Source organism: Xenorhabdus lircayensis, from assembly GCF_016306625.1.
Taxonomy (GTDB): Bacteria; Pseudomonadota; Gammaproteobacteria; order Enterobacterales; family Enterobacteriaceae; genus Xenorhabdus; species Xenorhabdus lircayensis.
Genome location: NZ_JACOII010000011.1, coordinates 1 through 57,671 on the forward strand (window position 1 = coordinate 1; position 57,671 = coordinate 57,671).

Sequence of the window (57,671 nt, forward strand, 5' to 3'; positions counted from 1 at the left end):
CCAACTTTATGGGGTCAGTTCACGGGGCGGGTTTGGGCAACTATTGATATTCAGACAGTGTAATGGCTATGAGCCATACCCAGTAACGGTGCCTTCCACAAGGTCATTCCGGTAATCAGACAAAATCTTTAATGCGAAAGCTGTATTATCACAATCAGCTTCCCCGATAGCTGCCAGTATTGTTAATTTTACTAACTCGAACGACGCATTTAGTTCAAAACCGTTAAGTATCAAGAATACACTGGTTGCCTGAAAAGCCGTTCTCTTGTTTGCATCATTAAAAGCGTGCGATTTGGCTATCGCTATCAGATACATAGCTGCAAATTTGAAAACATCTTCGCATCCTTCATAATCTTTCAGTATCTGAACTCGAAATAAAGCCCCTTCAAGTTTATTTATATTAGGCTCACCACTATTAGGAAGCGTTGATCTCTGAATCTCAATAACTTCTTCTGTTGAAAGAAATTGAATACCCATTATTTATCTTCCAGCGCCTTAATAATATCGGCATATTTAGTCTGGGTATGCAGCAAGGCTTTTCTAAATGCGTCAGAACGAGTTTCGATAGAGCCAGTTGCATTAGTAGACTCATGTTTTGAATTATCAAACTGTCTCGTTACTTTTTGGATATCGTTAACTTTTTCCATATATAGTCCATCCTGTGTTAATGATCATCTATCCCAATATTAGCACTGGTTGATTATAAAATCATCTAAATTAGCCGTCCGTGGCCTAGCATCAAAACACATTCATTGGCAATGAGATCATGTTATCAACGTGATATCCATATTGCCTCGCTACTCCCTCGATAATTCCCGCTGGCGTCTCAGTTCCACCCGTAAAGACTTCTGTCTTGTTGAGATGCTTATCGTAGACTTCCATCTTGATGATGTATCTGAATTGTGGGGGCTGAGGCTTAACCAGAGTCTTCCTTTTAACCTCACCCGTAGTCCAGTATTCGTAAAGGACGTCGTCGCTTTTCTCTTGGTAGTGAATAACTTTCTCTCGAATTTCTGACTTAACTTTATTGACACTAACCATTTGTAGCCATCCAGCTAATTTACGCAGAGCCAAGCAAACAACATCTCTACGTTGTTTATCTCCGGGGAGCTGCATTGTGATATTCACAACGCAGGTCTTAAATCTTTGTTTTAACTTGGTATATTGTGATGCCCAATTTAACCCCATGTTCTCAATAAATAGTCTCATGGGGACGCCATCCAGTCGAATCCCACCTAAAAAGCAAAACAAGCATCTCTTGGTTTCGCGTAAAAAATACAATCTTTATCAAATGGCAAAAACTCAATATCATTATCTTCTATTTTTAGTTATAGTTGAATAAATTATAAACAATAAAAATTATCCTATTTTAAAAATCCCATATGAAAATAGCCATATTACGCCGAAATGGGCTTGGTGATTTTATCTGCACTCTGCCATTAATAAAATATTTACAGAAAAAATATCCAGATTCAGAAATTAGCCTATTTATCGATGCAGGTAATGTTGATCTTGCTCATTATTTGTGTGCTGATATAAATGTCAATATCATCCCAAAAGGAAATAAATATCTATCCATTTTAAAAATCGCATTAAAATTCCGTCGAAAGCGATTTGATATTGCGATATCAGCCAATGTATTTTCATATCTATCGTCATTTAGCCTATTGAATATGATAATCGATTAATTTTATAGATGAAAAATAATATAAATATCAAAAAATAAAATATAAACCATTAAATGAATAGTTATCACTCAGTAAGATAAAAAAAGAATAATATTTCAAGAATGAACATTTCAACATCAAAACAATTCCATTAATTGATAATATCTTTAGAGATTAAAATTAAAATTAAAATTAAACTTTTCATTAATCTATGTATTGACTGTAAATAAAACCAGTGTAATGATAAGTTTGACATTATCAAAAAACATGTATGTCATTGGCACTAATTATATCAGTTAAGTTCAAAAGATATCTCCAAATAAAACCCATTTTGAGAAAAAATATGACAAGAATAAACCTGCATGAAAAAATTCAAATGTTCCGCCAACTACATGAAGAAGGTCGTTTGATATTAGTTAATTCATGGGATGTTATGAGTACTCGTCTGGCTGAACAAAGCGGTGCAAAAGCAATAGCAACAACCAGTGCCGGAATATCTTGGAGTTTGGGCTATCCCGATAATCAATTAGCTGATAGAAAAATCGTCATTAAAGCGCTTGATTTGATTACTACCAGTACCAATCTTCCTGTTTCTGCCGATATCGAAGATGGCTTGTTGAGTATTGGTGAAAATATGGATCACCTTGTACAAGATCTCTATTCTGTCGAATGTGTTGGTATTAATATTGAAGATGCCAAAAATGGCAAATCAATGTCTATAGAAGGCGGAGTTGAACGCATAGCATCTGCACGTGCTGCTGCCAATAAGTTGAATTACAATTTATTTATCAATGCCCGTATAGATTCGTGGCTCCGTGGTGAAAGTAGCGATCCTGATCATCTAATTTCCCGTGCTAATTCCTATCTTGCTGCTGGTGCAGATTGTATTTTTATTCCCGGTTTGATCGACTTAAAAATATGCCAAACAATTAGCTCCCATATTAATGGGCCTTTAAATGTAATGGCTAGCACTAATGCTCCCAGCGCAGAAAAGTTTTTCTCTGCTGGTGTAAAACGGATCTCTGGAGGCTCTTTCTTTGCTGAACAAGCTTATGGTATCACGCAAGCTAGTATGAAAGGTTTTATACGAGAAGGTATATTACAACCCAATAGTGAATCCAAAATTAGTTATATGGAATTAAATTCCATAATAGCTCAGAAAAAATGATCAATACGTTGCAGGAAAATAATTATTTTATCCTGCAACATAAAAATAATTAAAATACATAATAATTATCGTTATAGTTTATAAACAAAATTAACTGAACTTATTTTCAATTGATGCAGTAGAAGTAAAAATAATAATTTAATTATTTCAATCACATTCCAAAAAAAATAAATTTATCTTGAATAACAATATAATTTGGCAACATAATCTCTTTTTAAAGAAGCCATCTTTCCATTAGAAAATGGGCTTTTGAGGATAAGGTAATTTTACCTGAGTGTATGTCTTAAACACAGATAGTGGCATCTGGTATGAGTCAAACGTTAACTTCTCAATCTGAATTACAGGATAACCCCTGTATAAGCTGTGGTGCTTGTTGTGCATATTTTCGCGTTTCATTTTACTGGGCAGAAGCCGAGGATGGTGGTGGAACAGTTCCCGTCTCCATGACGGAAAAATTAAATGATTTCATGCGTTGCATGCAAGGTACAAATGAATCTCACCCCCGATGTATCAATTTATGCGGTGAAATTGGTCAGTCAGTCTCCTGCTCTATCTATGACAAAAGGCCCTCCCCTTGCAGAGAATTTCCCCAAGCATGGGGAACTGGTGATTACAATGAAAGCTGTGATCGCGCCAGAGCTGCTCACGGTCTTCCCCCGCTACCAAAACCGAAAACATAGCCGAAATTCCATTCAATGGAATTTCGTTAGTCCCATCACAGACACCTTACTTTTGCATATCTATAGTTAACAAATGTAAAAAATCATTACCGTAGAATGAGTTATCTCTGTGCAGTTTATGAACTTTCCTTCATGAAATTATCAGGATGAAAAATAATGTCTGCTCATGTCCCTACAGGGTATACCCCACAAACTTGTGAATCGTTACCACACTATCTTGCTAAAAATTTACCAATAACAATTTCATTAGGGGGCGCCCCTGAAACTTGGCAAATACAGGAAGTGGGTGATGGAAATCTCAACTTAGTGTTTATTGTCTCTGGGAAGGAAAATACGATTGTCGTGAAGCAAGCCTTACCTTATGTAAGAGCTGTGGGTGAGTCATGGCAGCTTTCGCTTGTTCGTTCACATTTTGAATATCATGCTCTGGTTGAAGAGAATAAAATTGCCGGAGAATATGTTCCTGATGTCTATTTTTATGATGAGAAAATGTCTCTCGTTGTTATGGAGTATTTGTCTCAGCATATTATCCTACGTAAGCAGGTAATTGCTGGGGAAAAATTTACTCATCTTGCGGAAGATGTTGGGATTTTTCTCGCTAATACATTATTCCATACCTCAGACATTGGGATGGCCAGCAAGGAGAAAAAAGATCTAATTGCCCGCTTTGCTAATAATCATGAGCTTTGCAAGATCACTGAAGATCTGATTTTCACTGAACCCTATTTTAATGCGGAAAGGAATAACTGGACTTCCCCTCAACTTGACGATGAGGTCTACACTATTTGGCAAGATCGAGCGTTAATTCAAGTGGCTATGCAATATAAATATCAGTTTATGACGCAAACACAAGCGTTGCTACATGGTGATCTCCATTCCGGCTCCATTATGGTAACATCTAATTCCACCAAAGTGATTGACCCAGAATTCAGTTTCATGGGGCCAATGGCGTTTGATATCGGTAACTACATCGGCAATTTATTGATGGCCTATTTTGCTCAACCCGCTCTACGGGAAACTAATGCACAATGTGCCGATTACCAGACATGGCTTTTTGAACAAATAGAGACAACTTGGACGGTGTTTGAACATCATTTCCGTCAGTTATGGAATGAAAAAGAAGTGGGCGACGCCTATCCCACCACGCTTTATCAGCGAGGTACATTTGATAAATCGTTCTTGAAAACAGCACAAGATGACTTTTTATCCATCTTATTTAAAAACACACTTGTTTATGCTGGCCTCGAAATCAATCGCCGCATTATTGGTTTTTCTGGTGTTGCCGATTTCAAACAGATTGAAGATCAAAACCAGCGCGCTATTTGTGAAAAAAGCGCTCTGAAATTGGCACGAGAATTGATTGTAAATAGGGAAAACTACCCCAATTTTCCTCTAATTAGACGCTATATCGCACGGTGTTAAGAGGCTGATATGAAAATTAATGGCATTCATTACCGCTCCGTTTGGCTTGCTGACGATGGTCATACCATCGAAATTTTCGATCAGACCAAACTCCCTTTTGAGATACAGGTTATTCAACTGCGTACGATACAAGATACCGCAATAGCCATCCAAGAGATGTGGGTACGGGGAGCACCCTTGATTGGTGCAGTTACCGCGTATGGTATGGCTCTGGCAATGCGTCAGGAAAGTAGCGATGAAAATCTAAGGCAGGCTTACAATATTCTGGTTAAAACTCGCCCCACCGCGATCAATTTAAAATGGGCATTGGATCGGTCATATCGAGCATTAGAGAATATTGAATATTCGCTACGTGAAGCAGCCGCTTATCGTATCGCCAATGAAATTGCAGATGAAGATGTGGAGTTGTGTCGCAAAATTGGTGAGCACGGGCTAAAAATTATACAGCGTATCGCAGCAACCAAATCAGCGGGCGATGTGGTCAATATTCTCACCCACTGTAATGCTGGCTGGCTCGCGACGGTTGATTGGGGAACCGCGTTGGCACCCATTTATATGGCGCACGATGCAGGAATTAAGGTTCATGTCTGGGTTGATGAAACCCGCCCACGCAATCAAGGAGGGTTAACGGCTTTCGAATTGGGTTCACATGGTGTACCACATACTTTGATTGCTGATAATGCAGGCGGGCATTTAATGCAGCACGGTAAAGTAGACCTCTGCATTGTCGGCACAGATCGGACGACAGCCCGGGGCGATGTATGCAATAAAATCGGGACTTACCTCAAAGCATTGGCAGCCAAAGCCAATCAGGTGCCTTTTTATGTTGCCTTACCATCACCTACACTGGATTTTACAGTTTGGGATGGGGTAAAAGAAATTCCCATCGAGCAGCGTTCGGGTGAAGAACAATCCCATGTGTATGGCATTACTCCTGAAGGTACACGGAGTTGGGTCAATACAGCACCACAAGAAACATCCTGCGGAAATTATGCCTTTGATGTCACACCGGCTGAATTTATCACTGGGCTGATTACAGAGCGCGGGATTTGCGATGCCAGTGAGGAGGGATTACGGACGCTCTTCCCTGATTTGTGCGGGCAGTAGTCGTAGTCGCCACTCAAGGAAAATATAATGAACAGAGAACAAATCGCTCGAGAGATCATCGCAACATGCCTCAAAATGAATGCGCTTGGATTGAACCAAGGAACATCAGGCAATATCAGTGCTCGCTACCAGAACGGTTTTCTGATTACGCCCAGCGGCGTACCTTATGAAAAACTGACACCTGAGCAAATCGTGTATGTCAGTAATGAAGGTGAATATGAAGCTGATAAGGTGCCTTCAAGCGAGTGGCATTTTCACCTGTCCTGTTATCAAGCTCGTCCTGAGCTCAATGCCGTTGTGCATAACCATGCCGTTAACTCAACGGCGGTTTCGATTCTCAATCATGCGATTCCCGCTATTCACTATATGATTGCTGTTACGGGAACTGATCACGTTCCCTGCATTCCCTATGCCACCTTTGGAACACCCGAGCTGGCTGACAGTGTAAAAGAAGAAATCAAGCACAGTAAGGCGTTATTAATGCAGCATCACGGCATGATTGCGATGGAAGTGAATCTGGAAAAAGCCCTGTGGCTGGCGAATGAGATTGAAATACTGGCAAAACTTTACTTAAAAGTGCTTCCGATTATGGAGAGTGTTCCTGTACTTTCCCAGACAGAAATGCAGCGAGTTCTGGAAAAATTCAAGAGTTATGGATTAAAGACGAAATAACAACAAAACCTCACATAAGGGGCATGACTTTATTATTATTACAGATAATGATTTCTTATGGATAATGTGTTCTTATCTGTTCAATTTGATAACAAAAAATCCGCAGTAATTTCATCAATAATAAAATCAGAGAAATATCCTCTCCGAATCACACCCAGAGTTGCCTCAAAATTATGCACATCTCCAGCCAAAAAGATCCGTTCATCCACTTCAAGCCATTATTTCCAATGGAATAGAAAAGACAACTAATTAATTAGAAATATTATAGGAAGAATAATTCTAGACAAAATGGCGCTAGATAAAGATGCTGTTAGAAGAGTATGACTAGAGGGAAGAAAAACTAGGATGAAGTGGTGGGCGATACCAGATTCGAACTGATGACCCCCTCCTTGTAAGGGAGATGCTCTACCAACTGAGCTAATCGCCCACTTCGTATTTTTATACCTAAATGGTGGGTCGTGCAGGATTCGAACCTGCGACCAATTGATTAAAAGTCAACTGCTCTACCGACTGAGCTAACGACCCGATTAGGTAATTCTGATTTTTATATCTAAATGGTGGGTCGTGCAGGATTCGAACCTGCGACCAATTGATTAAAAGTCAACTGCTCTACCGACTGAGCTAACGACCCAATTAGATAATTTTGATTTTGATATTTGAATGGTGGGTCGTGCAGGATTCGAACCTGCGACCAATTGATTAAAAGTCAACTGCTCTACCGACTGAGCTAACGACCCATTCTAAATATCAATGTGATACTGCGAAACAGTCTTATCGAAACAACTTGATGAAGTGGTGGGCGATACCAGATTCGAACTGATGACCCCCTCCTTGTAAGGGAGATGCTCTACCAACTGAGCTAATCGCCCACTTCACGATGACTATAACGACATCAATACCACTGATTCATGATTGGTGGGCGATACCAGATTCGAACTGATGACCCCCTCCTTGTAAGGGAGATGCTCTACCAACTGAGCTAATCGCCCAATCACAAAATCATTTTTTATCACTACTTCTATCACTACGAGAGAGATGGTGGGCGATACCAGATTCGAACTGATGACCCCCTCCTTGTAAGGGAGATGCTCTACCAACTGAGCTAATCGCCCGTCGTGATGGAGTCGCATTATAGGGATAGTTCGAAGTGAGTCAACGCTTTTTATTACTAAAATAATCGTTCGTCGTAAAATTAAACAGAATGAAACAATTATAATCACGCTAGGGTATCATTTAGCCAATCTATTTTGGCTTTTCTCAATAACGTACTATTAACGCCATTGAGGAATTGAAGTGCAGTGATAAAATAACCCCCACTATTGTGATTTCAATATTGTTACGTCAATCATCCAAAACGCTCTCTAAAAAGAGAAACGTAATTAAGGCAATTCCTGATGAGTAAAATTAAAACCCGTTTTGCACCAAGTCCTACCGGCTATCTTCATGTTGGTGGTGCGCGTACTGCTCTTTATTCCTGGTTGTACAGTCGCCACAATACAGGTGAATTTGTTCTTCGCATTGAAGACACCGATCTGGAGCGCTCCACTCAAGAAGCTATCGACGCAATTATGGACGGTATGAACTGGTTAAATCTGAATTGGGATGAAGGCCCTTATTATCAGACCAAACGTTTCGACCGTTATAACCAAGTTATTGATGAAATGCTGAAACAAGGTACAGCTTACCGCTGCTATTGTTCCAAAGAGCATTTGGAACAACTGCGTGAAACTCAGATGGCGAATGGCGAGAAGCCACGTTATGACGGACAATGCCGTGATAATGCATGTCAGCACAGCCACGATGAGCCACATGTTGTGCGTTTCCGCAATCCACAGGAAGGTTCCGTCATTTTTAATGACAGCATCCGTGGCCCGATTGAATTCAGCAATCAGGAACTGGACGATTTGATCATTCGCCGTACCGACGGCTCACCCACTTATAACTTCTGTGTTGTAATCGATGACTGGGATATGGAAATCACCCACGTAATTCGTGGTGAAGACCATATCAACAATACTCCACGTCAGATCAATATCCTGAAAGCCCTCGGCGCACCAGTTCCAGAATATGCCCACGTTTCTATGATCCTCGGCGACGATGGTAAAAAATTGTCCAAACGTCACGGTGCAGTCAGTGTGATGCAGTACCGCGATGATGGCTATCTGCCAGAAGCGCTGTTGAACTATCTGGTTCGTCTGGGTTGGTCACATGGCGATCAGGAAATTTTCACCATTGAAGAAATGACTAAACTGTTCGGTCTTGATGCTATCAGCAAATCCGCCAGTGCATTCAATACTGAAAAGCTGCAATGGTTGAACCATCATTACATCAATACCCTGCCAGCAGAGAAAGTTGCTGTGCATTTAGCATGGCATATTGAACAGCAAGGTATCGATACTCGTACTGGCCCAGAGCTGGTTGAGTTGATCAAACTGCTAGGGGAGCGCTGCAAGACCCTGAAAGAAATGGCGGAATCTTGCTATTACTTCTATGAAGAATTTGCCGAGTTTGATGCAGATGCCGCGAAGAAACATTTGCGCCCTGTCGCTCGCCAGCCATTGGAAGTTGCTCGTGCGAAGCTTGCGGCCATTACTGAATGGACTCCGGAAAATATCCATCATGCAATTCAGGCCACGGCTGACGAATTGGAAGTTGGTATGGGTAAGGTGGGTATGCCACTGCGTGTTGCTGTAACAGGTGCTGGCCAATCACCAAGTGTTGATGTAACGATTCATGCCATCAACCAAGCACGTTCTCTTTCTCGTATTGATAAGGCGCTGGCTTATATTGCTCAACGCGAAGCGCAATAAATCATCATTTAATTTTCTGACGTATAATCTTCTGACATAATATAAGAAAGGCACTCAATTTATTACAGTGCCTTTTTTCTTTGTTATCAAAACGGGTCATTGATGGCTTTTTCAGCGCTTACACAGGGAATATTAATGAATCCATTGACAGAATTCTCTGGGTTTCATATTATTCGCCCCGTTCCACAGGATTTTGATTTGGGGCTATAGCTCAGCTGGGAGAGCGCTTGCATGGCATGCAAGAGGTCAGCGGTTCGATCCCGCTTAGCTCCACCAAATGCTTGTTATTTCCAGTCAGTATTTGGTATTCAAAACCTGAACCACATTCGTGGGGCTATAGCTCAGCTGGGAGAGCGCTTGCATGGCATGCAAGAGGTCAGCGGTTCGATCCCGCTTAGCTCCACCAAAATTCTGAATCCCTGAAGACGCAAGTTTTCAGGGATTTTTCTTATGTGCTTGTTTGATGTTTCTTACTCTTTGCAGAATAACGGCTAACCGATTATTTCTGAAACACGTGTTCCCTTGCCACCAAAATGCAACTTGAAAATTAAGTGGGCATGTCAAAAATTTGACATAGGTGGTATTTTTTTGAGAAATGCTATCGAAGAATTGCATTGATTGCTGCTTTATGATGATAATCAATGTTAGCTTTATTGATTTTTCAGCATTGCATTTTGTTACACGTCCCCCCAACGTAAGTAAAACATTTCTCTATTTATAATAAAAAATCAATTTACTTTTATCATCACTGACTTTTTTACAGTGTTTTAGGCCCTGTTCACATCGCAGCAAATAATATCATGCTCATTATATCAGCCATAATGTTTACCGTTAGCGGTGGATTTTCCGCTGCTACAACAGTAAAAATCAGTTAATTAAATTCCAAGAAAGATATCCAATCAACATTACGTTTTAGCATTGTGGCCTCAGCAACGGTTTCATTAATATCCTTTATATTGTGTGCTATTTTCTATCTACATGCTGATTTCATTATTAGTTTGTATACAAAGGATATCTTTGTGATAAATACAGCTGTTGGCATTGTGCTATTTTTATGCCTTTTTCATTTTTTTGATGCTATTCAGGCCATATTGTCAGGTATTTTTCGAGGATTATATGAAACCAAAATCGTATTCTACGCTCCTATTTTTGGTTATTGGTTTGTTGGGATCCCTTTAGGCTTTACATTGGGGTTAACAGATATCATCACAACGAGAATGGGGCTGATTAGTTTTTGGTATGGTCTTGTTTTTGGCTTAATCATAAATGCAATAACACTCTCGATGATATTGAGAGTGAAATTTAAAAAATTAGTAAAATAAATAATACTAAGAGCCTATCCTATTAAGCGTCTATGATCGCAGATAGTTTGATGTGGAACAGGTTCTTACTCTTTGTATTTATTGTGCTGTATAGCCGGCATCAATCGCATAAAAAGCGCCAGTCGTAAATGAACTTTCATCTGACAGTAAAAATGCCACGGTTTTCGCCACTTCTTCTCTGGTTGCCATACGCTTCATTGGATGGGGGTTTGCCATCCACTCCCGGACGCCTGCGGGTAGAGTTTGCATGTGCCGAGTATCCACATAACCCGGCCCAACTGCAAAAGCATCTGAGGCAACGACAGAAAAATGTGAGCTTTTCTTTAGCGATTAGGATTTTTCAACGGCTTGACCAGCGAATCCAGACCTTCAATTTTTATCGCAAGGGTCATTTCCATTAATGTACCCAGTTTACCCTGCGGAAATGCCCCTTGGCGGGCAAACCAAAGTAAATATTCTTCCGGCAAATCAATCAACATCCGCCCTTTATATTTACCAAATGGTATGGCGGTGTTAGCGATTTCCAGCAAATTTTCTTTATTCATGATGTCAGCCTCTCTAACTCGCAATAAAAAGATAACCCTATATAAAGGAAAAAGTGGCATCTGCCAAGATGCCACTTTTGTTCATTCTAAAGTTCAAATTACCGGGAGAGATTAAATACTCATCACCAGCCCTGTAATCGCTGCGGACAGGAAACTTACCAGTGTTGAACCGAACAGCAGTTTCAGGCCAAAACGTGCAACAGTATTCCCTTGTTTCTCATTTAGCCCCTTAATGGCACCAGCAACAATCCCAATGGATGAGAAGTTAGCAAAAGAAACCAAAAATACTGACAAAATGCCTTTTGAGCGTTCACTCAGTTGAGCTGCGATTTCTTGCATGCTCTGCATCGCCACAAATTCGTTGGAAACCAGCTTTGTCGCCATGATACTGCCCACTTTCAGCGCTTCATCGCTTGGAATACCAATGATCCATGCCAACGGATAGAACACATATCCCAGACACTCTTGGAAGGAAATACCAAAAATCATGTCAAAAACCGCGTTGATACCTGCGATCAACGCGATAAAACCAATCAGCATCGCGGAGACAATCAACGCGATTTTGAAACCTGCCAGAATATATTCACCCAGCATTTCAAAGAAACTTTGTCCTTCGTGGAGATTGCTCATCTGAATTTCCTCTTCACTCTCGATAGAGTAAGGGTTGATGAGCGATAGGACGATAAAGGTGCTGAACATATTAAGTATCAGCGCCGCTACCACGTATTTCGCATCCAGCATCGTCATGTAAGCGCCCACGATAGACATGGACACCGTAGACATTGCCGTCGCCGCCATCGTGTACATCCGGCGCTCAGACATTTTGCCCAGCACATCTTTGTAAGCAATGAAGTTCTCTGATTGTCCCAGAACTAAGGAGCTAACCGCATTGAAAGACTCCAGTTTGCCCATGCCGTTGACTTTGGACAGCACTGTGCCTATCGCACGGATAATAATCGGCAGCACTTTGATGTGTTGCAAAATACCAATCAAGGCAGAGATGAAGATGATAGGACACAATACATTCAGGAAGAAGAACGCCAAATTCGCTTCCATCATGCCACCGAAGATAAAGCTGGTGCCTTTTGCGGCATAAGACAACAAATGGACGAATAGGCTGTCAAAACCTTTAACAATTCCCAAGCCAGCATTAGAATTCAGGAAGAACCATGCCAGAACAAGCTCAATGACAAGCAATTGAATAATATAGCGAATCCTAATATTTTTTCGGTTATTGCTCGCAAAAATCGCTAGACCGCCAATCACAACCAATGCAAGGAAGAAATGAAAAATATGAGACATATAAAAGAACTCCAAATATGATACTGTGCGAATTTATAACTGCATTTCATGTAACACGTAACATTATATTTTGATTATTATCACATTAATCCACTATTTAGATGGCTACAAATTTCTGTTTAGCAAGCCCGATCACACTTTCCCCAAGTACACTTTGAAGAGAAACGCGTATTATTCGCCCAATAAACGGATCATTTCCTCTTCATCAATAACAGGAATTCCTAGTTCATTGGCTTTCTCTAATTTGGAACCCGCCGCTTCACCCGCAATAACCAGATCTGTTTTCTTAGACACACTTCCTGTCACTTTTGCACCTAAAGCGGCCAGTTTATCTTTAGCTTCATCTCTGGATAAACGGCTTAATGAACCTGTCAATACGACAGTCTTACCGATAAATAGGCTATCAATCTCATCTAAACCCGGGCGTTCGGCTGATTCCCAATGGATACCAATATTGTCGACCAAATCGTCAATCACAGCCTGATTATGCGGTTCGTTAAAGAAATTCACGACATGGCTGGCAACAACGCCTCCCACATCTTGCACCGCAATTAATGCCTCTGTATCCGCTGCACGCAGTTTTTCCAACGTGCCAAAGTGTGAAACCAAATTGACGGCAGTCGCTTCGCCGACCTCACGAATACCCAAAGAATAAATAAAGCGGGCAAAAGTCGTTTTCTTGGATTTCTCCAAGGCACTAATGGCATTTTGCGCAGATTTAGGCCCCATGCGCTCAAGACCCGTTAATATTCCCGCGGTCAGACGAAAAAGATCAGCGGGCGTTTTGACATACTCTTTATCTACGAGCTGCTCAATGATCTTTTCTCCCATGCCATCGACATCCATCGCTCGGCGGGAAACGAAATGCTTCAGCGCTTCTTTGCGCTGTGCTCCGCAGAACAAGCCTCCTGTACAACGAGCTACGGCTTCTCCTTCAACTCGTTCGATATCTGAGCCACAAACCGGGCAATGTTCAGGGAAAATCACTTCCTGGCTTTCTGCTGATCTGCTTTCATGAACAACTCCCACGACTTGTGGGATAACATCACCAGCACGACGGATAACCACGGTATCACCGATACGCAGGCCCAAACGTTCAATTTCATCTGCATTGTGCAGTGTGGCATTACTGACTATCACACCAGCCACTAATACAGGTTCCAAACGCGCAACCGGCGTAATAGCGCCAGTACGTCCTACTTGAAATTCGACGTCACGTACAATCGTCATTTGCTCTTGAGCAGGAAATTTGAAAGCCGTCGCCCAACGTGGGGCTCTGGCGACAAACCCCAGTGTTCCCTGTAATTCCAGGGAGTCGACTTTGACCACAACACCATCAATATCAAAGCCCAGAGTCGGACGTTGCTGCTCAATGTCATGATAAAAATCCATTACTTGTTGAGTCCCCTGACCCAATCTCACTTTATCACTGACGGGTAATCCCCACTGTTTGAACTGCATCAAGCGTTCGTAGTGGCTTGCGGGCAATTCCCCACCTTCCAGCACACCGACACCATAGCAATAAAAAGTGAGTGGACGTTTGGCAGTAATGCGTGGATCAAGCTGACGCAATGATCCGGCTGCCGCATTGCGGGGATTGGCGAATATTTTGTTACCTGTGCGACGTGCTTTTTCGTTGAGTTTTTCAAACCCAGCCTGTTTCATGAACACTTCACCACGGATTTCAACACGGGCAGGGATATTCTCACCTTTCAAACGCAAAGGAATGGCGTGAATGGTACGGACATTGGCAGTAATGTTTTCCCCCGTAGTTCCATCTCCACGAGTTGCCGCCTGCACCAATTCGCCATTTTCATACAGCAGGCTGACAGCCAGGCCATCGAGTTTTAGTTCGCAGCAAAATACCAAATCACGGCTATCTTTCAGACGATCACGAACACGCTTATCAAACGCCAGATAGCTCTCTTCATCAAATACGTTATCCAAAGACAGCATAGGAATTTCATGGCGCACCTGCTCAAAGGCAGTCAACGGTGCTGCACCAACACGTTGTGTGGGAGAATCGTCCGTAATCAGCGCTGGATGCTGTTCTTCCAGCGCTTTTAATTCCCGCATCGAGCGATCATATTCTGCATCAGGGATCTCTGGCGCATCCATAACATGATACAAATATTCATGATGACGCAATGTTGTTCTTAGTTTGTTGATTTTTTCGATAATATTTTTCATGACTTCTCACCAGAGATGAAAAAACCCCCGACTAGCGGGGGCTTGATACTAAAAAGAAGATTTATTCGCAGACGTTGAGCGTATTGCGGATACGCGCCTTATAGTGTTCGATCATTTGTGGTGTAAGCATCTTACGCTCACCATCCAGAACTACACCTCCCACATCGGCCGCAATGCGCTGTGCCGCTTGCAACATCAGTTTAAAATTCTGATTGGAATCACCATATGAAGGCACAAGCATAAACATGGAAACTCCGGGGGTAGTGAAATCCGGCATTTGGTCTGGATCAAACGAGCCTGGTTTTACCATGTTAGCCAAACTGAACAATACAGCACCACTACCCGATGGGTTCAAGTGACGATGGAAGATATTCATGTCACCAAACCGGAAACCCGCCTGTAAAATGCTTTGAAGTAATACTTCGCCATTCAGTTCCTGCCCATGATGAGCAGCAACATGCAGTACCAGCACGGTTTCTTTTGGGGTTTGCTCAGTTTCAGCCAACGCTTCATTTTCCGCTGCCTTTGGCTGCCCTTCAACACCACCATCGGCTGATTCTGCGCCTTTCGGTTCAACCGGATCAAATAACCCAAGCTGCGGCTCTTCCTGTTGTTCATCGACGATGCTCACTTTCACTGCTGGTACATCAGTTTGATATCTTGCAAGTAAAGGATCTGAACCATCATCTGGCAATGCCACTGACGACTCAGGCGAACGGCGTTCGATAACTGGGTCGGCACGATATTCAGAATGCGGTTTTACCGACTCCTGAACATGCGATTTTGCAGTATTATCAAACAGTTCATCGCCATCATTATCCCCCAGCTCTTCCTGACGCTCCTGTTTATGACGTTTAACTGGGCGATCACGAAAGAGTGATGAACGCTCTTTACGGCTGGTCCACAACCCATGTAATAGCAAAGCTATTATGGCTATCGCACCAACAACGATTAATATCAGACGCAAATCCTGCATCATTGCTATCTCTGTTGTTTAAATTAATTGCCACTACGGCGGAATATTCTTTAGATAAGAGTATTTGCCAAATAAGACAAGTGCAAGTCTCTGCATACTTTTCTTATCATAAAGAGAGATATCCTCTGTTTTTTCGGATGTTTTTTACACACAAAACTACTAGTCAGTGGAAAATCCTGCCTATATCATACCGTCTCAATCATCTGGGAGAGAATAAGAAAATATGACGAATTCGACAAAGTTGCGAAAACGTTTAGGTGGATTTCATTATATTACGCAAGGTTGGAAACTGATAACCCGTCCCGGCATTAAGAGATTTGTTTTATTGCCTTTGCTGGCCAATATCTTATTGCTGGGTGGTTCATTTTGGTGGCTATATCAGAAACTGGATGGCTGGATACAATGGACCCTCGATAAAATACCAAATTGGATGCAATGGTTAAACTATTTGATTTGGCCACTTGCGGTCATTTCCATCTTGCTGATTTTTACCTATTTCTTCAGCATACTGGCTAATTTTATCGCGTCACCATTCAATGGATTGCTGGCAGAAAAACTGGAAGCCGACCTGACAGGCATCCCAGCACCGGATACTGGTGTTATCGACTTACTCAAAGATACTCCCCGCATTCTGAAACGTGAAGTCGTGAAAATTCTTTACTACATTCCCCGTGCGCTTGCCCTATTGTTGCTTTACTTTATTCCGGGGATCGGCCAAACCGTCGCGCCCATCCTTTGGTTTCTTTTCAGTGCGTGGATGCTGGCAATCCAATATTGTGATTATCCGTTTGATAATCATAAAGTGAGTTTTTCCACTATGCGTAATACCCTGCGACAAGACAAAATTGACAACCTTCAATTTGGTGCAGCGGTGAGCATACTGACCATGATCCCTATCGTGAATCTGTTCATTATGCCAGTGGCAGTCTGCGGGGCTACCGCCATGTGGGTTGATCGCTACCGCCCCCAACACGCCCTCAATCACACGTCATAAAACTAAGCCAATCCTTCACTTACAGAACAAGCTCCTGATAAATTGTCGATATATCAGGAGCTTGAATTTAAACAGTGACACCAATCTTAAATAACCTAAGTAATATAAAATGACCCTCAAATATTCTTTTATATAATAAGAATAGACTGAAACCTTATTTCCATAAATAAGATGTTAGCGTATGGTTATTTAGTATTTAACGGTGTTTTAAGGGCAATCGAACAATGAGCAAAATTTATGAAGACAATTCGTTGACTATTGGTCACACTCCGCTAGTACGCCTAAAAAATTTCGCTAATGGCCGCATCTTGGCAAAGGTAGAATCCCGTAACCCCAGCTTCAGTGTAAAATGTCGCATTGGTGCCAATATGATTTGGGATGCTGAGAAACGCGGCATCTTGACCAAAGATAAAGAAATTATTGAACCGACCAGTGGTAATACTGGAATTGCACTTGCCTATGTTGCAGCAGCTCGTGGTTATAAGCTGACATTGACTATGCCAGAAACCATGAGCCTTGAGCGCCGTAAGCTACTGAAAGCATTAGGGGCTAATCTGGTGCTGACGGAAGGCGCAAAAGGCATGAAAGGTGCCATTGATAAAGCTAACGAAATCCATGACAGCGATCCTAACCGTTATGTACTCCTGCAACAATTCAGTAATCCAGCCAACCCAGAAATTCATGAAAAAACCACTGGACCTGAAATTTGGGAAGATACCGATGGTGATGTAGATGTTTTCGTTGCTGGTGTGGGGACTGGCGGCACCATCACCGGAGTTGCGCGTTACTTGAAAAATACTCGCGGCAAGCAAGTCACTATCGTTGCAGTAGAACCAGAAGATTCACCTGTTATCAGTCAAAAATTGGCAGGTGAAGAAATTAAACCAGGCCCACATAAGATTCAGGGAATTGGTGCTGGTTTCATTCCTGATAACTTAGATTTAACATTAGTTGACCGTGTATTTAAAATCAGCAATGAAGAAGCTATTCAAATAGCGCGTGAAGTTACTGAAAAAGAAGGCATTCTTTCAGGTATTTCTTCAGGTGCTGCTGTTGCGGCTGCGGTCAAATTATCACAAGAAGATGAATACAAAGACAAAAATATCGTGGTTATTTTGCCTTCTTCGGCTGAACGTTATCTCAGTACAGTGCTGTTTGCTGATTTAACCAATGATTAAAAATCACTCTGTGGCATTTTTCATTACATTGACAAAAAAGCACCTTAAGGGTGCTTTTTTGTGCATCAGATCAAAGTTTAAAGCTTTCCTAGATGATTTATTCAAGTAGCTTTAGTATTTAACCAGTAATTATTTTGATGCACGAAATTAATCACCAAACAGTCACCTGAAAGGTGGTTCAATTCGGCCATTACTTGATCGTGTGCATTAACACTAAGTCAACAATTGAATGCATCAAGTGTGTTAATTTTTTGATAATGATTAATATACAACACCCAATAGATTTCAGGTTGCAGTTAACAGCACAACAACTTGAAAGGTGAAGGGCATACACCCTCTTTCATTATCAATTTAACGGTTGTACAAGTCGAAGAAAATTCAACTCCACCAGCTTTGAAATTATCTTCGCTTATCAACAAATATTTAAGTTATTGAGGAAATACTATGTTCCAGCAAGAAGTTACTATTACTGCACCAAACGGCCTCCACACTCGTCCTGCTGCACAATTCGTCAAAGAAGCAAAAGGCTTTTCTTCTGACATTACCCTGTCTTCTGGAGGCAAGTCTGCCAGCGCAAAAAGCCTGTTTAAGCTGCAAACGCTGGGATTGACTCAAGGTACAGTCGTAACGATTGCTGCTGAAGGCGAAGATGAGCAAAAAGCTGTTGAACATTTAGTTAAGCTGATGGGTGAATTGGAATAATCATCCGCTTAACCAAACCAATCTATTTCATTCAGTTCATCCCCAGGACGATAAAATCTGGGGATATTTAGCGCCTCCCCCCTGAAGGCGTAATGAAAGGCAATCACCCGCAGTAAGGTCATATAGTATGATTTCAGGCATCTTAGTATCACCAGGCATTGCTTTCGGTAAGGCACTATTACTGAAAGAAGACCCCATTATTATTAACCAGAAAAACATTGCTCCTGAACAAATCGAACAAGAAATTTCCCGCTTTAAGCAAGGCCGCGATAAATCCTCTGCACAGTTAGAAATAATTAGAAAAACAGCCGAAAAAAATCTGGGCGCAGAAAAGGCCGAAATCTTCGAAGGCCACATCATGTTGCTGGAAGATGAAGAGCTAGAGCAGGAAATTTTTACCCTAATCAAGAAAAATCTGGCCACAGCAGACGCCGCCGTCTATTCCGTCATTGAAGATCAGGCCAAGGCTCTGGAAGAACTGGATGATGAATATTTGAAAGAACGTGCCGCTGATGTTCGCGATATCGGTAAGCGCCTACTGAGAAATATTCTGGGTATGCCAACTATCGATTTAGGTTCGATTGAAGAAGAAGTCATCTTAGTTGCCAATGATCTAACTCCATCGGAAACCGCGCAACTCAATCTGGATAAAGTACTGGGCTTCATTACTGATTTGGGCGGCCGGACTTCCCACACGTCCATCATGGCCCGCTCTTTAGAGTTACCGGCAATTGTTGGTACGAGCAACGCAACCACGCAAATCAAAAACGGCAGTTACCTGATTCTGGATGCAGTCAATAACCGCATTTACGTGAACCCATCTGATGCCGAAATCGAGCAATTGAAGGTAACGAAAAGCGAGTACCTGACAGAAAAAGTTGCGCTGGCGAAACTGAAAGATTTACCCGCTATTACGCTGGACGGTCATCAAGTTGAAGTTTGTGCCAATATCGGTACGGTTCGTGATGTCATGGGCGCTGAACGCAATGGTGCGGAAGGTGTCGGTTTATACCGTACCGAATTCCTGTTTATGGATCGCGATGCCCTGCCAACAGAAGACGAGCAATTTGAAGCCTACAAAGCGGTCGCGGAAGCGGTTGGCAATCAGGCCATCATTATTCGTACGATGGACATCGGCGGTGATAAAGACCTGCCTTACATGAATCTGCCAAAAGAAGAAAATCCATTCCTTGGCTGGCGTGCGATTCGCATTTGCCTTGATCGCAAAGAGATCTTACATTCTCAATTGCGTGCTATCCTGAGAGCGTCTGTCTTTGGTAAACTTCGCATTATGTTCCCAATGATCATTTCAGTTGAAGAAATACGGGAACTAAAATCCGAACTAGCATTACTCAAAGAACAGTTACGCAATGAAAACAAGGCATTTGATGAATCGATTGAAGTAGGCATCATGGTGGAAACGCCTGCTGCTGCAACCATTGCTCATCATCTTGCTAAAGAAGTTGATTTTTTTAGTATTGGGACAAACGATCTAACTCAGTATACTCTTGCGGTAGACCGTGGTAATGAGCTGATTTCTCATCTTTACAACCCAATGTCACCAGCAGTGTTGAGCTTAATCAAGCAGGTTATTGATGCTTCACACGCAGAAGGTAAATGGACTGGCATGTGTGGAGAACTTGCCGGTGATGAACGCGCCACACTGTTACTCTTGGGCATGGGATTAGATGAGTTCAGCATGAGTGCGATATCAATTCCACGCATTAAGAAAATCATCCGTAATACCAATTACGATGATGCGAAAGCACTGGCAGAGCAAGCCTTAATTCAGCCAACAGCACAGGAATTGATGGATTTGGTTGACACCTTTACCAGAGAAAAAACACTCTGCTAAACCTATTAGCCAGAACACGGTCCCATTAAAACAATTAGGAGAAGATTCATGGGTCTGCTTGATAAATTAAAATCTCTGGTTTCAGACGATAAAAAAAACAGCGGCAGTATTGAAATTATCGCCCCATTATCAGGTGAGATAGTCAATATCGAAGATGTTCCGGATGTTGTTTTTGCCGAAAAAATCGTGGGTGATGGCATCGCCATTAAACCGACCGGCAACAAAATTGTCGCTCCTGTTGATGGTACCATTGGTAAAATCTTCGAAACTAACCATGCTTTTTCTATCGAATCCGATAGTGGCGTTGAACTCTTCGTCCATTTTGGTATTGATACCGTTGAACTGAAAGGTGAAGGCTTTAAGCGCATTGCCGAAGAAGGTCAACGGGTACAGAAAGGCGACTTGGTTTTAGAGTTTGATTTGGCATTTCTGGAAGAAAGAGCTAAATCAACCTTAACGCCTGTTGTTATTTCCAACATGGATGAAATCAAAGAGTTATCTAAAGTAAATGGATCAGTAGTCGTGGGTGAGTCTGTCATCATGCGCATCAAAAAGTAACAGAGGGATCATTGAGGGAAATGCCCCTCCTTTTTCTGCTAGTTGATTCCCCCTGGCTTATGGATGGTTCATGAATCGCCACTGTTTTATCAGGCATTTTTATTAATTCAGCCTGATAATACAGAGGCGATTTTTTATTGGCATACCCAATAGATTTCAAGTTGCAGCGCAGCCAACAAGGCAGCAACTCGAACGATGATGGATATAGGTGAAATGAGTTATTGGCTGGCAGAGAACTTAATAAGTGTAAAATCCCTTACCAGATTTGCGTCCTAAATGGCCCGCATCGACCATGGTTCGCATCAACGGGCAAACCCGATACTTTGAATCCTGAAACATCTGGTAAAGCACATCAAGAGAATTAACGACCGTATCGATGCCAATCAAATCTGCCGTTTCCAGTGGCCCCATTTTATGACCGAAACATCCTTTAAATATCGCGTCCACGTCCGCCGGTTGAGCTACGCCGTCCTGCACGGTGAAAGCGGCCTCATTCATAAATAAATGGGAAATCCGGTTAGAAACAAAACCGGGGCCATCTTTCACCACGACGGCATTTTTACCCAGTATTGCCAGAATCTCCAAACACCGTTCTTGAGTTTGTTCGGAAGTATTAAGCCCGATAATCACCTCAACAGTCGGTTTCAAATAAACCGGATTCATAAAATGCACACCAATAACCTGAGACGGTGTGTTATGGAACGAGCCCAGTTTAGTGATGGGGATGCAGGAGGTATTCGCCGCCAGTACGGCATGGGGAGCAATAAACTCCGACATGCGCGCATATAACGCTTGTTTGAGCGCAATGTTTTCGGTGATATTTTCTACCACAAACTCACAATCGGATACAGCCTGTAAATCCTGTGACCAAACGATGTTATGCAGGATTACTTCAGGATTTTTTCCCTTGGCGAGCGGGCTGAACAACGGGGCATAGCCAGCGGTTTCCATGATACGCTCCCTGCTCTGTTCACCAGAAAGCGCATCTTTTTCGATAACAACCACATCATGCCCCCGCAGAGCGCAGTCAAAGGCAAGGCTGGAGCCAATATTGCCACCGCCAACCACAGCTATTTTAAGTTTTGACATAGTGACTATTCTTATTGAATTTTAAAAGGTGTTTACACCCAATGGATTTCAAGTTGCAGCTTGATTGGCTGCAATTTGAAAGATGAAGGAAATATTTCAGGTTAACTTATTCGAGTTAACTCATTGAATGGCAAGCATTGCTCAGTTATTCGAATCAGGAGAAACCAGTTCCCACTTGCCAAACAGCGTCAAACCCGCCGCTTTTGCCAACGCCGAAGACGCGAGGTTATCGAGCTGGCATCGGTATTGAGGCTCATATCCCTGCCCATAAGCGTACTTACTGATCGTGCGTACCACTTTTCTGGCATGACCCTTGCTTCTAAAAGACACTAACGTCAATACACCGAGATCCGCAATTTGCGCATTATCCCAAGGATACATGCTGGCGGCGCTGACCAGGCTATCCTGATCAAAAGAGCCGAATACGGCCCAGTGATCCAGTTCCACATAAGCGTCATCCAAATCTTGTTCCGAAACGGAAGATTGGAACTCAGAGAAAATCGCCTCATCATCTTCCTCTGTCAACTGGCGCAGAACACCGTCCAGATTTTCTTTCAGCAATACATCCTGTTCGGCTTCTGAGAAGTAAAAAATATAATCTGCGCCATGCAGAGTAATATCCGCCTCATTCAATTTCTGGCGAAAGATCGGCTCAGACATATGTTCTTGATGATAAAGGCCCGCTTTTTCGGCCAGCTCAGGCGTCAGAACTGCCATGACCCGACCATCAGTAGTTTCCAGCACCATAAGCCGGCTATCTTCTTCCAGATTAGCGTTGGTGGCGACAGTAAAAACATCATCACTATAGAGGACATCCCCATTCAACAATGGAGCTTGCCAAAAGTCAGTTATCGTTTTTGAAAATAAAGACATACTTCTTACTCGCTTTGGTTGGGATCAGCAAGCGCACGCTGGCGCTCAATCAAATAACAGTCAGTTAAATAACTCTTATGCCATTACCCGTCAATACTTCGTTTTGCTCATGACCAAAATATCAAACTCCGGTACGGCAGCAATCGGAGCGTCGGCTATCCAGCCGTGACCACGTTGGCTTTTGAAATTAAAATAGTCCCGATATTCCGAATTGGTGAGAAAATTATAAGTCAAAGAAATACTGGGTGATAACGTGTGTACCTCATGGGACAACCCTTTAGGTATCAACATAATCTCACCCGGCAGCAAATCGAACTGCCATATACGATCTTCATTGTGATGCTGGCTTTTCTGATTTTCACCGCCGTTGGCCTGATGCGTAGATTGATTCGTATATCGTGATAAATCAGCACGCCCTTCTGCGGCATTTCTGACCACATCTTCCAGTGAAGCGGAAAAAATCCAGCCTGCTTTTCTGCCTTCCACTTGACACAACACCGCATTGGTTCGCATCCCGTCAACATGTAAACGGGTGCATGCTCCCGGAGCCGAGAAATACAGCCCCCAATCCTGACACATTCGCTTATTGGGATGGAGAGATCCTACCTGAACCCAGGGGATCTTATAGCCGCTTTCAGGCAGGAAATAAGGTCTGCGCCAATGATCCTGAATACGTTGAAACGCCAGAAAACTAAACGAATGGGTTTTTACCCGATGACCCAATCCCCATGTGAACAGCAGATGTTTAAAAAACGAATCGTAGGTGTATCGCAGATAATCGAGATCAGCGCCCATCTCACCCAGTTCAACGGCAGGCAACGAAGCAATTTCCTGTAAATAAGCGCGTAGCTCAACAACCTTGTTCGGCTGGAATCCGGCATCCTGCAATTGCACGGACATATCACCGAATTCTTGAGCAAAGTAATCGAAACTCCAAATTTGCTTCCCTCGCCAATCCCTCAAGCCATCGGTCACAATAACGGGTTCTTTTTTCATCAAATAACGTTTGCTAAACTCAGCAATCGAAATATCAGACACTTTCTCCACATGACGGTATTCCGCCGATTCGAGGCGTGCCAACGCATCACTGCTTTCCGTTTCCCTCTGTGTCCCCTTGCCGCGCCGATAAATGCTCACCTCTTCATGTGCCCACATCGCAATATCACCGAGTGCATTCCAAGTATTACCGAAAAAACTCATTTTCCACTCCCTAAAAATTGAATTCTGAATCCACATCCCGAACGTCCGCCTGAGCAGACGATGCCGGCGTGTATCCATAATTGAGACCATTGAGCAACCCTTGTATCTCCTCGTCAGGATTGGCGAGCACTTCATCTATCAAAATGAAAAAGTAGTCAAACATCGCCATGACAGTGGCTTCACTGAACATTCGTTGGCGAAACTGTATCGTGCAATCAAAAGATTCTCTGGTTTCGGACACATCCATCGCCAAATCGAACTTGACTGCCTCTAACGTCAGTTCAAGCCGGGAAAACTTGCCTTCTCCCTCAACCTCATCAGCCCCATTCAGACTCAAGGGCAGATAGCCGAAAACCACATCGAACAACGGGTGCTTACCTTGACGGTTTTGGACATCACGTTCAGCGCTGAGATCTTCCAGCAACGCACTCATCGGATAGGTTTGATAAGGCACACTTTCAGCCCACTGAGCATTAAGCTCCAGCAGATAATCCGCCATAGGCACCTCTGTCTCTGGCTCAATTTTCAGGGCCAGCATGTTGACGAGATAACCGACCAACGCCAGTTCTTCCGACTGCATACGCCCTGTGACCGGAACACCGAGCAAAAAGGACTCAGCACGGGCAATTTTCGCGATCAACACTCCAAACACCCCAAGGAAAAAGGTGAACGCTGACAGACCAAGCTCATCACACAGCCGCCTGATTTCCGCACTGGTTTGCGGAGAAAGGCTTTTATCCAGCGTGATCCCCCGATGACTTTCGACATCGGTACGCCAGTCGTAATCCTCCACCACCGGCAACGACAACGGTGCTGGCAAAGGCAACAAATTGGCGAGCCAATAGGATTTATCTTTCCGTACCTTATCCTCACTTTCGGACTCCAGCCTGTAGCGCCGATAGGCGGCGAAGCTATACTCCGGCTCAGGCAGCGTCTGCCCTTGCAGCAAGCATTGAAAATCATCAGCAAGGATGCCCAAAGAAACGGCGTCACATACGATGTGATGAACAACGATCAGCACTTGGTGGTATGGAACAGCACCTGAACCTGTGATTATCATGGCGCGAATGGGCAGCTCGGTATGCAGATCGAAAGGCATATTGGCGAACTGTTCAAGACGGGCAAAATTCTCTTCCTGCGTTTCCCCCGCCTCGGACACCAACAATCTCGCTTTAGCCTCAAGCTGAGGCAACATCATCAAATCAGCGCCCTGTCTTTTAAACAGGCACTTCAGCACCGGATGTCTGTCCGCCACTTGCTCTATCGCCTCAGCGATGGAAATCGCGCTGATCGAACTCAGGCATTGAAAAGCCATCGGCATGTTATAGCTGCCGTTGGCAAACGTGGTCTGATGTATGTACAGTAAATCCTGATCTGCACTGGCGACAATCGGCTCGGACAAGTCAATGGACGGCAAAGCCAGCGGGGAAACGTTCTGATCGTTGAGAAACTGCCGTTCAATCTCACGGATGGTCGGTTGTGCGAAAAAGTCCTGAATGGAAACCCGCTGACCCATTTTTTTATACACCTTTTCCGCCATCACGATGGTCTTCAGACTGTCGCCACCCAGCTCCATGAATTTGTCATCAATACCGATGCTGCCAACACCGAGAATGCTGCTCCATATCGCGGCAATTTCCTTCTGCATCTCATTAGCGGGCGGCTGATAAACAGAATGCAGCGTTTCAGGTCTGGGCTTCAATTTGATGCTACTGGCAGTTTGTGGCTTGCGATTACCCTTGGCGACGCGCCTTCCTCCCCAGGCATACAACCTGTCCATAAATTGACCCGCAGAGAAGATTTTCTGATTTTCACGGTCGTATTCACGCAAGCTGCTTTCGAACAGCGCAGGAAATTCAGAGCCGGAGAACGCAACTTCATTGGCTCCCCAAATCAGTGCATCAGCTTGATGTTCCTCATCCAAATGACGCGCCCCATCGAAATGAATCGTTTCCCAGTTCACCACAATCCAACGGGGGTTTCGTGACCGTCGGTTTTGTCTCTGCCCCCAACCGTCCAGAAACAGGTTAGCCGTAGCGTATGGTGCATGGGCAATCCCGCCCAAAAAGGCCGACATGGAAGAGGTCATAAAACAATATTCGACCGGAACGCTTTCGAATACCTTGGCAAGCACTTCTGCCACCTGAGCTTTCGGCTTGAGTTGTGCGCGGTAATGATCGGCATTGAGCTGATCCAACGGAGAAAAAGAGTCACCATCCGTCACACCTGCAGCATGAATCACTGCATGGATATTCCCCAAACGCTGACGGATAGATTCAAACAATGCCAACGCATCCGTTTCAGTTTCCAGCGTGTACGGGAAAATCTCCACTGCGCCAGCCCCCGCTTCCTTCAATTCCGTCTGTAAACGTTGCATGGCCGGTGCGTCTGCTGACTGACGACTGATGAGTGCCAACCGTCCCTGAAAACGCTGTGCGATTACATTTGCCATCGCCTTAGCCATTCTGCCGCCGGCACCAGTAATAACATAGGTTTTCCCCATGAAGTGAGACGCATCCACCACCTCATTTTCTTCTGCATCCGGGCAACGAAAATCCTCAACAAACAGCCCTTCATCGTTCAGTTTCAGAGGGCCATGCAATGGCGTTTGCAATAATTCGGTCAGTGCGGCAGATACCCAATCCGCTTTTTGGGTCTGTAAAAATAGAAACGCACAATCGATACCGGGGATCTCTTGTGGCATCACTAAAGCCAATGCCTTAAGCGCTGATTCTGTTAAAACTGATTCGGCCAAATGTTCGCTATCGGCGGCCATAGCAGGCACGATCAAGTAAATATGCACGGAAGTAAACGCGGAGAAATCAGTCTCCGTGAGCGTTTTGCCCAGTTCAGATAAAATTTGCAGTGAATCTGGCGCAAACGAAAATCCATCCGACGGAAACGCCAGTGATAACACCAGAGAGTGAGTCTTTTGCGAATCACTAGACAGCCCCGCAAGCGCATTTCGGACTTGCACCGGACAAAGCATATTCAGGCTCACCACCTCAATCTGATTTTTGTCTACCCAATCAGTTGACTGCGATGCCAAAGATTGATCAAGCAGCAATACAGCGTGAGGCTTATTTTCCCCCACTGGCGCTTTCGGTAAGCGGACTGGCTTCCAAAATGGCAGCAACAGACCTGAAGCATTTTTAGATAAGTTTTTACCCTCAGGCGCAGCGATCACACTGGCAATTTGCGTCCAGGTTTTGTCCGTAATATGTCCTGCTCCATGTTCCTCACGCATGAAAGCATATCCGGGTACATCCATCAGCGGTTGCCCGTGGAAGGAAGTAAAAAGAAACTGCGCGGGTTCTTTCGTCTGACCTGATATCCAATGGGTGATAGCCGCAAGCGTTTCTGAGCGATTATCTGGCGGCACCGTATTCTTATCCAAGTTTTCCATAAACTGAGGAATCAGCGCCAATACATCCCCCTCTTCCTCAAGCTCCAGATAGACTTTAATTTGCTGCATCAGAGCAAACTTTGAATCTGCCGTGAACATTGCCCGACACGGAAAACTCCGCCGTTTGCCCAGGGTATGGGATAACGCGCATAAATCCAGATGAGTTTGCAGCACCAGCCATTGAGAAACCGACTCCAATTGCAGTGCCAAAGAGGCCTTATTTTTAGCCGAGAATGGGAAAAAACAGACTTCGGATGCCATCTCACCACTTGCCGAATCTACGGTCTCGGAAGAAGAGCGATAAGAAGGCACATATTGTTGCAGCACCATATGCGCATTGGTTCCGCCGATGCCAAAACTACTCACGCCACCGGTTCTCAATTTGCCTGCTTTTGATGACCACAGTTCTGCGCGAGTGTTGATATAAAATGGAGATTGCTCAAGTTCCAACTGTGGATTAGGGCGCTGGAAATGCAGCGCAGGCGGGATCACCCCGTGTCTGAGCGCCAGCACCATCTTGATGAAGCCAGCAATACCGGCAGCCGAATCCAAATGCCCGATATTGGTTTTCACCGATCCCAATGCACATTGGTTTATCGCCTCAGCGATGTCGGCGGAAGATCTCTTTTCATTGAATACCTCACACAACGCCATAAACTCAATGCTGTCCCCCAACGAGGTCGCTGTTCCATGACACTCAATAAAATCCAAATCCGCTGCGTCAATCTCAGCCATCTGCAAAGCGGAACGAATCACGTCCGCCTGTCCCTTGACGCTGGGCGCCGTGTAGCCTACCTTGCGGGCGCCATCATTGTTGATGGCGGAGCCTTTGAGGATCGCCCAGATAGGATCGTTATCCGCAATGGCATCCCCCGCCCGCCGCAATACCACAGCCCCCAAGCCACTACCGAATACGCTGCCAGTCGCTTCCGCATCAAATGCTCTGGTTTTGCCATCTTTTGAGAACAGCATCCCGTCCTGATAGGTATGCCCATTTTGTTGCGGCAGCAACAGGCTGACGCCCCCCGCAACCGCAAAATCACATTCACCGCTCAACAAACTCTGCACAGCCTGATGCACACTCACCAGACTGGTTGAACAAGCCGTCTGGAGGGTAAAGCTGGGGCCTTCCAACCCCAGCTTCCAAGAAATCAGCGTACTCATGGCATCTTTATTGGCTAATTGAGAAGCGAGAAAACCCCCAACATTCTCAACCTGTTCAGACAACATCGCCTGCATCGTCCACTGTACCGTGCTGCGGGCGCCCAAAAACAACCCGATATTGCGCCCTCGTTTATCAGGATCAATACCGGCATTCTCCAACGCATGCCAGACACACTGCATCATCAAACGGATTTGCGGATCTAACAGTGCCGCCTCTGCCTGACTGTAACCAAAGAACTCCGCATCAAAATAATTCGCTCCCGCCAGCACACCGTTGACTGGCACAAAGTCTTTATTACGTATCTTACTGATATCATGCCCTGCCTGAAGCAATTCCTCCTCCGTAAAGCAGGAGATCCCATCCACCCCCATTAGCAGATTTCGCCAAAACTCACTGCTGTTTTCTGCCCCCGGAAACCGACCTGATAAACCAACAACAGCGATATCCAAATCTTCTCTTATTTCTGCGCTCATGATCCCTTCCCTTACCTTGTTCTCAATCTATAAAATCATCAGGGGATAACTGTTTAATGAACTCAAAGTGATTGCCGCTTCGACGATGGATAGAGCAACGACAATCGATAGCACAATGCCCTTGCAGTTGTTGCATAAGCCCCTCAATTCCTTCGGCATCTGCATCGTCAGAAAAGAACACCTCGACGGGGATAGACGTTAACGACAGAGCCAGAATCCGCTCATGGAATGTCCTGTTTTCAAGGATCTGATGCTGTAACCGATAATGGCACCACTCTTGATGAAGCGCAGGGAATGCCTGCCGTAACGTCTCGACATCAATATCAGCATCAATTTCGGCGCTTACTCCGGCCTGATGGTTAACATCACGAAAGAACGCAACAAAACCCGCATACAACACATCACCGCTAAATACGTCGGTTTTCAAATTCGGATCAAAAAACACCAGTTTGTCTATATCTTGTAATAACTGGTTTTCGGATAAATGGTTTTCGGGTGAATGGTTTTGCGCCAGAGATTCATGTTGCAACAATGCAGCCAATATCTCAGCACCAAGGGAATAACCTCCCAACCACAGTGGCCGTGATTGATGGCTCGCCTGCGCTTCAATGTGTGACATCAGCGCGTTGAGCAACACTTCTTTAAATGCTGTCACCGACAAGTTTTCAACCGCCCTGGGTTCTGTCGTCAAAACAGAGACAGTCACCCGCCCCGCCAGATTGTCCGCCAGTACCTGTAATTCCACCAATCCCCCTAACGCTGGTGGCAACAACATCAGTTTGGGAAGGCTCAGATCATCGGTATTAAGAAACCGTTCCCTTAGCACGGCGTCATGGTTTTCATCAGGATTTTGTCGTGATTTAATCAACGCCCACTGTTCACCCATTGTGGCATTGCGGAACACATCAACGGGGCTGAACATAACGCCAAACAGGGTTTCCAACTGGCTGGCCAAACGCACGGCACTCAGGGATGAACCGGATACCAAGAAGAAATCAGAACTCAGTGTCAGTACGCCTTTGTACTCCAGACATTTTCTCCAGCAACTGATCAGCTTTTGCAGTTCCTCGTCCGTCTTCACCCCTTGTTCCTCCTGCATTTGCTGCTCGCATTCCAGCCACTCCTTAAACAGTGCCACAATCCGCTGTCTGTCCATCTTGCCTATTTCAGTACGGGGCAGGCGCTCGACAGGAAATATTGCCGACGGCAGGTGGGAACGGGGATAATGCCGTGCCAAATACTGTTGCAGGCCAGACTGAATATTCTCCTCTCCTTCAATCGCCAGCACCAAACAAGCATCAGGTGTTCCGGCAAACGCCACCGCAGCGCCCGCGTTAATGACTCGCGGGTACTGTCTGGCTCTGTTCTCCAGTTCGCCCAGACCAATAAAATTGCCGCGCACTTTGCAGCTATCGTCCATGCGTCCTTTGAGGTAAAACAGGCCGTCTTTGTCCGCCATCGCCAAATCACCAGAGCGGAAGAAAGTTCCCTGCTCGTCCCGACCAAATTTGCTGGCAGTCAGCACCGGATCATTCAAATAACCGTGATGCTCAAAATCCCCATAGATCACCAACTCACCCCACTGACCAGCCCGGAGTCGGGCGCCATTGTGATCAACCACGGCAAAAGCAACATGATCAAAGGGTTCACCGATGGAAAGTGCCACACCTGACGCTAACCGTGCGCAATTCACCATTGAAACGGCAATGCAGGTTTCTGTCGGGCCATAGCTGTTCCAAATCTGCGTCCGTTCGAGCAATTGATTGATATCTCCCACAGCAAGGAAATCCCCGCCGCTGATACAAATCTTGGGCAAAGGAGCCAAATCAGGCATACGGTTCCAAGCGGAGAAAAGCGCCGGAGCAGCAGAAATAATGTCAGGACGGTAGCGGGTTAAAAACGCCTTCGCTTTGCGCTCATCTAATAAACTGTAGCGATCGGCCACAACACTTGCCCCTTGCAACGCCCAAGACAACAAAATTTCTTCAATATAACCGTCAAAACTAGGTGAAAACTGCTGGACGATACGCAATCCTTGCTGTTCTGTAAGCGGTGCTGGCTCCAATCCCAGTTTATTGACGAGCGAATCCACATACTGAGCCGCCGTGTTCGCAGTGACGCAAATGCCTTTCGGCCGGCCGGTCGTGCCAGAGCTATACAGAATCCATGCAATGGGGTTGTCATCGCGGGATTTCACGCTGCGAAAACCGTGCCAATCCACCGCCCCCAATTCCGCACCCATCCCCATATTCACCACCAGATCCGGCTCGGCATGGCGGATAACTTCATTAATATGCTCTTCCGGCGTCCCCGTCTCCAATGCCAGATAAGTTGTGCGCGTCAGAAAACAAGCGGCCAGAAACGCCTGCATCTGGCTTCCCGCCTGTCCCAGAATGAGCGCTCGCCGGATCGTGCCTTTGTTCAACTCCTGCACATAGGCAGCCGTTAATGCAGCAAACTCTTGCCAAGTCACGATGCTTTCATCTTCAATAACAGCAGGACGATCACCTAATGTCTGAAATGTCGTCAGCAGCATGGCATCAATTGGGGTATACGATGCACACCGTTGTACCGGCCGAAACGCTTTCTGCGTCGCTTCATCGGACACGAACACATTAACCTGCAAGCCGGCAGGCGGGTGATGCAGGATCTGCTGCAAAATCGCCTGATAACTGTTTGTAATGGCGGCTATCTGTGAATCAGTGAAGACATCACACTGAGACTCCAGAACCAACCGACAACTTTGCGCAGTATGAATGACAGAAAAGTCGAGCGGCCCGTGCGTTTCCTGCGATAAATCTTCCGCGCCCGGCGTTTCACCTATTCCGTTCCCAACGTCATCCTCTATATCCAGGTAGACATAGGTGACATTCAGCAATGGATTGCTGCCAAACATTCTCGGATCACGACTGAGCAACGCAAAAGCTTCTTCAACAGGGAAAAAAAGATGATCGGCCACCTGCCACTGTTCATCCGCCAATGTCTTGATAAATTGGTCAAAGGTGCGCTTAGACTGGTCAAAACGAAATACACAAGGAGACAATGAGACGAACATGCCCACTGTATCCAGCGCCTGTTTCGGACGCAACGCATTAGCAACGGAGATGGAAAACAGATTGCTGTGTCCCTCACGTGCCACGGTCATCCCCCATACCGCCAGAAAGAACATGGCGGGCGTCACGTTTAATGACTGGCACAACCGTTTCACTCCTCTCTCATTCTCAGCCGATAAGCACCAAGACGTGTGCCTCACCTTGCCATCCATCTCTACGGCACCATGCCCGAATGGATCAAACTCCACTCCCTCCATATAATTTTTCCAGAATGTCTCGGCCTGATCCCAAATAGGACGTTGACGGGCATCCATGAGTGCCACGGCATAGTGTCTGTAACTCAGCGCAACCGGAGCCAGCGGGGCATGAGCCAATAACTGCTCAAATTCACTCTGGAGAATTTCCAGCGAAGGTTTGTCCGTTAAGATATGGTGAATTTGCAGTAGCAAGCAGGCCTGCTCCGTGCTGACATCCTGCAAATAACCTCTCAGTAAAGGGCCTTCTTCCAAATCCAAAGCCCGCATCCGCACTTGTCGCCATTGGTTCTGGTCATCGGACAATACCCGGTCAACTGGCAGAGACGGTAATGTCTCCGCATAGGGTATGCCTTCGTTATTGATCCGGTATCGGGTACGCAAAATATCGTAGCGATCTAGCAAAGTCTGCAATGCGTGTTTCGCTGAATCAGCGGAAATTTCGTGTGATAGTGGGATTTCCAGCGACAAAACACAGACCAGTGATTCAGGATCCAGACGATATTGTGCATAGAGCCGAACTTCTTGCGCCGATAGCGGCCCACGTCCATCAGCCGAAAACGGGAGTGGTGTTTCCAACAAACTTGAGAAATCGTCTATAGGTCTTTTCTCATCATTGATGCTCTGCGAATCAATCATTTTTGCCAGCATTTCAATCGTGTCGTTTTGGAAAAACGCCTGCAAAGACACCACCTGCCCAAACTTTTGCTGAATCTCTGCCAGCACTCTCACCGCGCGCAGCGAATGCCCACCCAGCGCAAAGAAACTTTTATCCACCGACAACGCATCAGTTTCCAGCTCCAAATACCGCCCCCAACAGGCCGCCAGCCATTCTTGAGTCACGCCACTGGGTCGAACGGTATCATTGGGTGCCGTCTTGCCAAGCGTCTGTTTCAACGCTTGCCGATCCAATTTGCCCGTGCCCGTCAGCGGCAACTCCGGCACTAAAATAATCTGGCTGGGCACCATATAAGCCGGAATCCGGCTTAAGAGTGCCTCTCTGACATTCTGCTCTGTGACCCGGCTGTTCATCACCGTATCATCAGTCACAACGACAAAGGCGCCCAAGCGGGCATGTCCCCGCTTGTCTTCTATGCCAATTACCGCTGCCTCGGACACCATCGGCAGATCCAGCACGTTCTTCTCAACGGCATCCAGTTCAATGCGGAATCCATTCACTTTTAGCTGGCGATCGCGTCTTCCCAGAATGTCAATCTCTCCCTGAGCATCCCAACAGCCGAGATCTCCACTGCGATAATATTTTCCTTTCAGCCATTCCGTATCCAGATGAATAAACACCTGCTCGGTGAGATCGGGGCGATTAAGGTAACCACCTCCTACGCCAACACCACCTATCAATAATTCCCCCGGTACACCAATGGGACAAGGTTCCAAGGTATCGGGAAACACCACGACACACTGGCAACCACCGAGCGGTTTACCGATGGTAATTTTTTGGTCATTGCGCTCGATAGACAAATAGGTGGCGGCAACGCCAGTTTCACTCGGGCCATAGATGTTAAATAACTGGTAGTTATTCTTTTGAAACGTTCTCAGACTTTCGCCACCAAAATAGAGTTGCCGCAACGTGGGAATGTCACCTTGCTCCATGATGTCTTCGGCAAATACCGTTGTAGCGAACAACAGGGCAATCTGATGTTCCCGCAGGAATTCGACGCATTTTTTCGCATCAATGCGCGCCTCTTCCGGTACCATCACCAGCACAATTTCCTGCGTCAGAATCTGCACGCACTCCAGTACGAAATAATCAAACGTGTGGTTGGACACAGAGGCGAACCGAGAACCCGCCGAACGATTCAAACTGTGTGTTTCAGTACTGAGGTTGAGCAATGCCCTGTGAGTATTGATGCTGCCTTTCGGTTTGCCCTCACTGCCGGAAGTCATCACGACGAATAAGGTGTCATCGGGGCTGACTGCCTCGCCTTTGTGCAACCATTCTGCCAATAATGCCGCATCTGACTTATCCAAACAGGGCGCCAGAGAAGCCGGATGATAATCAGGCAACATAACCACCTGACAGCCCTGACGACGGAAGAGCTCCTCCATCCGGCCGGAACTTTCCTGCGGCGTTTCCTGTACCATGTCCTGCGCCATATCCTGCAACAACACCGTCTTGGTGTGATACAACTCGATAACATCCAATAATTGTCTTTCTGGCGCGCTATTTGATTGCAGGAAAAACGGTTTACCGATACGGATACACGCCATTACAGCGAGTGTGGTTTCTATTCCCTTAGCACCGACAATCAGCACACAATCACCCAATGATGCCCACTGTGGCCATTGCGGATCGGTCAACAACATCTCCGTATACTGCGCCAACTGCGTAAAGTTAACCGTCTGCCCCCCAACTTCCAGAAAGGGCATTTCTGCTCTGTCGCGAATAGAGGCCGTTATAGCCTGGGCTACATTTTGATATTGCAGTGGTTGTGCAGTCACTGGCGTGGACAAGGTGAGCATTCTCTCCCGCTCTTGCTGCGGTATCCAACGCATCGACGCAAGCGATGCTATCGGCTCAAACACCATACTGCCCAACAGCAGAGTCAAGCGTTCTATCAACAGCGTGATCAGTTCCGGCTCCACCTTTTTCGGGTCAAAACGTATATGCAAAGAGGTTTTTTCAGGGCGGGCTTCAAACCAGATACTCAATGCATAATGCGTTGTATCCATTTCCCCCGCGCGGGTGTCTGCAAAATCCTTCCCGGCAAGGCCTAAACTCACAAAAGGAGGCAGTGTTTCTGAATAGCCCACCAAAACTTGTGGCAATTCCGGCATGGCAGCCGACACCGTTTGTGGCGACAAACCAGACGTCAATGCAGCAACCTGCTTCCATTGGATAAGTTCCTCACCAAACAGACATTTTACCGGTTGTTCCAACACCTTTTCTGCCAGATTCCATTTGGCGGGAACGAGATACCACTCTTTAGCTGAAATTCCGTCACCCAAAATTCCGTCAACCAATGGGACATTGCCTGCCAAATCTGTCCCCCCAAGCGCCCATGTCAGGCTGCCCTCTGGCTCGTGGCAATGCAGAAATGCGAGATATTTGATACAGGCAGAAAACAGCGACAAACGGTGCAACGGAGAAGCGGCCGCCATGGTGAAAATTCTGTCGTTCAGTTTTTCTGGCAGAACGCATGACGTCGTGACAAGCTCCTCGTCCGCCTCCGACGCTGATTGCGTCGTCACAAAAAAGGGACATCCCTGATATTCTGCATCCAATTGTTGGCAGGCATACTCTTTTAACGCCTGTTTTCTTGCATACATCGCAATGGGGTCATTAGTGAACATTTCGCAACTTCCTACTTTTTAAAATTTCATCCGACATGATTTTTCATCTCAACCAGCATTCAACGCGTTTTGCAAAATCGAGTTAAACAACCCTTCCCAGTTTTCCACACCACTTGTCGCCCTGAATGAGAGCGCTTCAAGGTGTACATCAAAACCCGCAGTGTGCTCGGCAATCTCGCATGTCAGATTCCAGTGCGATTGGCCACCTGAAACGTTGGGCGTCTCCAACTGCCGACAAGGTATGCCGGAGAGACAACCGTCAAACCCCTCTTTTTGGAAGTAACCAAAAAAGACGCTGGGTAATAACGCTTGCTTGGAAAGCGCCGGATACCGCACCGACAGCTCTTCGGCATCAAACAGGTAATGTCGGCAGGCTTCACGCACCACCGTGCTCACGATTTCAAAGCGAGCCATATCTCCCTGTTCCATCGCTTCGTGCTGCATTTTCACCCGCACGGGAAGCACCGTCATCAGGGGAGCAATAACCGTCTGCTGCTCCAATCTGTCACGGCCATGAAATATCATTGAGATGAGTTGATCTGAGTGGTTTAGGGAATTGAAGGGACATTCCAGACGGGCTTTAAACCGCAAAAATACCGTCATGAAGAATTCGGGCGCACTGATCTTCAAGCGTGAAGTGAGCGCTTCAATCTGCACTTTATGTTCAGCATTTAGCGTTATCAGCCAAGAGCCGGTAACGGGTTGAGCATCCTCAACCTGAGCGGGAGGCTGCCAATCCTGTAACTTCGCTTGCCAAAAGTCCGTATGCTGTTGTCTCAGGGCCACAAACTCGCTGCTGTAGAACAGCTCAGAATAAGTAGCCAAACTGATATCCGAATAAATCCCGTCGCCTTCAGCGGCCAATTCACTGAGTATTTGCACCAGACCTGAACCATCGATGCAGGCATGGGAAAAGTCCAGCAACAACACGGGATGCGGTTCAGCGACCAGCCACCGACTGCGGACATTCATGCCATCCTCCAACGAAAACGGACGGATAAAATCACGCAAATCCTCTTCCAGCGAACCGAGACTTTGACGTTTCTCCAATCGGAACACAAAACGCGTGGCAGGCTGCAAATAGAGTTCGCCATCAACCAGAATAAACCGCGCACTAAGGCTGGCATGACGGGAAAGCACCGACTGTAACAGGCTGCGCAGTTGCTTGAGATCAGGTTCAGTGTCAAACGATAAGGCAATAAAACTATTGTTGCTCAAATCTTGGGGGTTGAGTTTTAACGCTTTGTAGATGGCCTTTTGCGTCGGCAATGCCCGAATCAAGCCCATAGCAGCGGATTCGGCTGGCTCCATTGCTTGTGCATATGAATGTGAATGTGAATGTAGCAACTCAGCGTCAATAAGCGCAGCCTGCGATGCCAGATCCAGATGGCTGACTATCGAACTCAGCAGCAATGACACCCCGAATTCCTGCTGTATCCGCATCATGAGCGTGACCGCCAACAATGAATGCCCACCGGCTTCGAAAAAGTGGGATTGACGCCCAAGTGAACGGACGTTCAATAATGCCGACCACAATTGAGCCAATCTCGCTTCCGTTCCCGCACGGGGAGGCTCGGCGGCTTCTGTCTGCACCATTGGCGCATCAGTGGGAGACGGCAAGGCTTTGCGATCCAGCTTGCCGTTTGCCGTCAGCGGAAACGCATCTAACCAAAGAATATGGGACGGGATCATAAACGCAGGCAAACATGTCTGTAGATGCGCCTTCACTACCTGATTCAGTGTTTCTGGATGGCTGTCCGTTGAAAATGAAGTTAAACCTGAGGTTGAGGCAAATGTCACATATGCGACCAGACGGGCATCGCCTGGAATATCCTCCCGTACCAGCACAACAGACTCTTTCACACTGCCGTGTGATAGCAATGCCGCTTCCACGTCACCCAACTCAATACGGAAACCACGCAATTTGACCTGAAAGTCATTACGTCCCAGATATTCAATATCACCACAGGGCAAATACCGAGCCAAATCGCCAGTGCGGTACATCACGCGGCCTGATACCGAACTAAAGGGATCTTTAATGAACTTTTCCGCAGTCAGTTCGGGTTGATTCAGATATCCGCGCGCCACCCCCACGCCAGCAATATGCAGTTCACCCACGACACCAACTGGCGGCGGCTGACCATAAGCGTCAAGAATATAGAGCTGGATATTGTCAATCGGCTTACCTATCGGAATAACACTCTGCCCGGTTAAATCGCCCGCTTTCCCCAAACTGCAATTCCATGCGCTGACGTCAATCGCTGCTTCGGTCGGCCCATACAGGTTATGTAACTCAACATTGGCAAACCGTTCATGAAACCGCTGTACGCTACGAGCTGGCAACGCTTCACCACTGCAAAATACTTGCCTCATGCAAGTCCCCACTGCGGATGAAGCATGATCCAAAAAGACCGACAACATTGACGGTACAAAATGCAGGATCGTTATTTGCTGCTCCCGAATCAGGGAACTTAAATAGACGGGGTCTTTATGACCTTCGGGCTTCGCCACAACCAAACAAGCGCCGTACATCAGCGGCCAGAAAAATTCCCAAACGGAGACATCAAAACTGAAAGGTGTTTTTTGCAGAACCGCATCATCTGCACTCAACTGATAGGCTTTTTGCATCCACACTAAACGATTGACGACACCACGGTGCTCATTCATTACGCCTTTCGGCCGTCCGGTTGACCCAGAGGTATAGATCACATACGCCAGATGAGACGAATTCAGCCCAATATCTTCGGTGGACAAATCATGGCTGTTTTGAGCAGACCACTTCGGTACATCTTCATTCAGGTCGATCACACTGGCGCCTGTGTTTATGGCATAGTCAGCCAGCAGTGCCCGCACGGTATCTGACACCTCACCCTGTGACAACAATGCGCGGGGAGCGGCATCATGCAGCATGTAATCGAGTCTTTCTGTGGGATAGCCAGGATCGAGTGGCACGTAAGCGCCCCCCGCTTTCAACACCGCCAGCAATGCCACCACCATTTCGATGCTGCGCTCCACGCAAACACCGACCAGCATATCCGGGCCAACCTTAAGCTCGGTTCGAAGATAGCGAGCCAGTTGGTTGGCTTGTTGGTTCAATTGCGCATAACTCAGCGCATCATTTTCAAACACGACAGCAATGGTGTCCGGTGTCCGCTGCACCTGTGCTTCAATCAAGGTATGCAGACAAACCTGTTGCGGAAAATCAGATTCAGTCTGGTTCCATTGGCGTACCAACTTGTCTTTTTCCTGCGCGGGCAGTGTATTGATGCGACCGATCCTTCGCTCTGGTGTCGTTGCCAGCGTAGTGACGATTTCCAGCAATGCCGTCTGCAAATAATCACAGATAAGTTCAGGATCAAGCCCCTGTTCAACCTGCGCATTGATTACAAAGTCTTTGGCAAAGTCATCAATATTGACGGAAATGGGGTAATTCGTCCGTTCCATAATGCCGGAATAACGAATGCCCTCTACGGCGGATGGATTAGTTGCCTGAAAGGGATCTGCTGAAGGCACGTTGCGCACTTCGCTGTGGCGATAGTTCAGCAATGAGGTGAACAGAGGCGTCGCTCCCGCTGTTTGTACGGATTTTTGCGCCAATGCCAACGAGGCCTGTTCATGTTTGACCAACTGCATCAAGGTATCTTGCGTCCCCCAAAGACACTCAAGAACAGGCAAGTTATCCAAACGCATGCGGATCGGCAGCGTGTTGATGAACTGTCCCATGGCGTTGACAGAAGTCTCACCCGCAAGCCATTGTCCCTCAATCCATTGTCCCGAAAACAATTGTCCCGAAAACAATTGCCCCGAAAACAACCGTCCCAGTAAAACTGTGCCGAAAACAACGTCATCCTGTCCGGTCAAACAAGCAATCACTTTCGCCCAGGCCAGATGAAAAACCGCAGCAACGCTGACACCATGCGTTTTGGCCTGTTGACGGATTTGATCGCCCAATTGCTCCGGTAGCGGTCGCCACGCTTCTACAACCACCGCATCGCCGCCGACATATTTATCAGCACCAAAAGGGGCCGGAGCCGGTTCATAATCCCGCAATAGATCGTCGAAGAAGGCTTTTTGCCCTTCCGAACGAGTTGCGTTGAAAAGATCCATCATCGTCCGCCTGAACGATAACGGAGAAACCTCGGCCAGCGGTTGTGAAAGCAGTTGCGCTTCTATCTCCTGCTGCATCTTTTCGATTGTCACGTGATCCACCGTCATATGGTGAAGTAAGTGCAACAAGACCCATTCATCCTGTTTGGCGTCATAACAATAAAGACAACGCTGCAAGGGTGCTTTCGTCATATCAAAACCCTGCGTCACAGGGTCACAATACTGTTTCAATGCAGTCTGTAGATCTTCACAACCCGCTGCCAGTTTCACCTCTTTCACCATCAGGTCGGCTTCCCGCCACACCACCTGCACAGGCTGGGAAAGACCTTCATAATGGATGCTGACGCGAAACGCATCATGTCGGGCGATAGTACGGCGCAAAGCATCAAGGTAGGCATGCAGTAAGTCCGCGTTGCGGAAACGGGTAACTTGCCAAAGTACGTAGGGATCACCCGACACATTGGTAAGAGAGTGATAAACCATGCCCTGCTGCAACGGCCCCAGAGGATAAATATCTTGGATATTGGCAACGCCACCGGGAATAACGGCAGATAACGCGTCGATTTCTGTTTGGTTCAACGGCGTCCACGGAAAGGTATTCTCTGTCATGGCTGCTGCCATTTCAGGGGCGTTCTCCTGTCGGGAACAGCGCTGCAATTGCACCGCCAATTCGGACAATACCGGATACGGATACAACATATGCGCATCCACCATAAATCCACGGCGACGCAACGCCAGCATCATTTTCACGGTAAGCAGCGAGTGACCGCCCAAATTCAAGAAATGCGAATTTCGGCCGACCTTTTTCACACCAAGCAACTCACTCCACACCTCAACCAACGTTTGTTCTAACGCATTTTGCGGCGGTTCCACCTCCTGTTGCGTCAATTCATCAGCAGTGATAAGTGGAAATGCTTTGCGGTCAATTTTACCGCTGGCGGATAACGGAAACCGGCTGACGATAACGATGGCAGCGGGACACATATAATCCGGCACTGCATCTTGGATAAAACGCTGAATATTTTCTTTCACACCATCCTGCGACTGACGCTGTAAAGCCCGTTCCGAGGCAATGACAAAACCGATCAAACGTTTTTCTTCTGGGCTTTCCCCCTGCTCTACGACAACCGCATCCCGCACAGCAGAATACGTCATCAACAGCGCTTCAATTTCACCCAGTTCTACCCGATGACCCCGTATTTTGACTTGAAAATCGAGCCGCCCAAGCACTTCCAGCAGACCGTCCGGTCTCCATTGAGCCAGATCGCCTGTTCGGTACACGCGTTTGGGTGCTTCTCTGCCCACGACGATATCGACAAATTTGGCAGCGGTTTCCTCTGGTCGTTTGTGATAGCCATCTGCCAATTGGATACCCGCAACACACAGTTCTCCCGGCGTACCATCAACAACAATGCGGTGCTCATCATCCAGCAAATAGATTTCAACATTGTCGATTGGCTCCCCAACGGCAGGCAATACCGTCCAGTTATCCGCACTGCCCGCCAAGGAATAGGCCGTCACGACATGGGTTTCCGACGGGCCATAATGGTTGTGCAGGCGACAATCGGACAGGGTTTTGAAAAACTGTCTGATGGCAGAGGTGATGATCAGCTGTTCACCTGCCGTGATGACATCCATAAGACTTTCTGGATAGCGATCTTCTGCCACCGCCGCCGATGCCAGACTGTTTAACGCCACATAGGGCAGAAATATCCGTTCAATTCGTTGGTCAGACAGAAACGACAATAACGCGAGCGGATCTAGTCGCAGCGGGTTGGAGATCAGCACCAATTCCCCCCCGCCGGATAAAGTAGAAAATATTTCCTGAAATGAGACATCGAAACTTAGCGGAGAAAACTGCAATGTTTTTCTACGAGCATAATCGCTACAAACCGCATTGCGGCCAGTACCATCGTGACCAGTACCATTATGACTAGTATCGCCGTCACCAGAAACACCGCCTTGATTGTTGATCTGCCAAATCAACAGATTCACCAACGCCTTATGCGACATGCAGACACCTTTGGGTTTTCCTGTTGAACCAGAGGTGTAGATAAGGTAAGCGAGGTTTTCAGGCGCACACGTTGCCGTTAGATTTCCCTCTGCATGATTTTCTGCGGCATGATTTTCTGCGGAAAAATCGTGCTGATCCAAATCGATAGATTCGATCGCGCTGGGAAGTGAACGGATATTATCGCCACGGGTAATGACCACCGACACATTGGAGTCATGCAAAATATAAGACTGGCGTTCAACGGGATAATTGAGATCAACCGGTACATAGGCAGCCCCTGCTTTTAAGACGCCAAGGACAGCGACAATCGTCTCAATGCCCCGATCCAAACAAATACCCACCGCAGAAACCTCATCGCCAGCAATACGCCCAAGGTGATGGCGACGGAGATAGCGCGCTAACCTGTTCGCCCTGCGATTTAATTCGTCATAAGATAGCGACTGCTCTCCAAACCGAACAGCGATGGCATCCGGCGTCTTCGTTACTTGCTGCTCAAACAGTTCATGCACACAATATTTATGACACTCTGTTAACAACGACTTATTACGCATAACTCGCTTCCTTTAATTCAATATCGGCTGCTGGATTTCACTGTGAGGAAAAAAAACAAGCTGATCATGTTGACAAAGAAAATCAGTCCAATCGCTGCTACAGGCAGGCTTAAAGGCCCCCAAACCAACAGATTTGACCACCCCAAACCCGATAACAGTGGGGGCATAATCGCAAGCACGGATACCAGCACTGTGTTCAGCACGATGAACACGATGGGAAAATATTTACCGCTATTTTTTCCCCCTTTATTTTTTTTACCGACTTGCTTTTTCCCGCTTTTATAGAGGGTTGCCAGTAAAAACAGTACGCCTCCCAACCAGAAAATGGCCGCCGCCACTACGGAGACCCAATCGTTCACATCGATGGGAAATTTTTCTGGTAGGAATTGCGGAGAGGTGCCGCGCAAATGTTCGAATATCGACTGCCCCAGGTCAATCACCTGGGGGCTATTACTATTGCCCAGCAAGACAACCCCCACCGCCGCCCCGGGATCAAACGCAATATAGGCGGCGGCGTTGGGATTTTGCCCCGGATGGCTCCAACCAGTGGTTTTATCGGTTTCCACATCCCAACCATAAGCGTATCCCTCGTTGCCATCCCCAGCATAAGGGCGTTTCGCCTGTTCCAGCGCTGCATATAACGCAGACAATGGTTGATCGCTGTGATTCAACGGCAGTCGGCGCAATAAAAACTGCAACCAAATTGCCATATCCTGTGGGGTGCTGAGGACATAACCGGCGGGCGTGTTTTGCAGATAACGGGGTGCGTCATACGGCTGGGCGGTGGTAAAACTGATTTTATACCCCGGAATACGTACTACCGGGGTGCTTTCCGCCGGAACATTCCCTTCTACCGTGGTGTTCTTCATGCCCAGAGGCAGAAAGATTTTTTCCTGCAATAAGGTTGCGAACGGTTTCCCCGCCGCTCGTTCAGCCGCCAAACCGAGCAAACTGTAATTCAGTGTGGCGTATTCTTCCTGAGTTCCGACGGGATAGGCCAGAGGAACACTTTTTAACAATGCCGGCAGTTGCGATAAGGCATCTGGGTTGCTGTTAGGTTGCAGAAGGTCAAGTGTATTTCTTGCAATGCCGCTGGTATGGAACAACAGGTTTTGCACCCGAACGGCGGAATAGCCCATTTCTGGATGTTCCGCCAATTCAGGTATCCACTGCGTGATTGCATCCTGTCGGCTGAGTACCCCTTCCTGTTCCAGTAACGCAATCAGCAATCCCGTAAAGGCTTTTGCCGTGGAAGCCAGTTCAAAACTCCCCGCTTCCGCCTTACCCAATCGCGACGTATACACTGTGTCGCCAACAACGATACTCAACCCGCCGGTAGGAACCTGATCAGTATTCCAACGGCGGTTGAGTTCGCTGACAATCTGTTCCGAATTGCTTTGTATCGCCCCGACAGCCTCCGCAGAAACATTCCCCGCCAATGCCAGCCAAATTGCGACAAAAAAAATACCTATACGAACACGTCCGGCGTTAATCATTGGATTCGCTCTCCTGCCCAGATGTTGCGCCGCGTAATTTGCGCCGAGCCTGCAACGAGCGCCGCTTATCACCCAACCCTGATTGCGGCGTCGGCAACTTTCCTTCGACGGATTCTGCGCCGGATTCCCCTGTAGATCGTGACGGGGCCAGTTCTTTGCTCAACTCCCGCAAGGAGGCAGCCTTAAACAATAGTGCCACCGGTATATCCCGCTCTAATCGTTGTTCCAGTCTTTTTGCGAATTGAATGAGATCCAGAGAAGTCGCGCCCAAGGTGAAGAAACTGGCGTCCACATCCAAACCCTCAACCCCCAAAAATCCTTCCAGCATGGAACGCATCGCTTGAAGTAAACTCTCCGCATTCTCGCCTTTCAGCGATTTATTGGCGGCAACATTGGCAACACCCGACGCATTCAGCGTTGAACCGGTGCTGAACAACATCTGTTGGGTATGCCATTGTTTTTCCAGCACGGAGCCAATGGGAAGTTTAGAAACCGCAACATAGGGCAATGGGGCTTGATGAACCAATGCCGCCATCGCCAGCGCTATCTGGGTGCCTTCCACATTGGACAGTCCTTCCGCCTGCAATTTTTCAACAAAAGTGACTTCCTGACTGCGTTCCTCCATCGCAATGACAATCTTGCCGATATGTTTCCCCTGAGCCATATACTGAAATGCCCCGGAAATCTCTTTGGCGGGATAAACTTTAGTTGGTAAAGGTTTAAGGGCTTCTTGCTCCAACAGTGCCGTGACTTCAGCCCAAGCTTCTTGATAGGCGGGATGTTCCGCTCCTGCCTGTACCGCGTGGAAACTGCCGCCTTCGGCAAAAATCGACAGCCCCAGTTGCCAGTTTTGCAAAATGTCCCGCAACCCCAGCTCCAGGAATCGGCCTTGTGGTGCCAATAAAGAGACGCTTTCTTCCAGCAGTTCCCCCGCCAACGCATTGAGGATCACGTCGAAAGGCCGGTCTCCTAGCTCACGACGGAAAACGTCCCCGAACTCCCGCGTTCTGGAATTCGCGGCGCCTTGAGCACCCATGCCTATCAGTAACCGACGTTTTTCTTCACTGCCCGCCGTCACCCATACTTCCGCCCCCAAATACAGGGCGATTTGCATCGCTGCCATACCCACCCCACCCGCAGCGGAATGGATCAGGATGCGTTGCCCCTTTTTCAAATTGGCGGCGTGTTTCAAGGCGATCCAAGCCGTCGTCAAGGCGACGGGAATGCCTGCGGCCTGTTGAAAGCCTAATGTCTGTGGGATAGGCGCGACGACATGCTGTGGCATCACAACGTGTTCAGCCAAGCAGCTATGTCCGGCACACATCACACGATCACCAACGCGAATGCCAGTGACCCCCCGTCCAATACGGGTGACGATGCCTGCCGCTTCCTGACCAAAGGTCATGGTGGGATCAGTCGGTGCCGGCAACACACCAAGGGCGATTAATACGTCCTTAAAGTTAAGCCCCGCCGCCTTGACCTGAATTTCTACATCCAAAGCGCCTAAGTCTTTACGCGCCTCAAGTTGCGAGACAAAGGAAAAATTCTCGCCGCCTGATTCGCTGTTGTGCAGACGCATGACACTGTGCAGTGCGGCATCAGCCTGATCTGCTTTAACGTCTCCCGCCGCTTGCATTGGCGCTGTTTGGTTGACCGGTGATTTATCCGCTAATGCCGTGGAAGCATCGACCAGTAACAGATCATTCATCTCGACCAGCAGAGTGCCCGCCTCCGAGTAAATATTCACCTGCAACAATTTATTGGTGCCGATATCCTGCATCTGGACATGGCTTTTCACACGGTCACACATGGGAGCAAATTGTGTGAATCCACCGATTGAGATCGGGGCAAATTGCACATCATCATCTTCTGGAGAGGCAATCAGCGTCGCTGTATCCAATAACGCAACATGAAGCCCAGAGGCTCCAGCTTCGCCCTGATAGGCAGCGGGAAGCTGTAACTGGTTCAGTACTTCGTTGGGGCCGGTCTGATCGACAGCGACCACATTTTGCCAGCGAGGGCCGAAGGTCAGAGCCGCCTTCGGGCTAACGCCGATGTTATCCGTGGCGCTAAACAGATTCAGAATCCATTGAGCAGGAAGAGATCGAACAGGAAGAGATTGGCCGGAAGATGCAAGCCGACCGTCGCGAGAGATAATTTTACCGCTGGCATGTTTACGCCACGTTTCATAGGAAAACTCGCCATTGCCCGAAAAAATCTCAAACGTATTCAATTCATCGGTGAAAACTACAGCGGCATCAAGATCGGTATCGTCAGCCACCACCAACGGCCTCTCAATGGTGATCCCCTGCAATGAGAATGCCTCCACCGTTTCAGTCCGCAACTCACACGCCGCACGGTGAGCCAGAACGACCATTCCCATAGCAGGCATCACGGTGGTTGACGCATCAATCCGGTGTTCATCAAGCCACCAATCATTTTTAGCGCTCAATCGGTGGCGCCAGATTGGAACTTCGGATATTGGAACATCTGATATTAAAACATCAGGTATTCCAGTTTTCGACGGATGTTTAAGCGCCTGATCCAATTGCTGTGCAGAGCGCGTTGCCATGCCAGATTCCGCCCAATCATCCCACGCAACAGCCAGTGCTTTGCCACCTTTGTGACGAACCTGTTCTGCATAGGCTTCCAGACAGGCGTTAGCGGCAACATAGGCAATCTGGCCGATTTTTTCTTTCGGCAGTAAATTACCCAGACTGGAAAACAGCAGCAGTGCCGGATTGCCAAGTCGATTCAGATTATCGCAGAGGAAGCGGGTTCCGCTGACTTTGGGTGCCAGTGTCGCAATGGATTCCGCCTCAGAGCGCATTTGCAACATAGCTCCCTCTCCCCGACCAGCGGTATGGAATACGTAATCTATCCCCACACCTTGCGCGGCCAATTGGAATACCGGCGCAAAAGCCTTCGCCAGAGATTCATCATTCCCCATCTCGGCGCACAAAAATTCCACCCGACTGCCTTTGGCTTCGAGGCTCAGTGCCCATTGCAACAACGCTGTGTGGGAACCATTACTTTCAATCTCCGCCAGCCAATCCCGTCTTTTCGGTAAAGACTGACGCACCAGCAATAACAGATTACAGTGATAAACCCGCGCTAAGTGTTCGGCAATCGCCGCCCCCATGCCGCCATTGGCGCCAGTGATCAGCACCCAACTGTTGCGACTGATGTTCGGCAACGTGTGTGTCAGAGCCTGTTTTTGCACACGTGAAGTTATCCGCCGCCGCCAAAAGCTATCTTCTCCAAGATCATTCTGGCGGAAACAATAGAATTGACCGCCTTGCCGCGCTTGTTCACTCCCCTCTGGTTCTCTCCACGGCTGCAACCCACGCGCAATTGTCTCCGCGTCTGAATGTTCCAGATCTACGCAGAGCGTGGTGATATCGGGATATTCTTCCGGCAGGATCAGCAATGGCCCCTGAAGCTGGTTTTTTTCAGCATTCAGCGTTTCCGTGCCATCCCACGCCACCATTTGCGTGGCAGGGAAAAACAGCCGCATTTTCGGTGCCGGATTTTGTGCCGCGCTCCATCTCGCCAGAGCCGTAGGCAGCCAAAATGCCCAGAACTGTGCTTGCTGTGCGTTCAAATCATCCAACAAGCCCGTGACAATCACGTCCATCACCGCCGATGCCTGCAATCCTTGTTGCGCCAGCCAATCTGACAATTCGGTGTAGATATGCGAGAAATCGATGCGGGTAAAATCAGTTCGCCAAGAAGCACATTCGATAAATTTCGGCTCGCCGCTATTCAGCGCCAACGCTTCAACCAGACTGCGTTCTCTTTCGGTAATCTGCTGGCAAATGATCCATGTTGTCGGCACGGTTCCCGGCTTGGCTACGCTTTCTGACGCAGCAACATTGACTTTTTCCCATTCGAATCCGTAATAATGCGAGCCGAAAAACAGCGATGAAAGGGTTGGCATAGCTGTTGCGTTCGGTTGCGGAGCACGTTCTTGTGGCAAACAGACCTCTCGTTCAAACGCATGACCGGGCAAGTGAATTTTTTTATCAGCAACAACCTGAGATTGTGGGTGGATCTGCGACCATTCAATATTTCCGCCATGTGTCCAGACCTTGGCAATAAACTGCAATGTGGAATTTACTTCGTGATCCGCGCCTTTCGTCCCCAACGTCGGCACCACGCTTTCCACATTGAGTTGCAGCCATTTACGCGCATGCTGCAACAAATCCATGCCAGTGCCGATTTGCGCAAAGAGCGATGCGGGATGATCCTGTGCCATAGGCTTTAACGCTGCCCCAAATTGCACGGGAGACAACATTTGTTTGACCCAATATTGGGGATCGCGCATCTCATCTGCTGAGATTTTCCGCCCCAACGCGGTTGAATAGATAGCGCACTGCGCGGGTTGCAGATGATAGTTTTTCAGCAGATCACCAAACGCTTTCGCGGCTGGTTCAATCATCGGGGTATGGAAGGCATGGGATACGGCCACTCGCTTGAAAGTAAAATCCTGCTGCGTTAGCCAATTTTCCGTTTCTGCAACTAACCCTTCCTCGGTCGCCAGCGTCCACGTTTTCGGGCTGAGTTCCGATATGCACCAAAGTGTGGCGGGAAAATGGCCATCAAACTCTTTTTTGCCGGACTTCTGGTTTTTGTTGGATTTCTGGCTAACCGCAAAGACCGCACCTTTGGGCATGGAATCCATCAGTCTGGCTCGGGCGATCACCAATTCCATGCCCTCTTCAAGACTGAACACGCCCGCAACTGCCGCCGCAGCGAACTCGCCCAGACTAAATCCGCACAAGGCGGTGGGCTGACAGCCAATTTGCTGTAACCAAACCCCCAGTGCCGCCTGAGACGCATATAAAATGGGCTGGAGGTGATAAGTTGACAGTTGTTCAGGCCGCTTGATCCATTCGATTACAGTTTCCCTGTCAATCGACCTGTTTTTTTCTACAGACGTGTTTTTTGCTACAGAAAAAAGCGCCGCGGCTTTGTCCAGTAACCCTAAATAGAGTTTCCCGAATTCTGGATATTCAGCCGCAAGGCGTAACCCCATTTCTGGTGATTGAGAACCCTGCCCCGGAAATAACCAAATCTGCCCTCCCATCGCTTCATAAGCGCCATCCATCAAGGCCCAGTGATCAAGCTGTTGCTTCCAATCATCACTATTTTGGGCGACAAAGGCAGCCCGGCTGGGGTATGCGGGACGATTGTCCTGCAATTGTCGGGCAATGGCGGCCAAATCCGACGTTTCTGTTTTGGCAATACGGTTTGTGCTGGAAATACGGTCTGTTTTGAAAATACTGAGGTGAGTCGAATACGCTTCCGTTAATTGCTTCAAGGCTAAAGGCGATTTCGCCGAAAGGGGCAATATCTGCATCGGCATCTTGTTTTCTGCCGTGTCTGCCGTTTCACTGGCGGTTTCCGGCGGCGGTTCTATCACCTGTTCAAGTAATAAGTGAACATTCGTTCCGCCTATGCCGAATGAACTGACGCCAGCGCGCCGAATCGCCTGTTGTGCCGGCCAATCGGTGGCCTGAGTCGGCACCCAAAAGGGAGTTTTAGCCAGATCCAGATGCGGGTTCGGTTGTTTGAAATGCAGCGAAGGCGGAATTTTACCAAAGCGGACACTCAAAGCGGCTTTGATAAGCCCAGCAATACCGGCGGCGGAATCCAGATGTCCCATGTTGGATTTGACGCTGCCCACCGCACAACGGAATTGATCACGTTCGTCTGGGGACAACAGCTCCCGTGCCACCTTGTTTAATGCCTGAATTTCGATGGGATCGCCCAGTACGGTCGCGGTGCCGTGCGCTTCAATCATGCCCAGACTCGAAAATGGAATATCTGCCAGCCGGTAGACCTGCGAGATCACTTCCGCCTGTCCCTGAACACTGGGCGCTTCAAAGCTCACTTTCCTGTCGCCATCATTGTTCATGCCAGATTCGACGATCACGGCGTGGATGGGATCGCCATCCGCCAGCGCATCTTCCAGCAGTTTTAACAGCACCACTGCCACGCCGTTACCGTTCACCGTCCCTTTCCCATCCTCGGCAAAGGTTTTGCAGTGTCCGTCAGGGGACAGGATCATGCCATCCTGATACAGATAGCCGCCCGCCACCGGATCAGTGATGCACGCCCCACCCGCCAGCGCCATGTCACATTCTCCCGCCAGCAACGCCTTGCAAGCCAGATGCACGGCAGATAATGAGGTTGAGCAGGCGGTTTGCACATGTACTGCTGGCCCGTTCAATTTCATGCGATAGGCGATCTGCGCCGCGAATGAGGCCGGATCATTGTAATTGCCGGCATCGAACATTTCCGAGATATCCTGACTGGCTCCCGTGAATTGTCCCAACCGAGCCAAATTCAACGTGGAGCCGATAAATACACCGGCGTTTAACGATGAATCACCAGGAGAAATCCCTGCATCAAGAAAGGCGTTGAAACTGACTTCGTGCAGTACCCGAAGTTGCGGATCCATTTTCCGCGCTTCCCGTTGCGAATAACCGAAAAAGCGATAATCAAAACATTCAACGTCCTCAAGGGTCGCTTTGGCAGGCACGTAATTGGGTTGGTCAATAATTTCAGGAGACGCACCCGTGGCCAAAAGTTCGTCCCGAGAGAAAAACGACACCAGTTCCCGCCCTGCCAGCAGGTTGCGCCAAAAACTTTGCCAATCGGGACTTTGGGGAAATTTGCAGGCAATGCCAATAATTGCGACTTCATTGCCGGTATATTCACGCTTTATCATGCTGAACTTCCTTTTGCTTTACGTCGCCTGTCCGCCAGTCTGTTTTTACCGGAGCGAGCCGACGATAAAATGGATTCTTGGGATGACGACTTACCAGAATCAGTGGGTGCACCCTCGATATTCTCCGCATATTCGGACGATAAACGGCTCTGTTTGATCCAGTCGGCAAAGGAGGAGATGGTCGGGTATTCGAATAAGACGGCAACACCAATGTCCTGATGAAATGCCTGTTGCATCTGGGATTGCAGTGCAATGATCTTGATAGAATCACCACCTGCATCGAAGAAATTCACGTTGGTAGCGGCAACGTGGGTTGCCAGAACCTCGCCCCAGATCGCTTGTACTTGGGCTTCAACAGGATCTGTCAATGGCGCAGGATTCACAGAGGCTTGCGTTTGTTGCCTCTCAGCCACGAGTGCTTGCAGCCGCTTACGATCCACTTTGCCCGTAATCGTGCGTTCAAAACCGTCCACAATCACAATGAGCGCAGGATTCCACGACGCGGGGAAATGTTGGCGGATATGTTCCCGCACACGGGATTCCAGCATGACAGGCGATTCAGCACTATCGACAAAAAGATGCCATTGACGCTTTCCTGCCTGCTCCGCCGGTAGCAGATAGCAGGCTTTTACCTGATCTAACACTTCGACGGTTCGCTCCAGCTCACGCGGCTCAATGCGAACACCGTTCACTTTCACCTGATCATCAATCCGCCCGAGATAGCTAAAACCGGATTCATGAGAAAAAGTGACCGCATCACCCGTGCGATAGAAATATGGAGTCAGGTTCTGGTATTCGATAAGCGCTTTGGCGTGGACAAAATATCGGGCGGATTCAACCGGATTGGTGGTGTAACCATGAGCGACGGCTCGTCCTCCCACCCAAAGTTCACCGCGGATACCAACGGGCAGAGGCTTGCCGAATACGTCCGCGCAATAGGCAATGACGTTTTGGATCGGCCAGCCAATGGAAACTTCCGAAGTTAAAGCCTGTTTCGCCGTGAGACAATCCACGGTCGTCTCACTGGGGCCGTAGTGGTTACTGACGGCATAACCCTGCTGTAACAAATCGTCCCTGAGACGTTTCGGCAACTCTTCGCCGCCAAATATCCACAATCGCATCGCAGGGAAGAGAGGTGCGTCTTGAATAAGCTGCGCAATGGCACCCGGAATGAAGTTGATTAGCGTGATGGACTCATCCCGCAGCAGATCGATGAACGCCTGTCTTTCCAGCAAGACATTCGGCGAGGGATAGACCAGCGTGGCACCGACGACAAAGCTGGCAAACAGATCTTCCACACTGGGATCGAAATTCAGGTCGGTCAGACCCAGCATCCGATCTGCGGATGTCAGGTGAGTTTCCTGCACAAACCAGTCCAGTAAATTTGCCACTGATTCGTTACGGATGGCGATGCCTTTAGGGGTTCCGGTGGTGCCTGAGGTGAAAATAAAGTAAAACTCATCTTCCGGTCGTCGGTGGCGCCACAATGTTGTTGCGTTAGCGGAAGATAAAAGTGTCGTTTCCGATTCAATATATAACAACAAGTGACGCCCGATATCGGCGCCGAGTTCTTCGCCCAGCGCTGTGTGACATAAAACAATGCCGCAATCAGCTAAAGCCAGCAGGCTTTTTTTACGTTGCACCGGATCTTTCGGGTTGAGGTAAAAGTAACTCCCACCACTGAACAAAATCGCCAATATCGCCTGAGTGGATAACAGCCCTTTTTCGAGATGGAGAGCCACTCGATCACCCGGAATAAAACCCGCTTCCCGTAACCGCCCCTGTAAAACACCTACGCCCCGCAGCAGTTCGGCATTGCTAATGCTGTGCCGATTGTCGATCAGGCTGATTTCTTGGGGAAATTCGCTGAGGCGCTGGTAAATGCGCGACAACAATTCGTTGATATCAGGATGTTGTTCCCTGATTTCTCCCACTACCAAAGAAACTTCTTCCGGGCTGTCTGTCTCTTCTGGATTAGCTGGACGGAGTTTTAAGACCCGATCTTCAATCAATCTATCTGCGGGGTGATTGATCAGATCCGCCGCCAGCGAGTCAAACGCGTTAAATGCCATTGTGACTGCGGCAGGATCACCTTCGTAAGCCTCTCCTGCACTCAACTCAACATGCCATCGTTCCACCCCGGAAACGGTCAGTGTCAAACCAAAGTGGGTCGTCTCTTCACTGTGCAGATCTGCTAAAAATGCACCATAACTGGCGTCCTGTAACGTGGCATCAATGGGATAATTATCGAAAACGACGATCGAGTCATACAGTTCGTCCCGTATTCCCGCCGCTTCCCTGATGGTCAGAGGCGGCGTTTTTTCATGTTGCTGGGTCTGTTGCAGTGCCTGGAAAACAGCGCGCAATGCGGCTTCCAAATGCCATTTGCCATCAAGGGCAAGGAGCAACGGCACGGTATTGGTGAACAACCCCAGCGGCTGGTGATCAGCATTTTGTGTTAAGGCCGCTCCCCTACCAGAAAATGTGCAACCAAACGCAACGGTTTTTTGGAAAGTAAATTTGGATAATGTCAGCGCCCAGCACAGATAAATGAAACTAGCCGGAGTCACCCCTGCACGACGACACAGTGCTTCTATCGCCGCCTTTCGCTCCCCGTTCCATACCCGGTCCGCGGTTACCTTTCTGCCTGTTTTCGGCCTTGTTTTCTGCTTAATTGCAATGTGTTCAGAAGAGCGGAACAGGGGTTCAGCCAGTAGTTTTGTCGTCGCACAGCCGTCTTCGTCAGGCAATTGTTGGAATATGCTTTGCCAGTATTCACGACTGGATGCCAACTCTTCTTTGCTTAACCCTTTCCAAAGTTGCTGCGCGTACAGCCGTGAAGCCAGAGGAACGATTTTTTGTTTACGCAAGCCCTGCAACCACAAGGAAATCAGCAACGAACTGCTCCAACCATCCATCAAAATATGGTGAAAGGAGAAAGCGAAGTTTAACGTTCCTGCGTGAACATCATGGAAACCTACAATACGGAATACTTCGCTGTTCAAGGTAAATGGGGTTGCTTTCGACTGCGCCAGCCAGTCAAGGCAACGTTGTTTTATCGACGGCGCTGAATTGGCAGAGTCAACACGGACATATTCCAGCGGGATGCGCGGCGATGCGTATACGATCTGATGGGGAACCCGAATGCTTTTCCAGGTAAACACCGATCGCAAGGCGGGTTGTGACTGCTGTATCTGGTGCCATACTCCGAGAATTTCTTCCTTTTCAACATTCGCTTTCAGGCTGAATGTCACGCCGATGTGATAGGCGCTGTTTCCGTCTTTTAAAGCGTGAAACAGTAAACCGTTCGCTTGTGGCGTCACCTGTAACAGTTCTTCAACGTAGTTATCAATATAGTTATCAATGTAGCTATCAATGTCATTGTGCTTGAAATGCGTCATAATCAACGCCTCATCGCATCAAAGAGGCTTTGTAGCTTCGCTTTTTCCATCCACAGAGAACGATTTCCGTTCGCCTCAATGATCTCTAGCCACTGCTGTGTGACTGAGTGAAGAAAATCGCCTTCCTCAACATTCAGATGTGAATCTTTGATCCTTTGTTTGACTTCTTGCCGAATGCGATGCAGTTGTGCTACCGCCGCCGAATCTGCGATATCAGGCAGTTTCGAGCTGTAAAGATGGAAATAGCAATATCTGAAAAATTGTTCCCGTCGGCGCTCTCTGGAGCCTAATTCCTGAGTGAATGTGAACATTTCATCCGGTTCACACAGGGAACGCATGGGCAATCCAGCACGCTGAGTGAGGTAACTCAATACGGTTTTCGGCGAAATCTCTAAATAGCGGGTGACACCGTTTTGCGCAACATACTGCAAACTCTGCAACCATTGCACCGGAGAAATCAGATGCTGCAAAATCGACGACTTCAAATTCTCCGCAGGCAATTCCGCACCACTGACATTGCAGACCAATCGGGAGACAGGGGCATTTTGCTGGCTCGCATTCGGCAGGAAATCAAGCAACGCTGCCAATTTTTCTTTTGCCTCTGCCATTAGGGGAGAATGGAACGGGCCGCCGATTTTCAGCGGATAAAGCAACCCTCCCAGTGCTTCCATGCGCGGGGCAAAACGCCGAATATCTGCCATTTCTCCAGAAATGGTCGCCTGATCAAATGCATCAATCGCAGATATATAGATGTCTATGCCGTCATCAATGCGGGCTTTCCCGACTTCCTGCACGACGACTTCAGCCGGAACGTGCAGTACCCAACACATGTCTCCCTGCTGGTAATGGCGCGCGCAGGCTTCCACTACTTCGGAGCGGATATTGACCACTTGAGTCAATGTTGCCAAATCAAGGTAACCGGCAGAACACAGTGCGGGATACTGCCCTAAACTGTGTCCCATCATAAATTCGGGAACCAACCCACAGTGTTGCCGCAATATGCTGGCAATGGCGACCGTGGTCGCCGTGAGCGCCAATTGGGCAATGCGGACTTGTTTCAAGATGTCACGGCGTTCACCGTGGATCACATCGAATAGATTAACCTGAGACAGTTCTGACACTTCGTCCAAACAAGCCCGATACTCAGGATATGTTTGGAATTCAGCAAACATGTCCGGTTGCTGTGCACCCACGCCGGGAAATAAAAATACGGTCTTGGCTGAGTCGATAGCGGTTTTCATGCTGAGGCTCCATGAATAATAAAATCAAGCTCCGATTGTGAGAGCTGGCAAAGAGGAAAATCCGCCGGGATCAGTGATCGTTCCAAATGATGATCAGCCTGCCCGTCATGCCGTTCATCAAAGTTGGCCTCACGCCACCCCGATAGCCTGTCATTCAATTGGGTTAGATAGCGCAAGGCATCATCGGCATTGGCACCAGAAACGCCCAATATCAGTTCAACGAAAACAGAACCAGACTCGCGGCAGTCGTGAATAAGTATGTCGAAATCAGCTACGCTCTTTTCGTCGGGATGGCGAAAACCACCGGAGAGAGATTGAATCAAACTGACATGGCGCCACGTCCCCCTGCTGCCCAAACCGAAACCAATATCATTGATGCAGATAAGTGGCCGCACATCGGTGCCATTCAACCCCAGCTGGTTTTTCCAATCCGAGTCGTCTTCATACCAGCGCGATTTCAACGTTTGTAAAAAGCTGAGTGAATGCCCTGAGGGAATATTAAGATTCAATCGTTGGAAACCCGTAAACCAACCCACGGCATTCGCCATGGCCGCGTTCCAAATGGCAGGCGTCTCTGCTTCGGAAAATAAGCGTCCGTGGTTTTCAAACAATACGCTGGGCTGCTCTGGCAACAGGCCGTTATCCTGTATCACCTCCAGCAATGCAGCCACAATTAACTGCGATCGTCCCGCTTTCTTGTGTTGTTCCATTAACTTGAAGTCATCACTGGAAACTGACAAGGCTAATGTGATGGGAGTCGTGGCGGGCTGATAACAGGCATCGTCATCGAGGGCTGGCACTACATAAGAGTCGTGCTCCCGCAGCCGTCCTTTATCCCAAAGCCATTTACCCCAAAGAAAGGCCCCCTGTTCTGCATCGATCTTGGTGGTGGCATTGCTTTGCATCGCAGGTTCGTTCAGGGCTTGATCCAATTCATCCAACAAGAAAATCCATGAATGCACATCACAAATCAGGTGATGGCAAACCCAGATCAGGTAATTTTTGTTTGCAAGCGGATCGAATACCACTTCATACACACTGGGCTGAGTCGCCAGACAAATTTCACCCTGCAATTGATCAAGCCTCTCTTCAAGGTATTCGCCTTGCGCCAATATTTTTCCTTGTTGCTCCCGCTCGCTATCGTGCGATTCCAGCGCCGAAGGTAAGAAATAAAACTCGCTCAAATCTCGATTGGCTCTCAGGGAGAAGATTTTATGTCTGGCTTTGACGGCCATGACCGCAGCACTGATCTGCTCGGCAGAGAGGGATGAGGCTAATTCAAGCACCACCCCTTGTTGCAATCGATCACCATGTTTAAAGCGATGGTGTTGAAACCAGCGCACACTGGGTAAATATTTCAGCCAATTGGCGGTTAATTCTGTCAATACAGCCGAATCAGTGACGGCATCTTCTCGTTGCTCCGCACAGGCTTTTTCCAACACAGCACCTAACGCGGTGGAAGTGAGCAGTGCATTTACCCCAATGCGGACGCCTTCTTTCGCTAACAGTGCGACGAGGCGAATTGCCTTGATTGAATCCCCACCCTGTTCCAGAAATGAGGCCGTCAGATCCACAGATTGCGGCCAAATCGGCCTGAGAAATTCAGCGTCCAGCCATGAAGGAAGTTGGTAGGTTTCCGGTTCTCTCTGGTTTTTTTCGTCAGTTGAACAGGACAGAACAGCGCCAACCACCGCCCTGTTTGCTGTAGCGGCGGCGGTAAGTATCGCTATATCAACTTTGCCGTTGGCATTCATCGGCCAGGACTGTACAGTGCAATACAAACTCGGCAACCAAGCCTCAGGGATTTTGTCTTTTAATCTGTTCTGAAACTCACGGCTGTCATAAGGCACCGGTTGACTACTGCACAGGACAATCGTTTCATAGCCCGCCATGCCATCAATTTCACCAGTGACCAGTTTCAGTGCTTTCAACTGCCAGCCGTGATCATCGGGTTGCCCAAGCTGCACCAGCACATCTTCCACGGCCTTTTCAATTTCCACTGGATGGATCCGGTGACCACGCACTTTAAACTCATCATCGATGCGCCCAAGGCAATGGAATATCCCCTGCTCATCCTGCAAGCCCAAGTCACCCGTGCGATACCAACGGCGCCGATCTCCCGCACAATTCACAAATTTTGCTTCCGTCTCGG

31 protein-coding genes, 9 tRNA genes and 1 pseudogene (1 of these 41 running past the window's edge) are annotated in these 57,671 nt (G+C 47.5%); 15 read left to right on the forward strand and 26 right to left on the reverse strand.

Annotation, left to right across the window (positions count from 1 at the left end; genetic code table 11):
* Positions 1–66: 66 nt before the first annotated feature.
* The 3 genes from H8A87_RS01365 to H8A87_RS20280 all read right to left on the reverse strand — a co-directional run bounded on the left by H8A87_RS01365 (position 67) and on the right by H8A87_RS20280 (position 1,209).
* Complete coding sequence (locus H8A87_RS01365) at positions 67–480, reverse strand: type II toxin-antitoxin system death-on-curing family toxin (RefSeq protein ID WP_198688328.1); 414 nt, start codon at positions 478–480, stop codon at positions 67–69.
* A complete protein-coding gene (locus tag H8A87_RS01370; protein WP_198688235.1) occupies positions 477–647 on the reverse strand; it encodes a hypothetical protein in 171 nt (56 codons plus the stop codon). Before H8A87_RS01370 ends, H8A87_RS01365 begins: the two co-directional genes overlap by 4 nt.
* 91 nt (positions 648–738) lie before the next feature.
* Positions 739–1,209 carry a phage antirepressor N-terminal domain-containing protein gene (locus tag H8A87_RS20280; protein ID WP_198688236.1) on the reverse strand — a complete coding sequence of 157 codons (471 nt, stop codon included), beginning with the start codon at positions 1,207–1,209 and terminating at the stop codon, positions 739–741.
* A gap of 173 nt (positions 1,210–1,382) precedes the next feature.
* On the opposite strand from H8A87_RS20280, the gene H8A87_RS01380 reads away from it, so the two are divergent.
* The 6 genes from H8A87_RS01380 to H8A87_RS01405 all read left to right on the forward strand — a co-directional run bounded on the left by H8A87_RS01380 (position 1,383) and on the right by H8A87_RS01405 (position 6,716).
* Positions 1,383–1,688 (forward strand): glycosyltransferase family 9 protein, encoded by a 306-nt coding sequence (locus tag H8A87_RS01380; protein ID WP_198688237.1) that lies wholly within the window; start codon positions 1,383–1,385, stop codon positions 1,686–1,688.
* A gap of 322 nt (positions 1,689–2,010) precedes the next feature.
* Positions 2,011–2,835 (forward strand): isocitrate lyase/PEP mutase family protein, encoded by an 825-nt coding sequence (locus H8A87_RS01385; RefSeq protein WP_198688238.1) that lies wholly within the window; start codon positions 2,011–2,013, stop codon positions 2,833–2,835.
* 308 nt (positions 2,836–3,143) lie between these two features.
* Positions 3,144–3,515, forward strand: a complete 372-nt coding sequence (locus H8A87_RS01390; RefSeq protein ID WP_198688239.1) for a YkgJ family cysteine cluster protein — start codon at positions 3,144–3,146, stop codon at positions 3,513–3,515.
* Positions 3,516–3,671: 156 nt separating this feature from the next.
* On the forward strand, positions 3,672–4,937 hold the full coding sequence (gene mtnK, locus H8A87_RS01395; RefSeq protein WP_198688240.1) for an S-methyl-5-thioribose kinase: 1,266 nt from the start codon (positions 3,672–3,674) through the stop codon (positions 4,935–4,937).
* Between the two features lie 9 nt (positions 4,938–4,946).
* The gene (gene mtnA / locus H8A87_RS01400; RefSeq protein ID WP_198688241.1) at positions 4,947–6,044 is read left to right on the forward strand and encodes an S-methyl-5-thioribose-1-phosphate isomerase; all 1,098 of its coding nucleotides are present in this window, start codon (positions 4,947–4,949) and stop codon (positions 6,042–6,044) included.
* 27 nt (positions 6,045–6,071) lie between these two features.
* On the forward strand, positions 6,072–6,716 hold the full coding sequence (locus H8A87_RS01405; protein ID WP_198688242.1) for an L-fuculose-phosphate aldolase: 645 nt from the start codon (positions 6,072–6,074) through the stop codon (positions 6,714–6,716).
* A gap of 351 nt (positions 6,717–7,067) precedes the next feature.
* On the opposite strand, the gene H8A87_RS01415 is transcribed toward H8A87_RS01405, so the two are convergent.
* The 7 genes from H8A87_RS01415 to H8A87_RS01445 form a co-directional block, all read right to left on the reverse strand.
* A tRNA-Val gene (locus tag H8A87_RS01415) sits at positions 7,068–7,143 on the reverse strand.
* Between the two features lie 22 nt (positions 7,144–7,165).
* Positions 7,166–7,241 (reverse strand) — tRNA-Lys (locus H8A87_RS01420).
* 30 nt (positions 7,242–7,271) lie between these two features.
* A tRNA-Lys gene (locus H8A87_RS01425) sits at positions 7,272–7,347 on the reverse strand.
* Positions 7,348–7,377: 30 nt separating this feature from the next.
* A tRNA-Lys gene (locus H8A87_RS01430) sits at positions 7,378–7,453 on the reverse strand.
* Between the two features lie 56 nt (positions 7,454–7,509).
* Positions 7,510–7,585, reverse strand: a tRNA-Val gene (locus H8A87_RS01435).
* 44 nt (positions 7,586–7,629) lie between these two features.
* Positions 7,630–7,705 (reverse strand) — tRNA-Val (locus tag H8A87_RS01440).
* A 47-nt stretch (positions 7,706–7,752) separates the two neighbouring features.
* Positions 7,753–7,828, reverse strand: a tRNA-Val gene (locus H8A87_RS01445).
* A gap of 282 nt (positions 7,829–8,110) precedes the next feature.
* Here H8A87_RS01445 and gltX point away from each other — a divergent pair.
* The 4 genes from gltX to H8A87_RS01465 all read left to right on the forward strand — a co-directional run bounded on the left by gltX (position 8,111) and on the right by H8A87_RS01465 (position 10,848).
* Positions 8,111–9,526 (forward strand): glutamate--tRNA ligase, encoded by a 1,416-nt coding sequence (gene gltX / locus H8A87_RS01450; RefSeq protein ID WP_198688244.1) that lies wholly within the window; start codon positions 8,111–8,113, stop codon positions 9,524–9,526.
* A gap of 200 nt (positions 9,527–9,726) precedes the next feature.
* Positions 9,727–9,802, forward strand: a tRNA-Ala gene (locus H8A87_RS01455).
* Between the two features lie 54 nt (positions 9,803–9,856).
* Positions 9,857–9,932 (forward strand) — tRNA-Ala (locus H8A87_RS01460).
* A 487-nt stretch (positions 9,933–10,419) separates the two neighbouring features.
* Positions 10,420–10,848, forward strand: coding sequence for an MATE family efflux transporter (locus H8A87_RS01465; RefSeq protein WP_332460319.1), 429 nt, complete (start codon positions 10,420–10,422; stop codon positions 10,846–10,848).
* Positions 10,849–10,926: 78 nt separating this feature from the next.
* Here H8A87_RS01465 and H8A87_RS01470 read toward each other — a convergent pair.
* The 5 genes and pseudogenes from H8A87_RS01470 to zipA form a co-directional block, all read right to left on the reverse strand.
* Positions 10,927–11,130: pseudogene (locus tag H8A87_RS01470) on the reverse strand (SDR family oxidoreductase); the annotation flags it as partial.
* 41 nt (positions 11,131–11,171) lie between these two features.
* Positions 11,172–11,393, reverse strand: a complete 222-nt coding sequence (locus tag H8A87_RS01475) for a DUF3820 family protein (protein ID WP_198688246.1) — start codon at positions 11,391–11,393, stop codon at positions 11,172–11,174.
* Between the two features lie 111 nt (positions 11,394–11,504).
* Positions 11,505–12,695, reverse strand: coding sequence for a NupC/NupG family nucleoside CNT transporter (locus H8A87_RS01480; RefSeq protein WP_198688247.1), 1,191 nt, complete (start codon positions 12,693–12,695; stop codon positions 11,505–11,507).
* 171 nt (positions 12,696–12,866) lie between these two features.
* Entirely contained in the window at positions 12,867–14,885 is a 2,019-nt protein-coding gene (gene ligA, locus H8A87_RS01485; protein ID WP_198688248.1) for an NAD-dependent DNA ligase LigA, read from the reverse strand.
* A 61-nt stretch (positions 14,886–14,946) separates the two neighbouring features.
* Positions 14,947–15,864: a cell division protein ZipA gene (gene zipA, locus H8A87_RS01490; RefSeq protein WP_198688249.1), complete on the reverse strand. Its 918-nt coding sequence runs from the start codon at positions 15,862–15,864 to the stop codon at positions 14,947–14,949.
* 220 nt (positions 15,865–16,084) lie between these two features.
* Between zipA and cysZ the strand changes: the two genes are divergently transcribed.
* The 5 genes from cysZ to crr all read left to right on the forward strand — a co-directional run bounded on the left by cysZ (position 16,085) and on the right by crr (position 21,148).
* Positions 16,085–16,855, forward strand: a complete 771-nt coding sequence (gene cysZ, locus H8A87_RS01495; RefSeq protein WP_198688250.1) for a sulfate transporter CysZ — start codon at positions 16,085–16,087, stop codon at positions 16,853–16,855.
* A 224-nt stretch (positions 16,856–17,079) separates the two neighbouring features.
* Positions 17,080–18,033 carry a cysteine synthase A gene (gene cysK / locus H8A87_RS01500; RefSeq protein ID WP_198688251.1) on the forward strand — a complete coding sequence of 318 codons (954 nt, stop codon included), beginning with the start codon at positions 17,080–17,082 and terminating at the stop codon, positions 18,031–18,033.
* A 444-nt stretch (positions 18,034–18,477) separates the two neighbouring features.
* Positions 18,478–18,735 (forward strand): phosphocarrier protein Hpr, encoded by a 258-nt coding sequence (ptsH, locus tag H8A87_RS01505; protein WP_198688252.1) that lies wholly within the window; start codon positions 18,478–18,480, stop codon positions 18,733–18,735.
* A gap of 127 nt (positions 18,736–18,862) precedes the next feature.
* Positions 18,863–20,590 carry a phosphoenolpyruvate-protein phosphotransferase PtsI gene (gene ptsI / locus H8A87_RS01510; protein ID WP_198688253.1) on the forward strand — a complete coding sequence of 576 codons (1,728 nt, stop codon included), beginning with the start codon at positions 18,863–18,865 and terminating at the stop codon, positions 20,588–20,590.
* Positions 20,591–20,638: 48 nt separating this feature from the next.
* On the forward strand, positions 20,639–21,148 hold the full coding sequence (crr, locus tag H8A87_RS01515) for a PTS glucose transporter subunit IIA (RefSeq protein WP_198688254.1): 510 nt from the start codon (positions 20,639–20,641) through the stop codon (positions 21,146–21,148).
* A gap of 237 nt (positions 21,149–21,385) precedes the next feature.
* Here the strand turns inward: crr and H8A87_RS01520 are convergent, their stop codons facing one another.
* From H8A87_RS01520 to H8A87_RS01570, 11 genes are all read right to left on the reverse strand, one after another.
* Entirely contained in the window at positions 21,386–22,237 is an 852-nt protein-coding gene (locus H8A87_RS01520) for a 3-hydroxyacyl-CoA dehydrogenase family protein (RefSeq protein WP_198688255.1), read from the reverse strand.
* A 141-nt stretch (positions 22,238–22,378) separates the two neighbouring features.
* A complete protein-coding gene (locus H8A87_RS01525) occupies positions 22,379–23,110 on the reverse strand; it encodes a GNAT family N-acetyltransferase (RefSeq protein WP_198688256.1) in 732 nt (243 codons plus the stop codon).
* Positions 23,111–23,200: 90 nt separating this feature from the next.
* On the reverse strand, positions 23,201–24,310 hold the full coding sequence (locus tag H8A87_RS01530; protein ID WP_198688257.1) for a cupin-like domain-containing protein: 1,110 nt from the start codon (positions 24,308–24,310) through the stop codon (positions 23,201–23,203).
* A 10-nt stretch (positions 24,311–24,320) separates the two neighbouring features.
* On the reverse strand, positions 24,321–29,354 hold the full coding sequence (locus tag H8A87_RS01535; protein WP_198688258.1) for an SDR family NAD(P)-dependent oxidoreductase: 5,034 nt from the start codon (positions 29,352–29,354) through the stop codon (positions 24,321–24,323).
* 22 nt (positions 29,355–29,376) lie between these two features.
* A complete protein-coding gene (locus H8A87_RS01540; protein WP_198688259.1) occupies positions 29,377–35,973 on the reverse strand; it encodes an AMP-binding protein in 6,597 nt (2,198 codons plus the stop codon).
* Positions 35,974–36,021: 48 nt separating this feature from the next.
* Positions 36,022–42,645 (reverse strand): non-ribosomal peptide synthetase, encoded by a 6,624-nt coding sequence (locus H8A87_RS01545; protein WP_198688260.1) that lies wholly within the window; start codon positions 42,643–42,645, stop codon positions 36,022–36,024.
* A 17-nt stretch (positions 42,646–42,662) separates the two neighbouring features.
* Entirely contained in the window at positions 42,663–44,141 is a 1,479-nt protein-coding gene (locus H8A87_RS01550; protein ID WP_198688261.1) for a serine hydrolase domain-containing protein, read from the reverse strand.
* Positions 44,134–50,877 (reverse strand): type I polyketide synthase, encoded by a 6,744-nt coding sequence (locus H8A87_RS01555; RefSeq protein ID WP_232370017.1) that lies wholly within the window; start codon positions 50,875–50,877, stop codon positions 44,134–44,136. The genes H8A87_RS01550 and H8A87_RS01555 overlap by 8 nt, the downstream gene beginning before the upstream one ends.
* Positions 50,874–54,278 (reverse strand): AMP-binding protein, encoded by a 3,405-nt coding sequence (locus H8A87_RS01560; RefSeq protein ID WP_198688262.1) that lies wholly within the window; start codon positions 54,276–54,278, stop codon positions 50,874–50,876. The genes H8A87_RS01555 and H8A87_RS01560 overlap by 4 nt, the downstream gene beginning before the upstream one ends.
* A 2-nt stretch (positions 54,279–54,280) precedes the next feature.
* Positions 54,281–55,519, reverse strand: a complete 1,239-nt coding sequence (locus H8A87_RS01565) for an ACP S-malonyltransferase (RefSeq protein ID WP_198688263.1) — start codon at positions 55,517–55,519, stop codon at positions 54,281–54,283.
* On the reverse strand, positions 55,516–57,671 hold the end of the coding sequence (locus tag H8A87_RS01570) for an AMP-binding protein (RefSeq protein WP_198688264.1). 2,554 nt of this gene lie beyond the right edge of the window; only the last 2,156 of its 4,710 coding nucleotides appear in the window; its start codon lies off the right edge, out of view; it ends in the stop codon at positions 55,516–55,518. The genes H8A87_RS01565 and H8A87_RS01570 overlap by 4 nt, the downstream gene beginning before the upstream one ends.

Bases quoted from the DNA above. Each gene is read 5' to 3' on its own strand.
- H8A87_RS01565 (WP_198688263.1), bottom strand. From the start codon at position 55,519: ATGAAAACCGCTATCGACTCAGCCAAGACCGTATTTTTATTTCCCGGC.
- H8A87_RS01550 (WP_198688261.1), bottom strand. From the start codon at position 44,141: ATGATTAACGCCGGACGTGTTCGTATAGGTATTTTTTTTGTCGCAATT.
- H8A87_RS01480 (WP_198688247.1), bottom strand. From the start codon at position 12,695: ATGTCTCATATTTTTCATTTCTTCCTTGCATTGGTTGTGATTGGCGGT.
- H8A87_RS01520 (WP_198688255.1), bottom strand. From the start codon at position 22,237: ATGTCAAAACTTAAAATAGCTGTGGTTGGCGGTGGCAATATTGGCTCC.
- mtnK (WP_198688240.1), top strand. From the start codon at position 3,672: ATGTCTGCTCATGTCCCTACAGGGTATACCCCACAAACTTGTGAATCG.
- H8A87_RS01525 (WP_198688256.1), bottom strand. From the start codon at position 23,110: ATGTCTTTATTTTCAAAAACGATAACTGACTTTTGGCAAGCTCCATTG.
- H8A87_RS20280 (WP_198688236.1), bottom strand. From the start codon at position 1,209: ATGAGACTATTTATTGAGAACATGGGGTTAAATTGGGCATCACAATAT.
- H8A87_RS01390 (WP_198688239.1), top strand. From the start codon at position 3,144: ATGAGTCAAACGTTAACTTCTCAATCTGAATTACAGGATAACCCCTGT.
- ligA (WP_198688248.1), bottom strand. From the start codon at position 14,885: ATGAAAAATATTATCGAAAAAATCAACAAACTAAGAACAACATTGCGT.
- crr (WP_198688254.1), top strand. From the start codon at position 20,639: ATGGGTCTGCTTGATAAATTAAAATCTCTGGTTTCAGACGATAAAAAA.
- ptsH (WP_198688252.1), top strand. From the start codon at position 18,478: ATGTTCCAGCAAGAAGTTACTATTACTGCACCAAACGGCCTCCACACT.
- H8A87_RS01545 (WP_198688260.1), bottom strand. From the start codon at position 42,645: ATGCGTAATAAGTCGTTGTTAACAGAGTGTCATAAATATTGTGTGCAT.
- H8A87_RS01540 (WP_198688259.1), bottom strand. From the start codon at position 35,973: ATGTTCACTAATGACCCCATTGCGATGTATGCAAGAAAACAGGCGTTA.
- ptsI (WP_198688253.1), top strand. From the start codon at position 18,863: ATGATTTCAGGCATCTTAGTATCACCAGGCATTGCTTTCGGTAAGGCA.
- gltX (WP_198688244.1), top strand. From the start codon at position 8,111: ATGAGTAAAATTAAAACCCGTTTTGCACCAAGTCCTACCGGCTATCTT.
- H8A87_RS01535 (WP_198688258.1), bottom strand. From the start codon at position 29,354: ATGAGCGCAGAAATAAGAGAAGATTTGGATATCGCTGTTGTTGGTTTA.
- cysK (WP_198688251.1), top strand. From the start codon at position 17,080: ATGAGCAAAATTTATGAAGACAATTCGTTGACTATTGGTCACACTCCG.
- H8A87_RS01530 (WP_198688257.1), bottom strand. From the start codon at position 24,310: ATGAGTTTTTTCGGTAATACTTGGAATGCACTCGGTGATATTGCGATG.
- H8A87_RS01560 (WP_198688262.1), bottom strand. From the start codon at position 54,278: ATGACGCATTTCAAGCACAATGACATTGATAGCTACATTGATAACTAT.
- cysZ (WP_198688250.1), top strand. From the start codon at position 16,085: ATGACGAATTCGACAAAGTTGCGAAAACGTTTAGGTGGATTTCATTAT.
- H8A87_RS01370 (WP_198688235.1), bottom strand. From the start codon at position 647: ATGGAAAAAGTTAACGATATCCAAAAAGTAACGAGACAGTTTGATAAT.
- zipA (WP_198688249.1), bottom strand. From the start codon at position 15,864: ATGATGCAGGATTTGCGTCTGATATTAATCGTTGTTGGTGCGATAGCC.
- H8A87_RS01555 (WP_232370017.1), bottom strand. From the start codon at position 50,877: ATGATAAAGCGTGAATATACCGGCAATGAAGTCGCAATTATTGGCATT.
- H8A87_RS01475 (WP_198688246.1), bottom strand. From the start codon at position 11,393: ATGAATAAAGAAAATTTGCTGGAAATCGCTAACACCGCCATACCATTT.
- mtnA (WP_198688241.1), top strand. From the start codon at position 4,947: ATGAAAATTAATGGCATTCATTACCGCTCCGTTTGGCTTGCTGACGAT.
- H8A87_RS01405 (WP_198688242.1), top strand. From the start codon at position 6,072: ATGAACAGAGAACAAATCGCTCGAGAGATCATCGCAACATGCCTCAAA.
- H8A87_RS01380 (WP_198688237.1), top strand. From the start codon at position 1,383: ATGAAAATAGCCATATTACGCCGAAATGGGCTTGGTGATTTTATCTGC.
- H8A87_RS01385 (WP_198688238.1), top strand. From the start codon at position 2,011: ATGACAAGAATAAACCTGCATGAAAAAATTCAAATGTTCCGCCAACTA.